Here is a 55610-nt window from a genome sequence, read left to right as displayed (position 1 = left end):
CTCCATACTGGACATATCGAGTAGGGTGAGGTGGGTTAATTATGTCCACCTCATCCCTCTCCCAGAACCGTACGTACGGGCCTCGTATACGGCTCCTGTTTATTTTCCTTCATATTGAAACAGAAATACCGGTTTTTACAGCACTGATATCAAAGAGCCAATGATCTCTATGCAAGCAATCATTGGGGATCGCGTAATGGCTCAACGGACAAGCCGCGTTTGCCCAGGAGTTCATGCGAATTGAATCAAACTCACCAGTATAGCCACGTTGCCTCAACTTGCGGTGAAGTCTCTTTGGCTTTTTCCACAAGTTCAACTGAATGGCTCGCAAACGCCTTCGTATCCACGATGACAGCGTGTGCAATACTCTACTGCAATTAGCTATCCGATAATAGAATGCAAAACCCCGTAATACAGGATTAAGATCGTCAATGATCATATCCAGATTGACCGGGATATTTCGCCTTGTCATTGCTTTCACTTTCGCCTTGAAGGACTTTATCTTCCCTTCTTGGATCTGGGTATAAGAGGAGCATATCAACACTCCAAGGAACTTTATACCCTTCCTACTATGGGTGATATGGGTCTTTTCTCGGTTTACCGTGAGAAGCAGATCTTCTTCCAGATAACTGCTCGCTTTGGCAAGAGCATTTATTGCTGCTTTCTCTGACTGACAGAGGATCAGAATATCATCCGCATAACGGACAATTCGGTGTCCACGCCCTTTCATGAACTGATCGAAAGAGTCAAGATACACGTTGGCAATCAGCGGGCTGATAACTCCACCTTGCGGACTACCCGTCTCGCTGGCCTGCCATTCATCTCCTACCATAACCCCGCTTTTCAGAAACTTCCCCAGTAAAGCCAGAATACTCCCGTCTTTTATCCGTTTACGAAATGATGCAATTATCAGATCATGATCCAGCGTGTCAAAACATTTGGACAGATCCATATCGACAACCCATTTCCGCTGATACTCACGGATAAACAGTGTCGCTTTGGTTATTGCATGGTGGCAGCTGCGACCAGGACGGTAACCATAGCTTGACGGATGAAACTCCGGATCAAATATTGGTTGGAGAATATCAAGCAGAGCCTGCTGTACTACACGATCACGGACTGCCGGGATGCCAAGCAACCTCACTCCTCCTGCCGGTTTGGGTATCTCCACCCGACGCACTGGCTGGGGCTGGTAGCTCTTCTCTCGTAATTCCGTCAAGAGTTGATCTATGTTGCTGGTCAACGATTCAGCAAAATCTTTTATCGATTGGCCGTCTACGCCGCCGGCACCTTTCGAAGATTTTACCTTCAGGAACGCTTTGACAAGATTACTCCTGTTTAACATCCTGTCGTATAAACTATACCAGACTTTGACCATTTCTCTTGTCCTGCGTTTTCGTCTTCCTGTTTAACATACAAACTTTGGATCTTCACAGAAATCCTGCTGCCTTCTAGCCCAAGGGCAATGTACAGTGGGGGCTTCTGCTACTCCATTGAACAGCCAAAATCAGCAGAGTTCCTTTCACGGTGTACCGCTGATAGCGCGCCTCGTTCCGTCGAACGACTTATGTCCAGCTTGTATGGTTTACCAAGCTCCTGAAAACCTTCAAATAAACTTCATCCCTTCGCAACTGATATAACTTTTGGCCATATCAGCTCCAGACGAACAGGCCGCCTGGTCATTCCGGTTTTACCCTCCACACTGTTGCCAGCTTTCACAGGCCGGAACTTCATCACTACTACGGAATCATCTGCCACCTCACATCGCTTCGGTTAGCCTTGAGTTACCTCTTGTACCTTCCTATCCCTGCAACTACATTGACTTATGGGAACAATGCAAGGCTTCCCCGGTTAAGGCGAACTCCCTGCGAGCAATCGCATCCTCAAACACGCTACGGGACTGACCAGGTATCGGGCTTCACGCTATTTTGCACGTTTACCCTCCCGTAACGCCGAATCAGGTTCGCTTACGCTATGTACCGCTCACTTCCTATCGCTTCCTTCAGACCCTGCCGTTACCAGCAACGCCCTTGCGATTCGGATTGTCTTCCCCCTGGTCGGGGTGACACCTGCGTTCCGCAGGCTGGGTTTGCCCGCCATGCCGGGCAAACAAAAAAACGGGATGCTTTTTCAGCATCCCGTTTTTCATCCTGCAATCCTTCCATGAGCCGACTCCGGCAAAAGGGCCTTCTCAGAAAATTTTCTAGACCCTAGGAGATTGGCCGAGAATAGGCATTTTTTCTCAGATCAAGGCATTTCAGAAAAATAAGCACAGCCATATACATAATATTGCGAGCATTATTTTTCTGAAATAACGCGGAGCCGGGGAAAAAGGGTATTCTCGGTTAGTCTCCTAGACCTGTTTGATAAGCATCGTCGATGGATCAAGCATCAGCGTGGAACCGGGATCAACCGAACAGGTGTCACACTTGACTATATTCAGTTTCATGGAATCCCCCTCAGGTTTGATCAGCAGGATGGTATCGAACAGCATATCCACTTCATGACAGGGAGCCGGAACACCGTCGAGGCTGACTCGCTTGTCATCCCGATGGCTGAGTGCCGAGAACCAGATCATTTTCAGACCGCGCGTATTCATGAAATCGCGCAGCTCCTCAAGAGATTCCTTGTCGTTTTTTTCAAAATCATACCCGTCAATGATCAGACATTCCGGCTTATAGATATTCTGCTGCACCAGGTCATCCAATCTTTCTTCGAGCTTGGCCTTGGAGAAGGAACTCTCCTTGAAAGTCATAATCATGCGATTTTTCATGACTTCCGGTATAGACTCAATTTTCTCTCCATCGGTCAGCAGGGAAAGAATGTCATCGTACCAGGTTCGAGTCTTATCGACTCCCTCGCCGATCGACACATGCAGCACTTTATTGCCGAGCAACATACAATCGAGGGCGAATTGCACCAAAATTGCAGTCTTACCCAGTCCGGCCCTGGCCATAACCAGGCCCATCATTGCCTGCCCCGTTCCGCCCGCCTTTTCCTCGAGCCCAAGAGCTCGAAGTGGATTATTAACTATCAGCTCATTTCCCATGGCAGTTCACCTTTTTAAATTCCTTTCAACCTGCATCGTTCGTGCAGTCGTTCGTATACTGTTACCGTCTATAAATACAGTCTATCAATTCAGTCTACCAAATCAGGCTATCAACAGACTCTAGTTGTAATCTGAAGCAGAAAGTTTATCAACTGTTCTTCCGCTCGTCCTGGTACTCTTTAACCAGCTGCTCACTGACACTCTTCGGCACCTGCTTGAAGGTGGCAAACTCCATGGTGAACTCGGCCTTGCCCTGGGTCAGTGAACGGAGGGTGGTTGAATAGCCGAACATCTCGGACAGCGGCACCTCCGCCTCAACAACCGAGTAGTTGCCTTCCTCGGTGGTACCGATAATCATGCCGCGTCGCTGATTGATTGAGCCCATGACCGAACCCTGAAACTCGGAGGGTCCCTCAACGGCAACCTTCATTATCGGTTCCATGATAACCGGTTTTGCCTTGAGATAACCTTCTTTGAAGGCACCTATGGCAGCCAGCTGAAAAGCCACATCGGAGGAGTCGACGGCATGGTACGCACCATCATTGATGACACAGCGGACGCCGGTAATCGGTGCACCGCACAGTGATCCCTTCTCAATGGATTTTTTGAATCCTTTATCACAGGATCCGATAAATTCACGGGGAATAACCCCACCGACGATACTGTCGACGAATTCGTAATCGCCTTCCGTAAACGGTTCCAGATAGCCCGCAACCCGTCCATACTGCCCAGAACCACCGGTCTGTTTCTTGTGGGTATAGTTGAAATCCGCCCGCTGGGAAATGGTCTCACGGTAGGAAACCTGTGGGGCGCCTACCTCGACCAGGGCGCCGTACTCGCGCTTCATACGTTCGATATATACTTCCAGATGCAACTCGCCCATGCCGGAGATAATGGTCTCGCCGGTTTCATGGTCGACAAAGGTCTTGAAGGTCGGATCTTCTTTGGTAAACCGGTTCAGCGCCTTGGACATATTGACTTGCGCCTTATTATCGACAGGTATTACCGCCAGGGAAATGACCGGCTCGGGAATATGCATCGAGGTCATCGAGCAGGAGATTCCCTCGGAGGTGAAGGTATCACCGGAGGCGCAATCGATACCGAACAGGGCGACGATATCCCCGGAACCGCACGAATCAATCTCTTCCATCTCGTTGGAATGCATGCGGCAGAGACGGCCGACTTTCACTTTCTTGCCGGTCCTTCTATTGAAGATCGTGTCCCCTTTATTCAACGTGCCCTGATAGGTTCGCGTATAGGTCAGCTGACCGTAGCGTCCGTCTTCCAGTTTGAAGGCGAGCATAACAAGAGGATCCTTGGGATCATTGCTGACCGGGAATTCTTTTTCGCCGTCATTCAGATCAAGGGCCATATTGACAATATCCGTCGGGCAGGGAAGATAGCTCTCCACGGCGTCGAGTAACGACTGAACGCCCTTGTTCTTATAGGCTGAACCAACGAGAACAGGGGTGAATTCAAGGGTAAGCGTTCCTTTACGGATGGCGTCATACACTAATGCGGGATCAACCTCGCCACCTTCGAGCAGGGCCTCCATCAGCTCCTCGGAGAACATTGACACTTCTTCGAGCAATGCCTCGTGCTTTTCCTTGGCTTCTTCCAGCATAGCTGCGGGAATCTCTTCTATGCGGATATCCTCCCCGCTCTCCCCATCGAAATAAACCGCCTTCATGGTGATAAGATCGACGACACCTCTCAGGTCACTCTCTAAACCGATCGGCATCTGCAGCAGATGGGCGTTCAGCTCGAGTTTTTCCCGCAGCTGCTTGGTCACTTTTTCAGGATTGGCACCAGTACGGTCGCATTTGTTGATAAAGGCAATGCGGGGAACATTGTAGCGGGTCATCTGCCTGTTTACCGTGATTGACTGGGACTGCACCCCGCCAACCGAACAAAGCACCAGCACGGCTCCATCTAAAACCCTGAGAGCCCGCTCAACTTCAACGGTGAAATCAACGTGGCCCGGGGTATCAATGATATTAATGTCAATATCTTTCCAGGAGCAGTAGGTTGCGGCGGACTGAATGGTAATACCACGCTCTTTTTCAAGTTCCATGGAGTCCATCTTTGCCCCGACACCGTCTTTCCCGCGTACCTCATGGATCGCATGGATCCTCTTGGTATAAAACAGGATACGCTCGGTCAAGGTGGTCTTTCCCGAATCGATATGGGCGCTGATACCAATATTTCTTACTTTCGATAAATCCTTACTCATGGCTGCTGTCCTCTGCAACGTTGCAACCGGCTTCCATCCGGCCTCGCTTATAAAAAGCTGTGGGAAAATAAAAAAGTAAGGAGTTGCAGCAAGCTGCAACTCCTTACTCAACTGACTCAACGGGTACTTCTATAATACATGGCCACCATAAAATGATGTCCATTTGGTAGTTGCTGCACACGAACAACCCTTCTTAATACATTAAGTGTCAGATAAAAGCTATATAAAAAATCACCCCTATCATCTTTATATTCCGTTATTCTTGCTTCCCCTTTACCGGTGGTAAGTAATATCTCTCTGCGGCTTGAACTACCGCTTGTCGTACGATAAAGCAACAACAGCCGTTGGCATGGCAAAAAGCCCGCTATACAAAAAAAATCGTTGACAGGAAAAATACTTTCTTGTAAATAGGAATCATTATTGTGAAGGCAATAACTCAGCTGTGTTCTTTGGACACCGCCCTCGACACCCAAACCCATATATGGAGGATTACATGAGTAAAACCATTGAAAACTTAAAGGCTGCATTTTCAGGCGAATCACAGGCCCGCAATAAATACACCTTTTTTGCCAACGTCGCCCGCAAGGAAGGATATCATTACGTCGCCAAAATTTTTGAAGAGACGGCCTTTAATGAAATGCGTCATGCCAATGATCACTTTAAGCTTCTAAATGGAATCGGCGATACGGCGGCAAATCTGAGAGAGGCCGTTGAAGGCGAAGATTATGAAACCGTGACCATGTATCCTACTTTTGCCAAAGAGGCCGAAGCAGAAGGAAATATGGAAGCCGCCATGCTGTTCAAGCAGATTGGTAAAATTGAAGCGGAACATCGCGAACGATACAAAAGGTTGCTTGAAATGGTGGAAAAAGGAACTGTTTTCACCCGCGAACAACCCATCAAATGGCGCTGCTCTCTCTGCGGTTACACCCATACCGCAACCGAGCCACCAGTAAAATGCCCAAGCTGTCAGCATCCGAAAGAGTTCTATGAACCTGCCGACATGGATGTCTAAGCTATAACTAAAAAATCCCGGTTGTGTGCCCGCCGACACAACCGGGGTTTCAGCCTTTTTTCCCTGCTGGTCAAATCCCTCCGTATCACTTCCGCCCCTTAGGTCGCACCGGCGCTATGGCCTGCTTGGGCTTTTTCGGTTTCTTCGGCTTTTTCGGACGCTGGGGTATTGGCCGGGTTAACGGGACGTTATGCGTCGGAATAAAACCGTCCTCCACCTCGCGCACCAGCGCCTGGCCGATGAGACTCTCGATTGCCGCGAGATGTTGCACCTCATCGGCACTCACCAGTGAAACAGCCTCCCCCGCCACCCCGGCCCGCCCGGTACGGCCGATGCGATGGATATAATCCTCGGCAACCTGGGGCAGATCAAAATTCACCACCTGGGGCAGTTCATTGATATCGATACCCCGGGAAACAATGTCGGTTGCCACCAGGACGCGAATTTCTCCCGCCTTGAAGGCGGCGAGGACGCGGCTGCGCTCCTGCTGCCCCTTGTCGCCGTGCAGCGCTGCGGCGACGACGCCGTCGTGCTCCAGCTTCTGCACCAGCCGATCGGCGCCGTCGCGTGTTCGGGTAAAAACCAGCACCTGCTGCCAGCCCCGGTCGCGCACCAGGTGACTGAGCAGGCCCGCCTTCCTCTTTTTGTCGACCTCGTACAGGCACTGCTCGACACTTCTCGCCGGACTGTTTTTCGGGCCGACCTCTATCCTCAGCGGGTTTTTCAGCAGCGTCTCAGTCAATAGGCGGATCTCTTCGGAAAAGGTGGCGGAAAACAGGAGATTTTGACGTTTTTTCGGCAGCAGCGCGATTATTGCCCTGATATCATTCAAAAAACCGAGGTCGAGCAAACGATCCGCCTCGTCGAGCACCAGCGTCTCCACCTGGGCAAACCTGACGGCATTCCGGCCATACAAATCAAGCAGTCGTCCCGGGGTCGCGACCAGCACATCAAGGCCGCGGCGCAGTTTCATCATCTGCGGATTAATCTTCACCCCGCCGTAGACCACCCCCGAGGTCAGCGACAGATATTTGCCGTAGATTGCCACACTCTCGGCCACCTGTACCGCCAGCTCACGGGTCGGCGTCAGGATCAGCACGCGGATATGATTGGCCGGCACGGCCCTGCCGCCGGCAAGACGCTGCAGCAGGGGCAGGACAAAGCCGGCGGTCTTGCCGGTGCCGGTTTCCGCCGCGGCCATGACATCTCTGCCGGAAAGCACCGCCGGCAGCGCCTTGATCTGAATCGGAAAAGGAGCTCTATAGCCCTGTTCACCAAGAACACGAAGGAGAGGTTCGGAGAGGCCAAGATGAGAAAATGACATAAAATGGTTTTGCGCATTGAGGTTATTGGAAAAAGACTTACAACAGACGGACATTATCGAGAAACAGCACACGCCGCTCCTTTTGCTGCACGACAAAAACGCCGAAACCACGGATTTTCGTCACATCCATTGGGCGCCCCTCGGGCGCGGCAAGAATATCCGCCATGGGGATGATAATTTCATTCCACCCCTCGGTCAAAAGGGTACGGCCATTGTACCGATTGCCAAAGTTCTGCATTTCGCCTCGGTGGAGAGCGTCATGCACACGGTAATGCAGGGTCAGAGGGTGACCAGGATTAAAGACATGAAAGGCCAGGGCGCGTCGGCCCTGCCAGTCGCCGGGAAAATACTTTAAGGCCACCCCGGAATATTTATCGGTGGTCAGGGTGATCCGCGCCGAAGAGTTGCCCTGCACACGCGGCAGCGTCACCCGCGACAGCTCAACCCGGTCACTTGCCCAGCGGCGCAGCTCAATCGAAGTCTCAAACCCGGCGAGCAGGGGGAAATCCCGGCCACTGCGATATTCATCGACCAGAACGCGGCCAAGCGGAACGAAATTGACACACACAAGAGCAATCGACACCACCACCGTGAGCGTCGCCTGCAGGCGAGGCAGGCCTCGACCGGCCCGCCAGAGCAGGGCGGTGGCCCCGCCCATCAGATCCATGCCGACATCGCCCCAGGAAAAGAACCGATCAGTGATAAGCAACTGCAGCAACTCGGTGCCAAAAGCAAGGCAGGTCACGGTGAGAAATGCGGCGCCTATTCGGAAATAAAGCGACCGATGCATGGAACACCAGTAGCTGTCCTGCACCAGAATGAATACTATAAAAAAGAAGAAATGGCCAAGATTCCACAGCTCCTTCACTGATCGTCGACTGTCATAATCCGGTCCGCCGACGAAGAAAAAGGGCAAGGCCAGCAGCAGTATATAAAGGAACCACCTCCGCTGGTCTTTGATCATATTGCGCACACCATTCCTTGTTGGAGAAAGTATTTTGTTGTTTTGTTCCGGCTGTCTTATTGGTAAAGAAGAACAAAGAGCCACCGCACCGGTGACGAATTCAATTGATATACTGCCAAAAAAATATAATAAAAGAACAAAATAAAGTAGGTTGTGTCAAAGGGCCGCATTGGTGCGAAGCCAGGATGCGCATGTACACACGCATGTATATTCTACCCTCTCGTGTCACTTAGAAATAACGCTTACCTCTCAGCAACACTTGCATGAAAGACAATTGTCCATATTTAATCGAATTACAGGGCATGACCAAGGCATTTCCCGGCGTGCTTGCCAACGACGCGGTTGATTTAAAAATAAAACCCGGTGAAATTCATGCCTTGCTGGGGGAGAACGGCGCCGGGAAATCCACTCTGGTGAAGATGATCTACGGCATCCTCAGACCGGATGCCGGCACTATCCTGTTCAATGGCAGGCCGGTGACGATAGACAGCCCGGCCCACGCCCGCGACCTCGGCATTGCCATGGTGTTTCAGCACTTTTCGCTGTTTGATTCCCTCTCCGTCGTCGAAAACATTTCACTGGGAATAAACCGGGCGGTTGATCTGAAAAAACTGGCCGGTGAAATTACGGAAATATCCGAACGGTACGGCCTGCCTCTCAATCCGCATCGGCATGTCTACACCTTATCCGTCGGCGAGCGGCAACGCATTGAAATAATCCGCTGCCTGCTGCAGAACCCTCGATTGCTGGTGATGGATGAACCGACCTCGGTGTTGACCCCGCAGGAAGTGCAGAAATTGTTTTTGACCTTGAATCGCCTGGCCGAAGAGGGCCTGGCCATCCTCTATATCAGTCATAAACTCGATGAAATAAAATCCCTCTGCCACCAGGCGACCATCCTCCGCCTCGGCAAGCGTATCGGTACGGTCGCCGTCGATACGGAGAGCACCTCGTCGCTGGCCATGATGATGATGGGCGAAGAAATGGAAAAAATTGCCCGGGGCCAGTCGGTCGCCACCGGAGCAATACGCTTGAAGGTCGACAACCTGACGCTGCCGGCAATGGATAATACCGGTATCTCCTTAACCGATATCCATCTTGAGGTGCGCGCCGGAGAAATCGTCGGCATCGCCGGTGTTGCCGGCAATGGCCAGGATGAACTGCTCAAGGCCCTGAACGGAGAAGAGAGCTGTCAATCGGCGGCGAGTATCATGATCGAAAACCGGCCTTCCGGTAAACTTGGCCCCAACGCCCGACGCAAGGCAGGCATGGCCAGTGTCCCGGAAAAAAGACTGGGTCATGGGGCCATCCCGGACATGGATCTGGTCGACAATGCCTTTATGACCGGATTTCAGCGCATGGGCCTGCTGGCAAAAGGCCTCATCAATTACTCGAAAACCAGAAACTTCGCCCAGAAGGTCATCGCCGATTTCGGGGTGAAGACCGCAGGCGCCAAGGTGCCGGCCAACAGCCTGTCCGGCGGCAATCTGCAAAAATTTATCATCGGCCGGGAACTGACCCAGCAGCCGGATATCCTCATCGTCTCCCAACCGACCTGGGGCGTTGATGCCGGGGCGACACAGACGATACGTCAGTCGCTGCGTAAACTGGCCGACAGGGGCGCTGCGGTACTGGTTATCTCTCAGGATCTCGACGAATTAATGGAAATGTCCGACAGAATCGGGGCAATCTGCGGGGGGCGCCTATCGCGATTTTATCCTACCGCGGAAATGACCGTTGAAAAAGTCGGGCTGCTCATGGCTGGTGTCTCGCTGGAAAAAGGAGATGCCCATGTGGCCTCATTTAGTTAGACGCCGTCTTCCTTCCAAAGCGATGGTCTATCTGTCGCCGGTGCTCGCCCTGCTGCTGTCCATGCTCGCCGGGATCATCCTCTTTCTCATTATGGGTGTTTCCCCCCTTGGCGCCCTGCACGCCTTTTTTATCGAACCCCTGTCAACTGTCTATGGCCTGGCCGAGCTCGGCGTCAAAGCCACCCCGCTGGTCTTGATCGGGGTGGCCCTGGCCTTGGGGTTCAAGGCCGGAGTTTGGAATATCGGCGCCGAAGGCCAGTTAACCATGGGCGCCATATGCGGCGGGGTGGTGGCACTGTATTTTTATGGCCAGGAGGGTTTTTATATCATCCCCCTCATGTTAGCTGCCGGCGTTCTCGGCGGCGTCGCCTGGGCGGCCATCGTCGCCTTTTTGCGCGTCCGCTTCAACGCCAACGAGATTCTCACCAGTCTGATGCTCAGTTACGTCGCCGGGCTGTTGTTGAACATGCTGATGCACGGCCCCTTGAAAGATCCGGAGGGTTTCAATTTCCCCGAATCCAGGCAGTTCAGTGACTCGGCATTGCTGCCTCTTCTGCAGGAAGGAACCCGCCTGCATATCGGCGCCATTATTGCCCTGGTCGCCGTCGGCCTGGGCTGGCTCATCCTCTCCCGAACCCTGCTTGGCTATCAGATCAAGGTTGCCGGCTCCGCCCCGGCGGCCTGCGAACATGCAGGCTTCAGTCACGCGAAGATCATCTGGACGACCCTGCTTCTCGGCGGCGGCATGGCCGGATTAGCCGGAACCATCGAGGTTGCCGGCCCCATCGGCCAGTTGCTGCCGAACATTTCCCCCGGCTACGGCTTTACCGCCATTATCGTCGCCTACGTCGGGCGACTGCATCCGCTCGGCGTGCTGTTTGCCGGGTTATTGCTCGCCTTAACCTATCTGGGCGGAGAAACCGCACAGATTCAACTCAATTTACCCGTCGCCGTGACCGGGGTGTTTCAGGGATTGCTGCTGTTCTTTTTACTGGCCAGTGATGTCCTGATCCTCTATCGTCTGCAATTCGGCATGGCTGCCCCGGCGGTGGAGAAAAGCTGATGGATTTACTTATTCCGGCAATGTTAACGATTATCACCGCGGCAACACCGCTGCTTTTTGCCGCCCTTGGGGAAATGGTCACGGAAAAATCCGGGGTATTGAACCTCGGGGTGGAAGGCATGATGGTGATGGGGGCGATAATCGGCTTTATTACCGTGCACGCTTCCGGCAGCGCGACCGTGGCCATTATCGCCGCCGTCCTTGCCGGGACATGCATGGCGGCAATTTTTGCCATGTTCGTGCTTACCTTCCACGCCAGCCAGGTGCCTACCGGCCTGGCCTTGACTATTTTCGGCATTGGCCTCAGCGCCTTGATGGGTCAGGGCATGGTCGGTATCGCCTACCAGGGCATGCCTAAAATTGCCATCCCCGGTCTCGCTGCCCTGCCGGTTGTCGGCACCCTGTTTTTTCAACAGGATTTCCTCGTCTACCTGTCAATCGTCATGGTTGCCGCCATCCATTATTTCTTGCATAAAACCCGGGCAGGTCTCATTCTGCGCGCCGTGGGCGATTCCCATGATGCCGCCCATGCCATGGGCTACTCGGTGATCAAGATCCGATTCATGGCGATACTGTTCGGGGGGGCCATGGCCGGACTGAGCGGAGCCTACCTGTCACTGGCCTATTCGCCGATGTGGGTCGAACAGATGACCGCGGGTCGCGGCTGGATTGCCCTGGCCCTGGTGGTTTTTGCCTGCTGGCGCCCCGGCCGCGTCCTGTTTGGCGCCTACCTGTTCGGCGGCATTTCAATTTTGCAGTTACATGCCCAGGCGCTGGGCATCGGCATCCCCTCCCAGGTCATGTCGATGCTGCCGTATCTGGCGACGATCCTGGTTCTGGTGATCATCTCCAGGGATGTTTCCAAGATCAAATTAAATGCCCCGGCAAGCCTGGGCCGGCCGTTTCATCCGAGTCGTTAATCCAAATGTTGTGTATTGGCAGCTGTATTTTTTATCATTAACTTTTATCATCTAAAAAAGGAGAAAACATGCTGAGAAAAATGGTATTTTCATTGATGTTCGCCGCGACCCTTGCCGTCGGCAGCAGTGCTTCCGCGGAAACGAAAGCGGCTTTTGTCTATGTCGGCCCGATCGGCGATCATGGCTACAGCTACCAGCATGATCAGGGCCGTCTGGCTGTGGAAAAAGAACTGGGCATCAAAACTTCCTATGTCGAGAGTGTCCCGGAGGGAGCGGATGCGGAACGGGTTATCCGTCAGCTGGCCACTGCCGGCCACGATATTATTTTCACCACTTCCTTCGGCTTTATGAACCCGACCCTGAAGGTCGCCAAGCAATTTAAAAATATCAAGTTTGAACATGCCACCGGCTACAACCGTGCGGACAATGTCAGCACCTATTCCGCCCGGTTTTATGAAGGCCGGACAGTACTCGGCACCATTGCCGGCAAGATGACCAAATCAAATGTCGTCGGATATATCGGTTCTTTTCCCATCTCGGAGGTTATTCGCGGCATCGATGCCTTTACCCTGGCCCTGCGCAAAGTCAACCCCGAGGCAACCGTCAAGGTTATCTGGGTGAACTCATGGTTTGATCCAGGCAAGGAAGGCGATGCCGCCAAGGTCCTTATTGACCAGGGTGCCGACATTATCACCCAGCATACCGACTCACCGGCACCTTTGCAGGTCGCGGAAAGCCGCGGTGTCTACGCCTTCGGCCAGGCCTCGGACATGAAGGCCTTCGCCCCGAAAGCGCAACTGACCTCGATTGTCGATAACTGGAGCAACTATTATATTGACCGGGTCAAGGCAGTGATGGATGGCACCTGGACATCGACCGACACCTGGCATGGCCTGAAGCAAGGGATGGTCGAAATGGCGCCGTACGGCGAGGCCGTTCCGGCTGATGTTCGTCAAGCGGCCGACGAGGTGAAGCAGGCGATTATCGACGGAACCCTGCATCCGTTCCAGGGTCCGATCAAGAACCAGAAAGGTGAACTGGTGGTCAAAGCCGGAGAGGTTATCTCCGATGAAGAGCTGCTTGGCTTGAACTGGTATGTCGAAGGGGTTGAGGGCAGTATCCCCAAATAATCAGACTACCTCCCAGCACCAAATCTGCTTCCCAAAACGCACGGTCTGCATGACAGATCGTGCGTTTTTTTCGTCAATGGGGACCGCGTCAGATAACCCCGAGCAACATCTTCGTCGCCACGACAAGGAGCAGCAGGGCGAAGATGCGCTTCAAGCGGTCCACCGGCAGACTATGGGCCAGTTTGACGCCGAGCGGCGCGGTCAGGACACTGACGGCGGCAATGCCGACCAGAGCCGGCAGATAGACATACCCGACACAATATTGCGGCAGCGTGGCGACATTCCAGCCGTTGACGATATAACCGACGGTGCCGGCTATGGCGATGGGCAGGCCGATCGCCGCCGAGGTGCCGATGGCGTGATGGACCGGGATATTGCACCAGAGCATGAAGGGTACCGACAGCGAGCCGCCGCCGATACCGACCAGGCTGGACACTACGCCGATACCGTTGCCCACGCCGAACATGCCGAGTTTCCCCGGCAGTTCACGTCCGCCTTTCGGCTTTTTATTGAGCAGCAGCTGCACCGCCACGACGTAGAGAAAGATAACAAAAAACACTTTCAAGAAATTGGTCGACATGGCCGAGGCAAATGAGGCGCCAAGAAAGGTGCCGAGGAGGATACCGGCGACGATCCGCTTCACCACATGCCAATGTACCGCGCCCCGCCTGTGATGGGCCATAAAGCTTGACACCGAGGTGAACATAATACTCGCCATGGAGGTGGCCAGGGCCAGATGCATGGTCAGCTCGGCAGGAATATTGTTGAGAGCAAAGACGTAGACGAGCATCGGCACAATGACCAGGCCTCCGCCGATACCGAGTAACCCGGCGAGAATTCCGGCAATGGCGCCAACGGCACAATAGGTGATGAATGTGAGAAGCATTATTTCGAAGATGTAAGTTTTTACGAGTTATGAGGGATAAGCCTTACGTGTGACCGGCTATTGTATCGCTAAGCTTGGCGCATTGCAAGCAGGACGAGCAGTTCCATGCAAACAAGTCTGGAGAATACACAGTATTTTACTTAGCCATCCTGTAATCCGCCTCGTAAAAACTTCGATTTTCGATGGATGCGTCAAAAGCTTCATATTGGAGGCGTGCAATTTTTCTATTATTTCGGCGTACTGAAGTACGTCGTAATGATAGAAAAATTGTAACAATGAACAAGATGAGGAGTTTTTACGACGCCATTAAGGGTGACATTTAGACAATCGGTCATTATTATCTGCGACTGTGCGCATTTCGTACACCCATATATCTATAAAAAATTTAGGCTATAACTTGAGTTCAACTACCTCCACTGCCGCTAGCCAGACCGAGACCAGGCGGGTGCCCTTTTCACAGCTTCGTGAGCTGCTGCTGCCCACCTACCGCAGCCATCGCCTGCGCCTGGCCGTCGGCTTTGCCGCCCTTGTCCTCGTTGATCTGCTTCAGCTGACCATCCCGCGAATTATCAAATATGCGGTCGACGGCCTGGAAACGATGACCATCTCAACGACGGGGCTGCTGCGTCTTGGCGGGCTGATTCTCCTCATTGCCGCTGGGGTGGTCGCCTTGCGCTTTGTCTGGCGCTACTTGATCATCGGCTTTTCCCGTCTGCTCGAGCGGGCGGTGCGGAACCGGATATTCGCCCATATTCTCAAGATGGACATGCCGTTCTTTGAAAAACACACCACCGGCGACCTGATGGCCCATTCGAGCAACGACCTGGCCGCCGTGCAGATGGCCTGCGGCATGGGTATGGTCGCGGCCATCGACGCTTTGGTCATGTCTCTTGCGGCCATCGGTTTTATGATCGCCATCCATCCCCTGCTCACCCTGCTGGCCCTGCTGCCGATGCCTCTTCTGGCCGTGTCCACCCGCATTCTCTCCGGCAAGCTGCACAAACGCTTTGCCACGGTGCAGGAACAGTTTTCCGCCCTGACCGAATTCTCCCGTTCAACGCTCATCTCCATCGGTCTGATCAAGGCCTATACCATGGAGAATTTTCAAACCGACCGATTCGGCCGAATCGGCAAGAAATATTTTCGCAGCAATCTTCGCGTTGCCGCCATCCAGGGGCTGATCAGCCCGCTTGCCACCCTGGTCGGCAGCCTCGGCATGCTGATGGTTCTCTATTTCGGCGGCCGGCTGGTCATCGACGGCAGCATCAGCCTCGGCGATTTCGTCGCCTTCATCACCTATCTGTACATGCTCATCTGGCCGATGATGGCCATCGGCTGGGTGGCCAATCTGGTGCAGCGAGGGCTCACCTCCCTCGGCCGCATCCACGAACTGGTCACCAGCCGGACCGTGCTGCCGGACCCTGTACTGCCGACCGAGCCGGCAATGTTCCGCCGGCCGGGTTTTGCCCTCGAAAATCTGACTTTTTCCTATTCTGCCGACTCTGCTCCGGTGCTGAAAAATCTTACCCTTTCCCTTGGCCCGGGTATCCATGGGATTACCGGCCGGACCGGTTCCGGCAAATCAACCCTGTGCAAGCTGCTCGCCCGGCTGTATCCGGTGGCCGACGGGAAACTCTTTTTCGGCGGCGTCGATGTCAATCAGCTGCCCCTGCAGTTCATCCGCTCGCACATCGGCTATGTCGGCCAGGAGCCGCTGCTGTTTTCCGATACCATTGCGGCCAATATTGCCCTCGGCCGGGAGGATGCCAGCCGGGAGGAGATTATCGAGGCCGCCATCAATGCGGCCATCCATGACGATATTCTCACGCTGCAGGACGGCTACGACACCATGACCGGGGAACGCGGCGTGAAACTTTCCGGTGGTCAGCGGCAACGGCTGGCCCTGGCCAGGGCTTTGCTGTGCGACCGGCCGGTACTGCTCATCGATGACGGGCTGTCGGCAGTCGATGTGGCCACCGAGCATGAGGTTTTCGCCGGTCTGCGACGGCACTTTGCCGGAAAAACCGTTCTGATCGTCTCCAATCGCATCAAGCTGCTGTCGATGACCGACCGCATCATCATCCTGGCCGATGGCACGATAGAGTGCCAGGGCAGCCACGAGCAGCTGCTTCTGGAAAATATTCTCTATCAATCGATGTTTGATAAACAGATGACGCAAAACGGCAGCAAGGAGACGTCGCTGCCATGATGGACTACGGCTACAGTGAAAAGGGGCAGCAGGGTTCACTCAGCGATTTCCATCTCTGGCAAAGGATCTTTCACTTTTCCGCGCCGTACTGGCTCGGCCTGGCTTCTGCCGTGCTCATCTCCATACTCATCACCTGGGCGACCCTGACCCTGCCCTATCTGGTACAGACCGCCATCGATAATCACATTACCGCCTCGACCGTGTCGACCGAGGAGCGACTGGCCGGTCTCGGGATTACGACGCTGCGCTACGCTCTGCTTATCGTCGGCATCTTCTTTGCGTCGTTTTGCCAGATTCTCATCCTCGAATGGGTCGGTCAATCGGTGATGCACACCATCCGGCAGCATCTTTTCCGCCACCTCCTGCATCTCGATCTACGGTTTTTTAACAATAATCCGATAGGCCGACTGGTGACCCGGTTGACCAACGACATCCAGAACATGAACGAGATGTTCACCTCGGTCATCGTCACCCTGTTCAACGACCTCCTGCGCCTGGTCGGGATACTCGCCCTGCTGTTCTGGATGAATCCCCGGCTGGCCGGCCTGATGGCCCTTTTTGTACCCATTGCCCTTTTTGTGACTATTCTCTTTGCCCGGCTGGCCCGGGAGAGATTCAGGGAAATACGCAGCCAGCTGGCCAAGCTGAACAGTTTTCTGTCGGAGATCATTTCCGGCATCGCCATCATTCAGCTTTTCGGCCGACAGAAATCGAGCAGGGAGACCTTTGAACAGCTCAGTGAAGGCTTTCTGCACCGCACGCTGCGGCAGATCAAACTTTTCGGCTTCTTTATGCCGCTCACCGAATTTATGAGTTCCGCCGCCGTGGCCATTATCCTCTGGTATGGCGGCGGTGAAGTCCTGCAGCAGCGGCTGACCCTGGGCGAACTGGTCGCCTTTATCTCCTATATGCGCCTGTTTTTTCAACCGCTCCGGGAGCTGGCCCAGAAATATTCCGTCGTCCAGTCGGCGATGGCCTCCGCCGAACGTATTTTTCAGCTGCTTGACACCAAAAGCGAGATCAGGCAGCTGCCGCAACCCCAAAAGCTCGACAAGGTAGCCGGCCGGCTCGAATTCAACCATCTTCGTTTCGGCTACAGCCCGGACAATCCTATCCTGCATGACGTTTCGCTCACCGTCTATCCTGGACAGACCGTGGCCCTGGTCGGCACCACCGGATCGGGCAAGACAACCCTGGTCAACCTGCTGCTGCGATTTTATGACCCGCAGCAGGGAGCCATCCGCATCGATGACCAGGATATCACCGGCCTGGATGTGCAGCAGCTGCGCACCATCGTCGGCGTCATTCTGCAGGATGTGTTTATTCTGCAGGATACCCTTTTTGCCAATATCGTCATGGATACCGGCTGCTCACGGGAGAAAATTCAGGCAATTCTCGACCAGACAGGCATGAACCGTTTTGTCGACAAACTCCCGTCGGGGCTGGATACGGTTATCGGGGAAGGGGGACTGGAACTGTCCACCGGGGAAAAACAACTGCTCTCGTTTGCCAGGGTGCTGTGCCGCAACCCGGCCATTGTCGTCCTTGATGAAGCAACGGCGGCCATCGACACGGAATCGGAGAATATCCTCGAACAGGCCATAGCCGACAGCTTCAAGGGCCGGACCTCGCTGGTCATCGCCCACCGACTGTCAACCATTCGGCGGGCGGACCATATCGTGGTCATGGCCCATGGCAGGATCGTCGAGCAGGGCAGCCACGAGGAACTGCTGCAGCACGGCGGACACTACGCCCATCTCGTGGCCATGGACCTGGAACAAGAGCATTCATCCCTTTAGGAGACACCAAGATAGGCCTTTTGCACCTCCTCATTATCCCGCAGATTGGCCGCAGTATCGGTGACGGTGATCTCGCCGGTCTGCATGACATAGCCGCGATGGGCGATGGACAGGGCCATCAGGGCGTTCTGCTCGACCAGCAGGATGGTTGTCCCGTGGTTGTCATTGAGTTCCTTGATGATATCAAAGATCAACTCGACAAGAATCGGCGCCAGCCCCATCGACGGTTCATCGAGCATCAGCAGATGCGGATTCATCATCAGACCGCGGGCGATGGCGAGCATCTGCTGTTCGCCGCCGGACAGGGTGCCGCCGAATTGATCGATACGCTCCTTCAAGCGTGGGAAAAGCGAGAAGCCATATTCCATCCGCTCTTCAACCAGCCTTCTGTCGCTAATGGTAAAAGCGCCCATTTCCAGGTTTTCCTTGACCGTCAGGGTGGGAAAGATGCCGCGCCCCTCCGGCACATGGACCATCCCCGAATGGACAATCTGATGCGGCTCTTTTTTCGAGATATCCTTTCCCATAAAGATGATCCGACCCTTTTTCGGATGCATCATGCCGGAAATGGTCCGCAGGGTAGTACTCTTGCCGGCGCCGTTCGAGCCGATCAGAGTGACGATCTCTCCTTCGTTGACCTCGACGGATATGCCCTTCAAGGCATGGATCTGGCCGTAGTAACTGTGGATATTATCTATGTGCAGCAGGCTCATTTCATTTTCTCCTCATGCTGTCCGGCTACAGCTCCGCGGCCCAGATAGGCCTCGATGACCCGGCTATTGGCACGGATTTCCTGCGGCGTCCCCTCGGCAATTTTTTCCCCATAATCCATGACGCAGATGTCTTCGGAAATGTTCATGACAACGCGCATATCATGTTCGATCAACAGAATAGTTATGCCCATGTCCGCCTTGATATTGCGGAACAGGCGGATGATATCCTCCGTTTCCTGGGGATTCATCCCGGCAGCCGGCTCATCGAGTAACAGCAGCAGCGGATCGGCGGCAAGCGCACGGGCAATCTCCAGCCGGCGCTGGGCGCCATAGGGCAGATTTTTCGCCAATTCGTTTTCCACCCGCTTCAGGCCGACATAGCGCATCAGCTGGATCGCCTTTTTTTCCGCCGCCGCTTCTTCTTTTTTGAAACCAGGCAAACGAAAAAGCGTCTGCAGGGGCGACTGCTGTAAATGGATATGCATGCCGACCAGGATATTTTCTATAACCGACATATCCGGAAAGAGGCGAATATTCTGAAAGGTCCGGGCAATGCCGCGCGCGGCGATCTGATCCGGCCGAAGACCGACGAGGGATTTACCGTTGAAGGTGATGGTCCCGCCATCGGACTTATAGATGCCGGTCAGGGTATTGAAAAATGTCGTTTTCCCGGCACCGTTCGGTCCAATTATCGAGACAATACGGCCTTTTTCGAGCGAGAAGGTGACGTCGCTGATGGCTTTCAAGCCACCAAAGGTCTTGGTCAAATTGTTAATTTCCAGTAAGGCCATGGTCACACCCTCTCCTTATTTGGTCTCTTCCATTTCGATTTCGCGTTTGCGCCGGGTGGCGGGAATCAATCCGGCTGGACGAAAGATCATCATCAGGACCAGGATAAGGCCAAAAAGCATGCGCTGGTATTTTGCCGGATCAAGCTGGGGCGACAGATCTTTCCAGGCAAAATTGATAATCGGCATCACCGCGTCGCTCTGCCTCAGCTCATTGAGATAGAGGGAAAAGCCCTGCAGCACCTGGAGATTGAGAATAGTCACCGTCGCTGCACCAAGGATGACCCCGGGAATACTGCCCGCGCCACCGAGAATAACCATGGTCAGCACCCCGATCGACTGCATGAAAGAAAACGATTCCGGACTGATAAAGGTCCTGCTCGCGGCAAGTAACACGCCCATGACCCCGGCAAAGGACGCGCCGACGGCAAAGGCGGCAAGTTTCATCTTCACCAGGGGAATGCCCTGGGCAATGGCGGCGGTTTCATCTTCACGTACCGCTGTCCAGGCACGGCCAAGCTTCGAGTCGTCCAGACGGCGGGTGACAAAAATGATGACGATGATGACGATCAGGGCAAAAATATAAAACATCAGGTTATACATGTCCGCGGGCGTCACATCGTGGCCGACCACGCCGCGGAACACGGCATTAAACCACTCGACCACCGGCTCCGGCATCGAAGGGCGCTGGATGGGGGTGATACCCTGGGGGCCGTTGGTGAAATTGAGCGGTTTATCGAGGTTGTTGGCGAGCACCCTGATCACTTCGCCGAAGCCGAGGGTGACAATCGCCAGGTAATCCCCACGCAGACGCAACACCGGCAGCCCGAGGAGGATGCCCGTCAAACCGGCAATGACCACACCGACGAGCAGGAACATATAAAAGGCATCGCCCGGCAAAAGAAACGGCAGGTCCGACGGCTGCGTACCGGGGGCAAAATGCAGCACATAAAACTGCTGCGACCCGAAAAAAGCCCAGAGATAGGCGCCGACGGCATAAAAGGCCACATAGCCCAGATCAAGCAGTCCGGCAAAACCGACGACAATATTCAGGCCCAGGGCCAGCGCCGCGAAGACACTGATCTGAAAAATAACCTCCAGATAGAAGATATTTCTGACGCCGACAATCGGAATGATAACCAGCGCAAGAATGGTTCCGGCGATCAGCTTGAAACGCAGGCTGGTTGTAAAGAAATAGAGCGACATAAACGAGGTCATCAACACCAGAAAAGCGAGATTTGACCGCGGCTGGCTATAGACCAGCAGAGTGCCGGCCAGGATATGGCCAATGACGATCAAGTACGGCCAGCGTCCCTGATTTACCCGGTTGAACACATCTTTGAGGAACAACGAAATCATGCGACTCTCCTATGCTTTCTGAGCGACGTTTTTGCCCATCAGCCCCTGGGGGCGGAAGATGAGAACAAGTATAAGAATACTGAAAGCAAAAATATCCTTGTATTCAGACCCCGCCGCACCCATGGTGAACACGCCCATATACGATCCGGCAAAGGTTTCCAGCATACCGAGAACAATCCCGCCAAGCACCGCGCCGGTCATATTGCCGATACCGCCGAGAACCGCGGCAGTAAAGGCTTTCAAGCCGGGAAAAAAACCGACAAAGGGATCGATGCGGGTAAATTTCAAGGCATAGAGCACCCCGGCGGCTCCGCCTAAGAGACCACCGACCAGAAAGGTAAGAGAAATGATCCGATTCACATTGATACCCATCAGGCCGGCGGTCGGACGATCCTGGGCAACCGCCCGCATCGCCTTGCCGACCCTGGTGGCATTGACCAGGTAATTCAGTCCGACCAGCATCAGTACGGCGGAGACGATGACAATGATCGACTTCACCGAAATACCCAGGGTGAGCTTGGAGGTGCCCATGGCAATCTTACCGAAGATAATGCGACTGTCAAAATTACCAAAGGTGGGCATGATCCGGTTGAACTGGCCGGAGGTCAAACTTTCCACCAGACGAATAATATCCTGGAGAAGAAAGGAGACACCAATCGCCGAGATAAGCGGAACCAGGCGGGACATGCCGCGCAGGGGTCGATAGGCAACCCGTTCGACGGCGACGGCAAGACCACCGGCGGCAATCATCCCCAGAAGGATGGCGAGAATGAGATAGGCATAGGCCATACCCAGCGAGGCACCAGCCAGAATCCCCAGACCGTCCAGGGCAATGAGCAGCTCCACGCCGACAAAAGCGCCAACGGCAAAAATCTCGCTGTGAGCGAAATTTATGAATTCAAGAACCCCGTACACCATGGTATAGCCGAGGGCGATGGCGGCATAGACAAAGCCGATAGTCAGCCCGTCGATGATGACCTGGGGCAGATTGAGCATGGTATAGGTAAACAGGCTGACGTTGTATTTGTCCATCAGGCTCACGCCGACGGCGGTATCGTCTAAAGCCAGGGCAAGAGCAATAGCGATAGCCGACATGAACGCTGCGCTGCCGCAGGAAAAGGCCATCATCTGGCCGACAGGCCGCACCAGTTCATACACATTTATGCGCTTTAGGAATCGTATCATGATTACTCCCTAACGTTAAAAATCTACCGGCCCTCTGCGGGGCAGAGGGCCGGGCCAAGAACTTAGGAAGTCTTACTGAGGAGGGGCAATTTCAAGAGTCTGAACAACCTTATTTTCGCTCCATTTGGCAGGATCCTTTGATACAACCTGGATAACAAAATAGAGCGCCTTTTCGGGATCACCAATATCATTGAAGGTAAAGGTACCGGTGATACCCTTGAATTCCTTGAGGGCGCGAACTGCCTTGGCAACAGCCTCACGGGTGGGAACCGCATTATCCGCGGCCTTTGCCGCGTCCTCTATGGCTTTCAGGCTGATAGCCATGGAGTCATACGCCTGCGCGGCAAAAGGCTGCGGTGTTGCGTTGTACTTTGCTTCAAAATCCTTGATGAACTTTGCCGTTCCCGCATACACGGAAGCCGGGCCGGAAACGGTGGAATAGAACGTTCCGCCGCCGGCAATCAAGGTGTCGCCGCCGATCTTCGCGGCATCGGAGGAATCAAAACCGTCATCGCTGAGGAAGATGCCTTCATAGCCTCTCTCACGAGCCTGCTTGAACAGAACGGCAGCCTGGAAAGCCATGCCACCAAAATAAACCAGGTCCGGATTACCGGCAACCACCGGGGAGAGCAGCGCGTCAAAGTTCGCTTTTTCTTCCGTTCCTTCAAAACCAAGAACCTTCATACCGTTTTCCGTGGCTCTCTGTTTGAAGAATTCGGCAATACCCTGGCCATATGCGGTTTTATCATGGACAACAAAGACACTTTTTACCCCCTTGGAGCTGGCAAAATCGGCACCGACCACGCCCTGAACATCATCACGTCCAACGATACGGTTGACTTCCAGGTAGCCGCGGGTGGTTACCTTGGGATTGGTGTTGGCCGGGGAAACATTGACCAGACCCGAGGTATGGTACACCTCGGAAGACGGGATCTGCACCCCAGAGTTGTAGTGTCCGACAACGGCGAGAATGGCCGGATCGGAGACGATGCGCTTGGCATTGGCGACACCGGCATCCGGGTTGGCCTGATCGTCGAACGGGGCCAGATCAATCTTGAAACCCATATCAACCAGGGGGCCGCCCAACTGCTCGAGGGCCAGTTCCGCACCACGTTTGATGTCCACACCGATCACCGACTGGTCACCGGACAGGGGAGACTGTGTAGCAATTTTAATCGATTTGTCGGCGGCGCCGACTGAACCGCACAGCGCAAGCGATATGCCTGCTGCAACCATCATTGAAAAGACAGAAAACCTGCGTTTCGACATACTTTTCTCCTCCCTGGTTAACATCATTTATGTTTGGTTAACCATTGCCGTTCCGTTGTCATGACCCAGCACAACAACGGCAATCCGGTCAATGGCACCCTCTGTGACCATGCACGTTCACACAAACAACAATCAAGAGATCCGCTGATAACCTAGACACTTGCAGCAAAACCAGACTTTCTTTTCATTTACCGAGATGTGGCCATTATTAGCTGATAAGCTGTACCCACGCAACAAAATTAGCGGTTTTGGCCGCGGAAGTATCATTTTTTCTGATATTTCACAAAAGTGTAATATAACAGTGCTGATTTTACAATTCTGTCATAAAAAACAAGGAGAAAGAGTGGCGGTGGATGCGGCATGCCATTCTGTTGCCACCCCCTTAATTACGCAGAGTCGCCTTCAACCTGGCCGGCTGCAGGAGAAGGTCAAAGGCATCGCGGATATCCGTACAGACTATGTCCGCCTGCAGGATCGCGGCCATACTTGCCCCCTCCTCCTGGATCAGCGCAATGCCCAGCGCTGCGCTTTTCAGCATGAGCCGATCATTGCGGCCGTTGCCGATCGCCGCCACTTTTTCCTCTCCGAGGGAACGAACATAGGCGTCCTTGAGGCGGTCCTGTTCTTTTGCCCCGATAATATGCAACGCACAGGGCAAACCAAGCAGTTTCTGTGCCACCGTGCCATGGGTATCGGCGGTAATGACATGCAGTTGCACATGACTCGCCAGCTCGGCCATTTTTTCCGCCACCCCGTCAAGCAGATCCCCGTCCAGTGCCAGAGTGCCGTTATAGTCGAGCACCAGATGCGACAGTCGCAAAGTCACCGCACCAGGTATATCCACCTCTATCATTTTCTACCCCCATGTTATTTTTACCGGTGTGTACCTGATCCCCGGAAAGCCACAAGAGAAAGCCCATACAAAATCGGATGACAAGATGGCTAAGTAAAAAACTTCATATGCGAGGCGTAAGATTTTTAAATTATTTCGGCGTACTAAAGTACGTCGTAATGATATAAAAATTGAAACAACGAAGTAGATGAAGAGTTTTTACGACGCCATCAGCATTTTCCTTGCTTTTCTGGGGTAATACAAGCACTTTATGATGAGGTTGGCAAAAAGAAAGTCACTTTCTTACCCGAGAATTCTCTTATCACAGCACATTATGCAACCACAGAACGAAGTCAGCGACGAGGAATTAAAGAAAGTCATTGCCGATTTTCTTGACCAGGGCCATGTGGACAATATTGTTGCCATGTTCCGCCGTGAACCGAAATATTATGCCTGGACCGGAGAGCTCCTCCGCGACGAACGGTTCAGCGTGCGCCTTGGCGTCAGCGTCCTTTTTGAGGAACTGCAGGCAATCCAACCCGAAAAATTACTGCTCGCCATTCCCTCGCTGGCCGAACTGCTTCTGGCCGATGAACCGCTGTGGCGCGGCGAGGCGGTGTCCATTCTCGGCATCATCGGCACGCCGGAGGCCCTGGCGCAGATCCATCGTCTGCGCAACGATCCGAGTGCGCAGGTGCGGGAAATGGTTGCACTGGTACTGGAAGAATCCCCATGAAAGAAAAGAAAATTGACGAAATTTCTCCCGCACAATCAACGAAATCGGCCAGGCGCATTCCCTGGTGGGTGAATGTCCTTTTGGCGATAGGCAGTTACTGCACGTTAAAGTATGTCGTGCCGGAACTTCACCTGACGCATCCCACCTTGCAAAAACTGGCTCAGGCAGCACCGACCTTTGCCCCGCTGACGACTCTTCCTTTTTTGCTGCTCGCGGCCAAACAGCTCTATGATGTGGATATCGACGAGGTGCACAAAAACAAGCCGGACGATGGTCCGGATGAAAATCCGAAAAAATAAGCCTCTGCGACAGTTGCCGCTTGCCTTGCATTAACAGTTTCTACCAGGTGCCAAAATGAATGATATCAGCGCACTGTGCAGTAGCAATTTTATCTTTTTTTATTTCGAGAATCTGTTATCTTCTTCCCTGACAAATATATTGGAGCGTAACCACAGCACGGTTTTTTAAAATGACATAAACATAACCTAACGAGACCAATGAGCAATCTTTTAAAGCAACTTTGGGAAAAGCCTTGGCTCCCCTATGTCTTTCCATTTGCTCTCTTTTTATTATTAACCGAGCCTGCTCGGTTTTTTCCAGCTTTGATTCCTTTCCTTTATACCGCCAAAACAATCACTGTCGGGGCTCTGCTCTGGTTCTGGCGACAGAAATTTGCGGCAGATCTTTCATCTTCTCTTTCTTTTCGTGAGTTCGTGACGGCTTTTCTTTGTGGTCTGCTGGTACTGGTTATCTGGATTATGTCGAAGGGATATCTCTTTGAGGTCGGCCAGAGTGCAGGTTTTGATCCTTATTCAATGGGCTGGTCTCAATCGGCAGCAATAGCACTGATCTGCGTGCGTTTAATTGGTTCGTCTCTGGTTGTGCCGGTAATGGAAGAATTGTTCTGGCGCTCCTTTTTGATGCGATACCTGATCAATCCTGATTTTCGCTCCGTACCCCTGGGTGCTTTTACCTGGTTTTCTTTTATTGGTGTAGCCGTTTTATTTGGCCTTGAGCATTATCAGGTGGCTGCGGGAATCATCGCCGGGCTGCTTTATGGTTTCCTGCTTGTCCGTCAAAAAAATCTTAAGGGTGTTATCCTGGCACATGCAGTGACGAATTTGGGCCTTGGAATCTATGTTGTGGTAACCGGAAACTGGATGTTCTGGTAAGAACATGCAAAACCTTCCGCTATTCTTCCTGCAAGACTTTACAACCTTAATGATTCCCTTTCAATTGCCCCCATGCTTGACGCAACAGACAAAAAGATCCTCACCCTCCTGCAGGAAAACGGCCGTATCACCAACGCCAGACTGGCCCAGGAAGTGGGGTTATCGCCGCCTGCCGTGCTGGAACGGGTCAGGCGGCTGGAATCCTCCGGCATCCAAAAAGTGAAGACCTCTTTTATCCTGGAAACATTGAAAAACAGTACCGCATTAAAACTGATGGCTTCGTAAAAAATTTTTTTTAGCGGAATCGACAGATGATAAAATTGCCATAACAGGGTATATGGGAGAAACTTTGCATTTCCCCATTTCAACTAACCCCGGTAAATGGAAAACAAGCCGGGATAAGTACCTTGAGACAGATTATGTTCTTGCAAAAAAACAAGAACATAATCTGTAAGCTACTAACATGATCAACCCACTTGATCGACCAATTTGACCAGAGACCAGAATACCATGAAAAACCAGGACGAGCTTATTACCCAGGCTACAGCAATCATAACAATGGGAGAAAAAGTTCTCGCCACGGAAACCAGTGACAGCCAGTCAAAATCCCTTGTCAACGAAGTAAAATTCCACGACTTCAGAATCAGTGTTCTTTCGTATCTCGGCCGCGTCTTTAGCGAGATGAGTCCCTATTACGAAAGCTTTCGAACCGAAGTCACCCACCACACGGCCAGCCGCACCCGCAGAGGGATCGGCATCCTGACGGCGGCCAGAAGAGAACTGCAGGGAGACTGGCTGGAGACGACCAGCGGGGCGATTTCCCGCAATATTCTAATCGACATGCTTGGCCTGGCCAGGGCGCAGTTCGACCAGGGTAACCATTGTGCAGCGGCCGTTATCGCCGGGGCCATTCTCGAAAAACAGCTGCGCAACCTGTGTCTGGCCAGAGGCATCGCCATCCACAATGAGACCCAGGGCAAAGCCGTTGCCAAGAAAGGGTTGCAGTTGACCGGAGAGGCATATAAAAAGAAACTGTACGACAGGCAGGACAACAAGGCGGTCGTCGGCTGGCTGGAACTCTGCGATGCTGCGGCGAAAGGGCCGGTTGAGGAGGTTGATAGTGGGCAGGTTAAAAATATGCTTAATGAGATGCAGGCTTTTTTAACTAAGATTAAGTATTGAAAAGGATGGTGACGCTGGAGCGTCCAGGCTACGTTCCCACGCTGGAGCATGGGAACGAGAAGCAACCAGAACCACATTCCAGGACGGTCCTGCCCCTGCGCTTCGACACTTCTTCCTGGTTCCCACGCTGGAGCATGGGATCGAGAAGCAACCAGAACCACATTCCAGGACGATCCTGTCCCTGCGCTTCGACACTACTTCCTGGTTCCCATGCTCCGGCGTGGGAACCTCAATGCACGCTCCGGCGTGAAGGTTTTAAGCGCCGGCCCGTCGCAGCGCTTGGTTATTGGACGCTGGAGCGTCCAGGCGGCGTTCCCACGCTGGAGCGTAGGAACGAGAAACCACTGAAATGCAGGCTTTTTTAACTAAGATTAAGTATTGATAGAGATTTCATTATGCATCCCGCACTCCTGCTTCGCCCCGACACCTTGCTGTTTATCTATTATATCGAGGGGATCGTCCCCGCTCTGCACACGGATGAGGCGGAGAATTTTATCGGCAACTGGGTGGAAGACGACTTCAGCTTTCTCTTTTTTACCCAGCCGGCCCCGGAAAAGGTGCAGGAAATCCTCGCCGATTTTCCGCAGCTGAAGCTGCTCGACGAGTATGAAATGACCTATGCCGACTGGCAGGGCGGCAACATAGGACCGGTGCGCATCGGCCGTTTTCTGCTTAACCCAACCTGGCTCAAGGCCTCGCCCGGCGAAAACGATGTGGCCATCACCCTCGCCCCGGGCGTGGTGTTCGGCAACGGCGCCCACCCGACCACCCAGGCCTGCCTTGAAGCCATCGATATCGCCTGTGCCGGGAACCGGGTCAAAACCATGCTCGATCTCGGCTCGGGTACCGGAATCCTGGCGCTGGCCGCCGCCAAACTCGGCTGCGAAAGAATCATCGCCGTCGACTACAATTATCTGGCCACGCAGACCGCCCACGTCAATGTGTCGCTGAATAATCTCGACGGGCAGATTCTGGTGGTCAACGGCCGGGCAGAAGAACATACCTCCGTCGCCACCGACCTGCTGGTGGCCAATATCCACTATGATGTAATGAAGGATCTGGTGCGCACCGACGGCTTCCTTAACCAAAAATGGTTTATCCTCTCCGGGCTGTTACGCAGTGAAGCGGAAAAAATCATCCAATTTCTGCATAGCCAGCCGGTTCTTATCCTGAAACGCTGGAACCAGGATGATATCTGGCATACCATTCTCGGTATTACCAAGTCCTCGGAATCTGAGTAAAACAGGAGGAAAATTGTGACAAAACTTATCGTAATAGGCGGCGATGCAGCCGGAATGAGTGCGGCGTCCCAGGCACGCAGACTGCAGCCGGACATGGCAATTACCGTTTTTGAGCGGGGGCCGTACACCTCTTTTGCCGCCTGAGGCATCCCCTATTATGTCGCCGGGCTGGTCGACACAGAGAATGCACTTATTGCCAGAACGCCCCAGACGTTTCGCGAAAAACACAATATAAACGTCCATACCGGCCATGAGGTGCTGGCCATTTCTGCCGAGCAGCAGACTGTGCTGGTCAAAGATCTGCACACGGGTGCGGAGCGCCGGCACGACTACGATGAGCTGCTCATAGCCACCGGCGCAGGCCATCGACGACCGCAACTTGACGGGATCGACAGCAGCAATATCCACGATGTAAACACGCTGACCAGCGGCACCCGCTTAAAGCAGGTCCTTGATAGGGAACAACCGCAAAAGGCGGTGATTGTCGGCGGCGGTTATATCGGGCTGGAAATGGCCGAAGCGCTGCACCTGCGCGGCCTGCAGGTCACCATGGTCCAGCGCGGTCCTCAGCTGATGCCCACCCTGGATGAGGATATGGGCGAGAGGCTCGGCAATTCGCTGCAGCAAAGCGGGATCGTGTTGTATCGCAAGGAAGAGGTGCAGGGGTTCACCGTCAAAAACGGGCGGGCAATAGGCGTCGTCACCGACAAGCGGACCATTGCCACCGACCTGGTCATCCTCGGCCTGGGCGTTACCCCGAACAGCGGACTGGCAAAGGATGCCGGCATCCCTCTTGGACCCAAAGACAGTATCAAGGTCAACGAGCTGCAGCAGACGGAAACGGCGCACATCTGGGCGGCCGGCGATTGCGCCCAGGCCTACCATCTGGTCAGCCGCAGACCGGTCCATGTGGCGCTGGGCACCGTGGCCAACAAGCAGGGCAGAGTCGCCGGCAAGAACCTGGGCGGGCAATACGCCACATTTCCCGGCATCGTCGGCACGGCGATCAGCAAATTCATGGATACCGAATGCGCCAGGACCGGGCTCAATGAAAAAGAGATCGAAGCCCTCGGCTGGCAGTACGCGGTCGGCCGAATCGACGCCAACACCCTGCCTCGTTACTATCCGGGATCGGCGCCGATATGTGCCAAGGTGCTGGCGGAAAAGGGCTCGGGGCGGCTGCTCGGCGCCCAGATAGTCGGCGGTCGCGGCTCGGCCAAACGTATCGACACCGCCGCCACCGCCCTGCATGCCGGTTTTACCCTGGAAGACATGCTCTACCTTGATCTCAGCTACGCCCCGCCCTTTGCCGGGGTCTGGGATCCCCTGGTCATTGCCGCCCGAATGGCGTTAAAACAGGTGTAAAAACTCCCTTACAGCTTCTCCAGCGCGGCGATCCGATCCTCGATGGGTGGATGGCTTCGAAACAGCGAGGCCATGCCGCCCTGTTTGGGACGGATACCAAAAGCCGCCACCTGATCGGGCAGATGCGACGGCTCGTGGTGCGCCTGCAAACGGCGCAGGGCACTGACCATCTTCTCCTTGCCGGTCAGATAGGCCGCGCCCTTATCGGCGGTAAATTCTCTTTTCCGCGAAAACCACATGACGATAATCGAGGCAAACAGGCCAAGAATCAGCTCAAGGACGATGGTCACCGCCATATAGCCCATAAAGCCCAGGCCGCCGCCCTCTTCATCACTGCTGAGGAAGTTGTTGATAACATTGGCCGCCATGCGTGACAAAAAGATAACAAAGGTGTTCAATACCCCCTGGATGAGCGAAAGCGTCACCATATCGCCACAGGCCACGTGGGTAATTTCATGGGCGAGCACCGCCTCGACCTCATCCTTGGCCATATTCTGCAGCAGCCCGGTGGAAACGGCCACCAGGGCGGAGTTTTTCTTCATGCCCGTGGCAAAGGCGTTCATGTCCGGAGAGTTGTAAATCGCCACTTCCGGCATCCCTATCTCCGCCTTTTCGGCCATGCGCTTGACCGTATCGTAGAGCCACTGTTCCGTCGGGTTACTGGGAATTTCGATCACCTGTGCCCCGGTCGATTTCTTGGCGATCCATTTGGACATGGCCAGAGAGATAAACGAACCGCCCATGCCAAACAGCGCCGCCATGAACAGCAGGCCGGTAGTGGACCTCGAGTCGATGCCGAAAACGGTCATGACGATACCGAGCAAGATCAGTATCGCCATGTTGGTCGCTAAAAACAGAATAATTCGTAACACGTCATTCCTCCAAAATTGTTATTATCCTTTTCCCTGCCGATGTGAGATAAAGATCACTCCCGTGCAGAACCTTTTTTAATCAGGAGTAATGATAAACATCCTTTTTTTCGTCACAAGAAAAACCGGCAGCAGGTAGGTTAGAATTTCTCCAGTACTTTCTTCACTACATTGCCGTTCACCGCACTGCCGAAATGCTGCATGATCGGTTTCATCGCCTGCATCTTGCTGCCATAAGCGGAGAAATCGATATTCTTTTCAACCCAGGCGAAAATCTCCTCTTCGCTGGCCTGCTTCGGCAGATATTCCTCCATAATGGTCAGAAAGGGCGAACTTTCCTGCTTTTGCGCGGCGAGCAGTTCCCGCTCCGATTTTATCAGCTTTTTGACAATGGCAATGACCTGCTCATCACTCAAGACCTTTTCCGGCTGACGGGCAAACTCACCCATAAGAATACGGATAGCCCCGGTCCGCTCGGTATCTCTCGCCTTCATGGCAACTTTCAAATCTTCCCGCAAGGATTCCTGTAAAGTCATATTGTTCTCCTGAAAATAATGGTGGTATATTGTAGAAGGTAAAAACAACTTACGATACCATCTTCATTCGCTAAACAAAACAGGATTCCCCTCATCGCCCATGATAACGGTCACCGCGGCAATTATTGAAAAGGACGGCCTCATCCTCGCCGCCAGGCGAAAGCCCGGCAGCCATCTGGCCGGGTACTGGGAGTTTCCCGGCGGCAAACTGGAACCCGGGGAAACGGAAAAACAATGCCTCGCCCGCGAACTGCGCGAAGAGTTTGACATTCACTGCCGGGTGAACGATTTCCTGGCAGAATCGATATACGATGACGGCATGAAGGTGATCAGGCTGCTCGGTTACCGCGTCCGCCACCTGGGCGGTAGTTTCCAATGCCGCGATCACGACCGGATAGTCTGGCTGCCGATCGAAGAGCTGCAGACGCTCACCTGGGCTCCGGCGGATATTGTCCTGGTGGAAAAACTGGTGGAGGAACTACAGGAAGAAAAGCACATCGAGACCACGCTCGCCTATTATCGCGACAATGCCGCAAGGTATGTACGCGAGACCATTGATCTTGACGAGCATCAGCCGATGCGCCGACGTTTTCTCGAGCTGCTCGCGCCGGACAGCCTGCTCCTCGACCTCGGCTGCGGCTCGGGGCGCGACAGCCGATATTTTCTCGAGCACGGCCACCGGGTAACCGCCGTTGATGCGGTGGCGGCCATTGCCGAGTGCGCTGCGGCCTATCTCGGCCGGCCGGTGCGGGTGCAAAAGGCCGAAGACCTCGACGAGGTGGCCATCTACGACGGCGTCTGGGCCTGCGCCGGGCTGCTGCATATTCCCAGGTCGCGCATCGAAGCGACCTTTGCCCGTATCATACGGGCCCTGCGGCCGCAGGGCATATGGTATATGTCGTTCAAGAAAGGCGAGTCGGCCGACCTGGATGCCCGAGGGCGGTATTTCAACAACTATACCGTCCCGACGATGCAGCAGCTGCTCGGGCACTTCCCCCAGCTGCGAATCATCGAGATCAGCGAGTCCTCCGCCCTGCTGCGCGGGGAAAAGCAGCAGTGGCTGAATGTTCTGGTGGTCAAGAAGGGTGAGTGAACGACTAAGACTTGTTCATATTCTGCACAAAGCCGGCTAAAGCCTGATAAAAATCCGTTGCATGAAGGTCTTTGGCGGCGGCCGCCTGCTTTGCCGCGGCCTCGATATCCCCGGCTAACAGCTGCTTTACCGCCAGGCGGGAACTGATATCCGCCGCCGATTCGATGGCGTAGAGAAGACTCAGATCGGTCTCGCAGCGCGGGCAGATGGTCCGCCCTTTCAGCCGGGCCCGGCATTGAGGACAACGTTCCATCGGTTACGACTCCATATAGAAAATGATCTCGGACAGCTCCTCCATCGACTCCTCGAGGAGGTCCATTGCCCCATCGGCCAGGGCCTGATCAATGGCTTCAAGCAGCTCGATCATATCTTCCCGGTCGTCTTCCCCCGCCTTATCGAGAAGACTCCGGGCTTTTTCGATCAGGGCTTCGACCTGCACCTTGCGGCTGTTGCTTACCGTCTTCGTGCCGGGACCGACAGCTCCTGCTGCATCGCCGAACAGTCGACCGATCTTCTCCCGTGCCTGCCGCAGCGAATCCCCGGTCGAAACGGCCAGGACATTGTCGATGGTAATGGATTTTTCCAGACCGGTGGCTTTTTCCTTCGCGCTCACCTGGAGGATGCCGTTTGAATCAAGGGCAAAAGTCGCGATAACTTCACTGCCCTGGCGACACTTCGCCAACCCCTCGACGCGAAAACGGCCCACCTCGAGGTTGTCCAGGGCATTTTCCGCCTCGCCCTGATAGACCTTGATGTCGACCTCCTCCTGATAATCGACCGAGGTGTAGAAAACCTCACTCCTGGTCACCGGCACCGGACTGTTTTTTTTGATGATCGGCACAAACTTATTCAGGGAAAAACTGCCATCCACTTCGCCGATGGCACTGATGCCGAAGGTATACGGGGTAATGTCGACCAATACCGCATGCACCTCCTCGCCGGCGATCATCGCCGCCTGCAGTGCGGCTCCGCCCGCCACACAGAGATCAGGGTCAACCTCGAAGCGCGGCGGCATGCCGAACTCCAGCTCCAGCCGCTCCTGAACCAGCGGCGTACGGGTCGAGCCGCCGACCATGAGGATCTCGTCGATCATCGAGGCGGTCAGTCCGGCATCGCGCAGCACCAGATGGACGGCGTCCAGGGTCTCGTCGAGCAGCGGCGTGATCATCTGCTCATACTGCCTCCGGGACAACTCGGCCCGAAAGTGATACGGCGCCCCATCGCGGTCCAGGAGATATTCTTCCTCAACCAGGGCAAAGGGCTGGGAAGACAGCTGCTTCTTGGCATTTTCCGCCGCCCGGTGGATTCTCGCCTGGGCCTGCCGGGGAATGTCGCGCACCCCCTCTTCCTGCAACTGCTCGATGAGGTACTGTTCAATCAGCGCATCGAAGTCGTCGCCGCCCAGTTTATTATTGCCGTGGCTGGCGATCACCTCGATGACATCGTCCTGCAGCTCGACCACGGAGACATCGAAGGTCCCGCCACCCAGATCGTAGACGAGGACCTTCTTTGCCCCTTTATGGCCGCTTTCATAGACCAGGGTTGCCGCGGTCGGCTCGTTGATTATTTTCACCACCTCCAGACCGGCCATCTCGCCGGCCTGCCGGGTAGCCTGCCGTTGGGCGTCGGAAAAAAAGGCCGGAACGGTGATAACCGCCTTGGCCACCGGATAACCGAGCGAGGTCTCGGCAATATTTTTCAGATGGCGCAGGATCATCGCCGAAATTTCCTGGGGCAGATAGGGCTTGTCACCAAGAAGCACCGGATCTGTCTGCCCCATCAATCGCTTGATCGATTTTATCGTCCGCTCCGGGTAGAGGACAAACTGGTTCATCGCCGGGCCGCCGACAAGCAGGTTATTATTGTCATCGAGGCCGACATAGGAGGGCAGCAGCTTGCCATCCGGGCCTTCAATAATTGTTACCGTGCCGTTTTCGTACAAGGCCACTTCCGAGTTGGTCGTTCCCAGATCAATGCCGAGAATTTTTTCCGCCATAGCTATTAAACCTCTGTTTTATTGACAATCACCTCGGCCGGACGAAGGCTTGCGCCATCCTGCCGAAATCCTTTTCGACTTTCGTGCAGCACCAGGCCATGGGCCCGCTTCGGGTCCGATTCACTGCCCACCGCCTGCATGCAATGCGGATCAAACGGTTCGCCGACGGCCTCTATCGCCGAGACACCGCACTGGCGCAGCAGCTCAAGCAGGCGATCAAGGATCATCTGCTGCCCCTCTCTATGCACCTGCAGCCACTTCCGGCTTTGCTGCCGCCCCGGCAGGACTCGCTCGAACAGGGATGGTGCCGGGAGTTGCCCGGCCAGACCGGCACTCAAGCGATCGTACAAATCGAGCAGGCCGAGCACAATCGGCTTCTGCGCCGCCCGAGCCAGTTCGCGATCCTGTTGCCGAAGATGCTCGAACATCCTGCTCACATCGGCATGGGCAGCATCGAGGGAGGTAAAGACCTGGCGAAAATCATCGAGGGCCCCCTTCAGCTGCCGCGATTCAATGCGCACTTCATTTTTCAGACCGGCCAGCTCATTGAACAGGGTCATCCGGTCGACAAAGGCCTCCTGCGGCTCGGGCAGAAACTCGGTTTCCAAGTAGCTGCGAAACCGGGCGACCAGCTCTTCTTTCTGTTGTTCATCCATATATATTTACCATCACCCTTTCAGGGTCGTGCAGAACCGTTGCAGATTGAGGCGGAGCTGCTGCTGAAATTCCTCTCTGGTGGGACGGTCTTTTTTGGCAAGCGGCGCAAGCAGCAAGGCGGCGATATCTGCCGGTTCGGGGACGACGCAGTGAAACAGTCGATAGGACAGTCGGTCTTCCTCCGTTTTGATCTGTTCGTAGGCCCGCTGGATGCGCTGAAAATCTTCCGGACACCGTTCCGGCGGATAGCGTCGGACCATGGCGAGATAGGCCTTCTTTATCCACGCATCATCAGCAGTTTCCGCCACCTCGAGAATATCATAGGGATTTTTCATTCTGGATCATCAAAAAGGTTAAGTTGCCGCCCACGCACCGGCTCGACTTTTGGTTTTGCCTCGGGTTCTTTGTCTCTTTTGGCCTTCTCCGGGATTTTGAACGGACCGTCGTCAAAATAGTCTTTTTTATCATGTTCACGGTCGCTGCGATACACCCTCAATCGCCTGTCGGCCTCGAGCACCTCCTCGATACGTTCCGCCATGGTAAAACAATTCTTTCGCTCAAGCTGGTCGAGCACCCTAACGGCCAGATCGGCCATATCATCGGCAATGATTCTGTTCCTATGCTCGTATTTGCCAAGGAGATACCAGGCGGTTACTTCCGGATCATCGGCAAACTTTTTATATAATTGCGCCGAACACTTGGCCAGAGCGCTAGACAGCCCGGCATGATCCAGGGCCTTGCAGATCGATAGACCCTCATCCCGGCTCCATTCCAGTTGGGCCGCCCGGGAAAAATATTTTTTCAGCAACTGACAGATCTCATGCAGCGCCAGCCATTGGTCGCCGTCAAAATCCAATATCCAGCTCATCAAGCGAAGAAACTCGTTCCGATCTACATCCGCCGTCGTCGTGACCGATAGCAGTTCTCGGTCAAAATCTTTCCGCCGGCCCGGCGGCAGACGATAAAGGCGTGCCTCCAACGCCGTGAGCAGATGACCAAAAAAGAGCGAGCCGTTTTCCCGCCGTCCTGCCTCGATCAACGCCAGACCCTCCGCATTATCCTGCACGAGCTGGAGCATGCCGAGACAAATACGGTGACGGCCGCGCAGGCGGACCGCTTTGACACGGGTATCGGCAGCCAGCAGCTCCTGTTCCGCGAGCAGCCATTTTTTCTGTTTCGCCAGCTTGCGGCCATGTTCCAGACGGGCCTGCACCAGGAAATCAAGGGCGCTGGTATTGATCGGATCGATGGCCAGAACCCGCCGGGCCAGACCGGACGCTTTTTTGTAGGCACCCTTTTGGCCGCAGGCCTTCATGGCGGCGATGAGAATGTTGACGTTTTCCGGCAGCTTCTTTACCGCATCATTTATAATGGTGTATTGCTGCGACCAGGAAAGATGGCGTCCGGCGAATTCCGCCGCGCCAAGCCATGTCGGCACATGAGAGGGATCATATTTCAGACTCTCCAGCATGGTCGCGAGAATATCTTCCACATCATAGACCTCATACCTTTCCAGGGGCATGAGCCGTGCCTGGTGACGCATGACCAGGGCAATTTCCTTGTGCCGGGCCTGATCCTGCTCATCTATCGTGTCGAGATACTCGTCCCAGGACATGACCGCAAAATCAAAGGCTCCATCTTTTTCCGCAGCCAGCGCGCTGATACGACAGGTCTCCGGCTTGTCGAAGTCGGCACTCTGCTGCAGGACATCGAACGCTTGGTCATGACAAAACGGAAGAATATTTTTCATTATTTCGATGCGTTGCCGACGGGTAAAACAATGGCCATGTTTGCGGACAAGACGATAGAGACTGGTCGTCTTGCCATCGGTCTGGGATAATTCAAGTAAAAGCTGGAACTGCGGCAGACTCAGACCATACTGCTCACGCAGCAGCTGATGGTCCTGTTTCGGCGCGGCAGCCAGGGTGTGCAGAAGGGTTTCCGGCGGGGTATCGGCGGCAAGATATCCGGCGGCATAGTGAAAATACGGCGAGTCATCTTTGATCTTGCGCAGAAACGCCTCACCTTTCTCCCTCACCAGGCCCAGTTGCAGCAGACCGGTCAACAGCGTGCGCAGGTCGCGATAGGGCGAGCGAAGAGGGATCTGCTTCAAGGCGTCTTGCGTCTCGCTGTCCCGACCTGCAAAAAACTTCTCGAGAGCCGCCAATGCCGCGCTATAATGCTGCGCAATCGGTGAACCCTCACCAAAATCTTCCGCACGCAGCCCTTCGACCCCGGCGACCAGCAGGGCGCCGAACAGGGCCTCCAGGCGGGGTAGCCGGTCAGGTGCCATTGTCCGGCAACGCTGGGTATAGAGCCGGGCGGCTTCGGCAAATCTGCCGGCCCGCAGCAGCAGGGAGAGCTGGAGAGCGTCGACCTGAGCATCGGGACAGAGACCGATCATGGTGTCGAGCATGACCATGGCCTCCTTGATCATCGATTTGGCCGCCAGGGCCTCGATTCTGCCGACGTACGCCTGGGCAAGCCCCTCGAGAACCTGGGGGGAGTTTTCTCCTTGCTTGAGGAGCTGTTTGAAACAGAGGAGCGCATCCTGAAATTTTTCTTCGCGAAGAAAAGCAGCGCCTTTTTCCTGCAGCTCGTCCGGAGACAGGGTGACCAGAGAGGCGACATTATGCCTGCGGCCTCGGACGTTTTTCTTTTTCTTTGCCATGAATATTTCTCTGCAGTGGGATTTTTTTCCGTGATGAACAGAGAAACAAAGTAGAGCGAATTGCCGATACACGCAAGTACTTCCTTAGTACCTTACAAATTGTTTTCTTGTTTTTTTCAAGAAAATAATTTGTCCCAAGATACTTATCCCGGCTTATTTTTCGTTTACCGGGGTTGGCCTTTTTACTCAGGGAATGGGAATATATTTTGTGATGGATATTTTTTTCGATATTTTCTACTATGGGCTTTTGAATATCGATGCATACCCACTCCAGCAACAAGAACCCAACAAGGAAAACACGATGCCGCTCTTACCCGCTATTGAACTGGAAACACACGCCAACCCCGACAGCACGGTTATCTGGCTGCACGGCCTTGGGGCGGACGGCAACGACTTTGCCCCCATTGTCCCGGAACTGCACCTGCCGGCCGAGCTGGCGGTTCGGTTTATTTTCCCCCATGCCCCAGCTATGCCGGTAACGGTTAACGGCGGCTTCGTCATGCCCGCCTGGTACGATATTTTCGATATGACCATCGACAGAAAGGTCGATATTGCCGGCCTGATGGCCTCCGCCGAGCAGATCAACGCCTTTGTCAGCCGGGAACTCGAACGGGGCATCGACAGCAAAAAGATTATCATCGCCGGGTTTTCCCAGGGAGGCGCGGTCGCCTATCAGGTGGCCCTCAGCCACCCGAAACCCCTCGGCGGGCTGCTGGCCATGTCCACCTATTTCGCCACCGCCGAGCTCATTGATTACAGTGCGGCCAATATGACCATCCCCATCAAAATCCAGCACGGCACGGATGATCCGGTCGTCCCGGAACAGCTCGGCCGCAAGGCCACCACCCAGCTTGTCAAAAAAGGCTACAGCGTCAGTTATGAGAATTATCCGATGGAACATGCCGTCTGTCCGCAGCAGATCGGCGATATTTCCCGGTGGCTGCGCACCATCCTGATTTAATTACATTGGAGATCCCATGGATTCACTAGCGTTTATTGCTGAACAGAAAATAGCCGAGGCCATGCGGGAGAGGGATCTGAACTCGCCGAAGTGGAAAAACAAACCCCTGCCGCTCGATGATGACAGCTTTGTGCCCGATGACCTGAAAATGGCCTATAAGATCCTGAAAAACAGCGGTTATCTGCCACCGGAAGTAGAAGAGCGCAAGGAGATCAAGAAACTGGAGGATTTGATTACCAGAACAGACGATGAACACGAACGGCTGAAGCAGATGAAAAAGCTCAATGTGCTGCTGATGAAAGTCGATGCCCGGCGCCCCTTCTCCTCGAATATCTCCAGCCAGCACGACTATTACCGCAAGGTCGTGGAAAAAATCACCCTGCATTCCAAGGATAAGGGCGGGAAATAATCTACTCTGGCGACAGATTTAATTCCTTCGTGTCCAAGGTAGCCTTCAGTAAAAAGATACCGACGGGGATATACGAGGCGAGGGCCAGGGCGGCAATATACGGAAAAGTGACCTTGGTTTCCGGAGAATAGATCAGCAGATAGGCAACCAGCAGCGGCATCTTATCAAATTGAAAAAAGGTAAAAAAACCAAGAACAAAGCGCCGCATCAGATCGGGATGACGCTCCGATGTTCCCTTGGAGGCGCGATAAAACAGATAACAGGAAATGGACACGCCGACGAGAAACAGGCCGGTACCGAGCAGCACCTCCATGGTCAGGGAAGAGGGATCGGCGGACAGTTTCTTGGCATCGGAGGGAAACCAGTACACCGACGACAGAAAAAGGCTGACCAAATAGCCGCCGATCCCGCCAAGCAGATATTTAAAGTGAACGGCGGAAACCTGCTCTTCCTGCACCGGTTTTAATTTTACCAGAAAAAGCGCAACGGTCATGCCGCTGAGAATCAGCCCGAGAGCAAAATAGGGCCAGGCGGGCACCTTCTCATACACCGGGAAAAAAATCCGCTCGGCATCAATGGGCAGGACAAACAGCACGCCGAAGAAAAACGAGCAAAACGCCCCAAAACCAAGCAGCAATCCCGTCATCATCCGCCCAAGACCGGTAAGGTAGCTCAACCCGGCCACGAAAGAGGCAAAACCCGCAATAAGAATTCGAACTACCATCTGTTGGTCTTCTCCTTTATTATGTCCCCCGATCAATGAGTCCCTATGTACTGATAACTATTATCGAACAATCTCGCAACGTTCATTAATCGGGGGACAAATTTAATATGGGGATATAATACGTTCCAGATTAAATTTGCCACCACAATGTGCCATGCTTACTTATGTTAAAACGTAACATAACGCTCAAATACAAACAACTCGGACAAATTCATGAATACCCAAATTCCCAACCAGCTCACCACCCCCCTGGTTTTCGACAACCGCTTCGTCGAACAGCTGCCGCCCGACCCGCAAGCCGACAATTATCGTCGCCAGGTCAAGGGCGCCTGCTATTCGCGGGTGCAGCCGACCAAAGTGTCCAAGCCGCAGCTGGTCGCCTACAGCCGTGAAGCGGCCGATCTGCTCGACCTGTCCGAGGAGTTTTGCCGTTCGTCCCTTTTTACCGAGATCTTTGCCGGCAATGATCTTCTGCCCGGCATGGATCCTTTTGCCATGTGCTACGGCGGCCATCAATTCGGCAACTGGGCTGGACAGCTCGGCGACGGCCGGGCGATCAATCTCGGCGAGATCGTCAATAAAGACCACAGGCGGTGGATGCTCCAGCTCAAAGGGGCCGGACCGACCCCCTATTCCCGGCAAGCCGACGGCCTGGCAGTGCTGCGTTCGTCGATCAGGGAATTTCTCTGCAGCGAGGCCATGCACAACCTGGGCATTCCGACAACCCGGGCACTGAGTATCGTTACCACCGGGGAGCTGGTCACCCGGGACATGTTTTACGACGGCCACCCAAAGAACGAGCCGGGTGCCGTGGTCTGCCGGGTGGCGCCATCGTTTCTCAGGTTCGGCAATTATGAAATCCTCACCGCCCGGGGCGAGACCGCGCTGCTGGAAAAGCTCGTCGACTACACCATCCGCACCGACTTCCCCCATCTGGGCGAGCCGTCGATTCCGGTCTATATCGAATGGTTCAGCGAGATATGCCGGACCACCGCGGCGATGATCCTCCACTGGATGCGGGTCGGTTTTGTGCACGGGGTGATGAATACCGACAATATGTCCATCCTCGGCCTGACCATCGACTACGGGCCCTACGGCTGGCTCGAAGGCTATGAGGCACAGTGGACGCCGAACACCACCGATGCCCATGGGCGGCGCTACAGCTTCAGCAACCAGCCGCATATCGGCCAGTGGAACCTTCTGCAGCTGGCCAACGCCATCTATCCCCTGGTGCGGGAAGTTGAACCGCTGCGGGAAGCCCTCTCCAGCTACAATTCGCTGTTTCTCACTGGGTGGAACGACATGATGGCGGCAAAACTTGGCTTGAAGAGTTTTCAGGCGGAGATTGATGATGCGCTTATCGGCGAACTGGTGGAGATCCTCCAGCTGGTGGAAACGGATATGACCATTTTCTTTAGAAACCTGGCAACCATCCCCAGCGACATCACCCTGCACAGACCGGAAGAACTGCCGGCAGCTCTTTGCCAGGCACACTATACGCCGCAAGAGATATCCGATGACTACCGCCACCGACTGGGCGACTGGCTGCAGGCCTATAGCAAACGTCTGCGGCAGGACAAGGTCCCGGATAATCTGCGACGGCAAAAGATGAACAGCGTCAACCCAAAATACGTCCTGCGCAACTACCTCGCCCAGCTCGCCATCGACAAGGCCGAGGCTGGCGACTTTGCCCTGGTCAATGACCTGCTCGACCTGCTGCGCAAGCCCTACGACGAACAACCGGACAAAGAACACTTTGCCGTAAAACGCCCGGACTGGGCTCGCAATAGGGCGGGATGTTCAATGCTTTCCTGTAGTTCGTAATTAAATCAGGAGTAGACCTCATCATGAGTACCGATATGTATCGGAATGATTTTTTTATCTTCGATCAGAAATTCAATGGTCAGACGGTAACTTAACGTGATGGATAGAGAGTAAACATCTTTTAGCTTACCTCGCAGAGGATGAAGCCGAAGTGAAGGATGAAATGGGTTTGTCTCCATAAGCTGTAAACATTTTTCATATTGAGAAAGAAGCTCGGGATGTTTCTTGAAATACTTTATCGCTCTTCGTACATAGCTTTCGGTAAAAATAATTGTGAATTCAGCCATTTTTCAGCCCGGCGATATGCTCGGCTATTGTTTGATCGGCTATTCTGCCTGCCCTGTGATCTTCCCTGGCTTCATGTAATGCGGCTTCCAGTTCACATTCTCGCATATATTGGTATTGCTCAATGCTCATAACCACATATTTGCTTTTACCACGGACGGAAATAGTAGCTTCGGGGGAACTCTCCAGTATCTCTGCGATTGACGCAACACCACGTCGTTTTATGTCGTTTGCAGTAATAGTTGCCATAATATTCTCTCTATTTTAACAAATTTCCTCTGTTAGGAGTATCGATAAGTGCTATTTTAGGTGCTACGAAGAGTGCTGTCAACGTTTGCATTAATCTGCATGCATTACTTCCCCTGTCAACAGGGAAAAACCTTGGCATTAATTATCATTATGCTCCCAGATTAATGACCAGATTGACAAAGCACCATGCTGGTAGTAACATTGCTACATGGTTTATGTTTACAAAGGGAGCCTGATATGTCTGTTACAATTATTTCCAGCCGAGAGTTTAACCACGATATTGGAAAAGCAAAAAAAGCAACCCAAAAGGGTCCGGTGATTATAACTGATCGCGGGAACCCAGCGCATGTGCTTATGACCGTTGAACAGTATCAACACATCACTGGGACGCAAAAGAATATCCTCGACTTATTGGCAATGCCGGGGGTAGCGGATATTGATTTCGATCCACCTCGTTTAGGCAATGACATCGGCCGGAGGACTTGTCCTGATGTATTTACTTGATACTAATGTGATTTCTGAATTGAGAAAAGCAAAGACCGGTAAAATTGACAAAAATGTTGCCGGATGGATTTGCTTCACCAAGAGTATTTTTCGCTTCTATTTACTTTTGCCTCTTGTAGCTTCGTCACCGCTTCTTCGTCACCGCTTCTTCAATTGGTCTTTCACAGGAAGATTAGTGATAAATGCCAGATTACAGCAACATATCGGCGAAGATAGCGCCGAGTTCTTCTAGATATTGTGTCTTGTTTTGAATGGTTTGATACACCCTTGCTCTATCCAGACGCATGTAATCATGAACAAGAACGTTTCGAAATGCAGCCATACCTTCAAGATTCTTATAAAGCTGATATTGAATAACCAAGTGCTGATGTAAAATGTTAAAAATATCTGCATAACTCTCAGGCTTCTCATATCCACGATCAGCGATAATATGGTTGCCGATATCAAGTAAACATTCAATCGCCAGATGCAGATTTCGCTCTGCTGTTCCATAAATAAAGGGATCGTTAATAAAACGGGTGCTATCGTATTGCTGGACTGACTTGAGAATATTCAGGTAATCATGCAATCTCTCAAGTCGGGCTGTCAGCATGTTTTTATTGACCAAGATTTTGCCCCTTACTAAAGCTTCTTTTTATTTTTTGCATATGAACCGTCCTGATTGGTTCTGTATCAAGATACTCGCGAAATACGGCAATCTCAAAGGGAATGCGTCTTTTTTTATTCTCTTTCATTACTCTCCCGCCATGGATCACTTCATACTTGAGTACAAGAGACGCATTGTTTAAGATAACAAGATCAAAAGGATGCCCTTTGAGCAGGCGATCGATTTGCTCCAGAAAACGCAAGCGTGCGGAAAAAAAATCAACTCGTTTGTCTAAATAGACAGCCACATCAATATCACTGAGTGGTCCACACTCTCCCCTGGCACAAGAACCAAACAAGTAAGCAAATTTAACAACCTTGTTGCTTTCCAGGTAATCGTTGACAATGCCAAGACATGATTTGATCAATCCAGTTTCTCCTTCATTAATAAAATTTCATAAAAACCCAGCAGGCTGTTATTTTTTCAGGTCACCATAAAAATTCTCATTTCGCCCAGCGGCTTCAAGGTAAATCAGTCGGATCGTCTCATCGCGTGTGTAATCCAAAAGATAGAGTTGACCCAGGCAACGAAATTTGTAGACTCATAATTCTGACAGGTCACCCTTCTTCCTTTCGCCGATACCAAGATTAACAGCAACCCTGCTGACCGCTTCATCAACCTCAACCACAATATTATCGAAAAGCTTTTTATAACTACGTGAGAATCGGCGCGACTGATGGACATCCCATGTCATGCTTTGACTGCCGTGCGTGGTAGAAACGGTTCGCTGTCTTCCCGAGGTTCAGCCATACCGATTAGACACTCAGCGATAAATGAGGCGGGCAAATCCGGATTATCCAAAGCCGCACGGCCGACCATAAGTTGGCTAATGCTCATTTCGTTGATGTCTGCAAGTGTCTAAACCAGATAATTCAGCTCGCTTAAACGAATAAACGCTGGGATTTAATCCGGGGACACAATAGGAACTTATTATGATGTCCCCGGATTAACAAAATCCAACCGTGCAAATTTATTCAAATCAACCTCTTTTCGAGCACACCAAAGGTCGTAATTGTCCTGCATCATCAACCAGCTTTCCGGAGATCTGCCCAAAACCTTAGAAAGTTTCAAAGCCATTGCGGGAGAAACATCAGTTTTGCCGTTGAGTAACCGACTGACCAAACCTGTGCTTACCTGAAGTTTACGAGCCAGCTCATTCGATCCAACATCAAATGGTGCCAAGTAAACCCTTTTAATAAAGGTTCCCGGGTGCAAGGGGTTATGCTGTTGAATAGTCATACTATCTACCTCTATCTAATGGTAATCTTCATAATTGACCAAATAAGCGTTACCGTCTGTAAACTCAAAAACAATTCTCCAGTTTCCGCTCACATTAACGGCCCAAAGTCCAAGATGATCACCTTTAAGTTGATGTAACCGCCATCCCGGCAAATCCATATCGTCAATTTCTATGGCAGTATGTAGGGCTTGCAGACGTTCCTCAAGAAGCAGACCATGCTGAGGATTTATGCCCGCCATGCTGCCGGTTGTAAAAAATCGTTGCAGTCCTTTATGTTTAAAACTTTTAATCATGATTTATGGTAAAACACATCCAATTGTTGTGCAACAGTAAACGATCTGCTAATGACAACCGAAAATTGACCACCATCAGCAAAGTGACAAACTCTCTTGGCTGCAAGCTGGCTGTTGTTTGATTGACAAAGCACCATGCTGGTAGTAACATTGCTACATGGTTTATGTTTACAAAGGGAGCCTGATATGTCTATTACAATTATTTCCAGCCGAGAGTTTAACCACGATATTGGAAAAGCAAAAAAAGCAGCCCAAAAGGGTCCGGTGATTATAACTGATCGCGGGAACCCAGCGCATGTGCTTATGACCGTTGAACAGTATCAACACATCACCGGGACGCAAAAGAATATCCTCGACTTATTGGCAATGCCGGGCGTAGCGGATATTGATTTTGATCCACCTCGTTTAGGCAATGACATCTGTCGGCCGGCGGACCTGTCCTGATGTATTTACTTGATACTAATGTGATTTCTGAATTGAGAAAAGCAAAGACCGGTAAAATTGACAAAAATGTTGCCGCATGGGCCAGTCACGTCTCAACAGCGACTTTGTTTGTATCGGTCATTACTATCCTGGAACTGGAATTGGGGGTGTGCCTTATCGAACGACGAGATAATGCGCAAGGGGCTTTGCTTCGTACGTGGTTTAAGGATCATGTGTTGACAGCATTTTCGGACCGTATTCTGGATATCGATTCCGCGGTTGCACTGCGATGTGCAAAGCTGCATGTCCCGGACCCTCGGCCGGATAGAGACGCTCTCATAGCGGCAACTGCCCTGGTGCATGGCATGACTGTTGTCACGCGAAATGTAGCTGACTTTCAAATTATGGGCGTTGAGATAATCAACCCGTTTTTGTTTAATCTGGGTTAACCTGGAACTTAATCCCCTGTTAACAGGGAAAAACTTTATTATCTCGTCATATCGGCTACCATCACGGCATTATCACCAATTTTTCCCGTTTTAAAGGGAGATGTTGCGAGTTGGAGTTCAAAAAGCTCTTGTAAAAGCACAGATGACCAACCAAAATAGTCATAGGAGGAAATACTATGACAAAAGTGAACATTCCACAGCATCTGGCGGCTAACGATTTCAAACAACTCAATATCTCTTTTAGACACATTGCCAGAGTTGAATCATTAGACTTTCACCACCGTGATCCATTTGATCGATTAGTTGCAGCACAAGCCCTTGAAGAAAAAATGATGATTCTCTCTATGGACACAATATTTGATCACTATGGCGTAGAACGAATTTGGTAACCTACAACCAGATTAATGAACCATTGACGAGCCAGCCCCTCTTGTTTAAACTATGTGTAAACATCACACACAAACCAATCACTGACAGTAGTAGCAAGGAGGTTATGATGACCGAAGCCATGCAGGACATCAAACAGTGGGGAAATAATCTGGGCGTCCGCCTGCCTGCGGCAGTGGCCCGTGCTGCACATTTACATGTGGACCAGCGTGTGCGGATTTCCGTGGAAAACGGCGCAATAGTAATCCGGCCGGTAGAAGATGCCATTCTCACCCTGGAACAACGACTAGCCAGATTCGACCCGGAAAGACACGGAGGCGAACATATGCAGAGCCGGCCGGTTGGGGCTGAAAAATGGTAACGGGAAGCAAAAACGTCAAAGACAACGCGTGGGTACCGAATCGTCAGGATATTATCTGGATAGACTGCAATCCTCAAGCAGGTCAGGAAATGCGTGATGTTCATCCGTTTCTGGTGCTTTCTCCGAGTAGCTTCAATAACAAAACATCACTAGTCATCGGTCTACCCATGACCACAGCAGCATACAATGATGACAACCCCTTTGCTGTAGCAATCGGGAAGGTTAAAAAGGTGCGGGACAAGGCGGCAAAAACCAGTTATGTACTCTGCCATCAGCCAAAATCATTTGACTGGCGTATGCGCAAGGCAAAGCCGCATCCGCTCAAGAAGTTGGCGAATGCTCATTTTGTCGATGTATGCAAGTGCCTGAATCAGATAATTCAGCTCGCTTAAACGAATAAACAATGGGATTTAATCTGGGGATAATACTTATCATGGATGTCCCCATATAAAATAGCTGAATTACTTAATAGTAATTCAGCTACCATAAATACAATCGCACAAAGCAGCAGATGCAAATGACCCCTACCTGCCAAACAACTATCCAATTGTTTTTATACATATTTTCATAAATAAAAAACATGTGCATTTCTGGCGCGGTTCATGCTATTACTTAAAAAAGGATTTTTTAATATCACTGCCAGGCTTTTCTCAAAAAAACCCGCCCTGGTGGGAAAGTTGAAATTTACAGCAAACCTTCACACTAACAGGTCAAATGAAAAACCAAAAAACAATCAATCTGAGACGGCTTACAACATTTAGCACTCTGCTTGTGTGTCTCTTTGCCACAACGATTGCATATGCCAAAGACTACTCGTTCAGTTGGTCCGCTAATCCGGAACCAGTTGAGGGGTATAAGCTTTATTATAAAAACGGCGGTACAGCAGCACCGCCGTTTGATGGAACGGCGGCAGTTGAAGGACAATCGCCCATCAACGTTGGCAAGGTAACCACCTTCACGATTACCGGCTTGGAGGACAACGCGACCTACCATTTTGCGCTGACAGCCTACAACGGCAATGACGAAAGTGCATTTACTGAAATAATTACGGTTTCCCCTACTGACCCAGCCACAGAGCAGGCCCCAATCATTCTCAAGGTCCGATCTGTTGATATGCCACAATGAGCCGGTGCATCCATTCATTGAGGATATGGACAGTGCATTTTCCTTGACACCGTTCTGCATTTTTGCAGAACGGTTTTCCTATTGATACATCTCAACCATGCTCATAGAGCTTGTCGAGATTCCCATGTTTTTCCATCCAACGTCCTTTTTCTCTGAACAAATCGACCGCCCCTGCAAGTTCTTACAGCTATAAAACTTGCAACATGTCACCTTGAACACTTATACTAAGTACGAAATTTAATTACCAGGAGTGCGCAATATTTCTCTTAAAAACCAAGGACGATTCACATACAAATGACAAAAAATAGTACAATTTCAGATAACCTCGGCCGTGTATTGCTCCTTTGCCTGATCCTTTTCGGTTTGGCGATAACACTTTATCGCCCTGCCTTGCTGGACCTCTCCCTGGCCGTCCTGCACCGAGAGGGCAGTTCCCATGGGATTTTTGTTCCCTTCTTATCTGCATATCTGCTATGGCGTAACTTTGACAAAATAAAAAACTTACCGTCTCAAAGAAATTGGCCGGTTGGTGTCGTCGTCATCCTGATAGGCAGTATTCTTTTTTTTCTCAGCAAATATACCGAAGACCCCGTGGGCTTGGCGGTCCTGTCATTTCTTATTATATCCGGCGGGCTAACGCTCTCGCTTTTCGGCAACGCTGTATTTAAGGAAACGGCATTTCCCCTGTTCTTTCTTGCGACAATGATCCCACTGCCGCCAACAATTTACGCTGCACTTACCGAGCAGATACGCCTGAGCAGCACATGGGGTTCAGTTCTGCTGACAAAATCCCTTGGCGTGCCACTTTACCGGGAGGATTTTAACGTTTATCTATCGGGAGCAAACCTGTTCGTCGCCGATAGTTGCAGTGGTATACGGTACCTTTTGTCTTATTTCGTTTTCAGCCTTGTTTATGCTGCCCTCTTTAAGCAAAGCTTGGCCGGCCGCCTGGTGGTGATACTCGGGTCCATCCCCCTGGCTATTGCGGCAGGCATGATCCGGCTTGCCGCCATTTTTCTTGCTGTGCATTATATAAGTCCGGCCATGGCGGGAGTAAGACCCCATATTTTTATAAGCTGGACCGTCTTTGCAGTTTTCCTCCTGGGAATTATGGCCCTTGACCAGTACCTGTCGAAGGCCCGTTAAACGATCATACGTGATATTCAATGAAAAATAAATTCTCAGCGTCCGAAAGGTATAATCTCATTTTAATAGCCTGTGATATCGCCGTGGCAACCGGAGCCTTCCTGCTAGGGCTGCGGCTGACAGGGTGGGATTTTATGCTTTTCTGGGATATTGAAGCAACGATCGGTTTAATCGTTCTGAGTTTAACACCTATTTCTTTTTTTCAAACCTACCACCTCTACAACTATCACTTCCTTTATTCCCGAAAAGAGCATTTAAGAAATCTGGCTAAATCTTTTTGCTGGTCTGCTCTGACACTCACCATCATAGTTTTTCTCCTTAATAGTTCTCATCTGTTACAGACTAATTTTTCATTCTTCCTGATGGCATTATTCTGCGGTGCAGTTATCTTGCTCTTTCTCAGCAGATATTTATGGGATCATTTCCTTGATTTCCTCATGGCCTTTGGCATGGCTGTTCTCTTTGTCGGGATAACCGGCCTGGTCTGCAAGAATGGCATACCGGTCTTCATGACGAGTGCATTGGTTATCTTTATTTGTTTTTTACTTGCTATTATGCTATTGACCATCAGCAGACTCTTCATGGTCCATATTGTTTTCTTCAAATGGCTGAGACGACCTTTCAGAAGACAAGTCGTCATAATAGGTTCCGATAGTGATGTAGATACCATTACGCGCTACATCGTCGACAACAACGCACCTTTCTGGATTGCCGGCACCCTGGGGATACAACCGAACCTTGACCTTAAACGAGTTTATATCAAGGAACGATTGGGAAACATCGACCAGCTGCCGAACATTGTGGAAAAATTTGATATTGATGACGTTATCATCACCGATGAAACAATCGATAAAACGAGGCTGTGTTCCATTCTTGATTACTGTACCTCAGCTGAAATCAATGCCTGGTTTTCGCCAAAGCTGCTGCCGATCATTGCCATGAAATTGTTTATGAACAACTTTTGCGGCATTCCTATGATCCTGCTCTGCTCCCAGAAAAATATCGTTTTTTTTAATCGAGTGAAATATTGTTTTGATGCAATGGTGTCCCTGCTTCTCTTTCTTTTATTGTCACCACTCTTTCTCATCATTGCCCTGGCTATCAAACTTGATTCATCAGGACCTATTTTCTACCGATTTCAGGCAATAGGAAAAAATGGAGCAACGTATATGATGTACAAATTCCGCTCCATGCAGGTAAACTCGGACAATAAAATTCACAAAGACTACGTCTCCCAGCTTATAAAAGGAGAGATCGGCACAGACAGCAGCGGCAAAACCCCTCTGAAAATTATCGACGATCCACGGATTACCAGGGTTGGCAATTTGATACGAAAGTTCAGCATGGATGAGTTACCGCAATTATTTAATGTCTTACAAGGTTCCATGAGCCTTGTCGGGCCGAGACCGTGCCTGCCTTACGAATTTGACATGTACCAGGACTGGCATAAAAAACGCACATCCGTTCGCCCTGGTATTACCGGTCTTTGGCAGATCACCGGACGGAGTGAAGTTGCATTTGAGGACATGATCCTGCTGGATTTATACTATATATATAACAGAAACCTTATCCTCGATTGCAATATTCTGTTTGAAACTGTTTTTGTGGTTCTTGAAAAAAAAGGGGCGTATTGACGACAGGTAAGGGCGTAAAGGCGCAATGGCGTAGAGGCGTAATGGCGCAAGCCCCTAAACTTTTTGCGCCCCTAAGCCCTTAAGCCCCTTGCGCCCCTTAAGCCATTACGCCCTTTAACCCCTTCCCCCCCCACCAAGGAAAATTAAAATGCTGCCCATCCCCTTCCTCAACATAAAAGCCCAGTACGAAACCATAAAAGATGAAATCGCCACAGCCTTGCAGGAGGTTATCGACAACACCTCTTTTGCCGGCGGTCCACAGGTAAAAAGATTCGAAGATAACTTTGCCAGATTTTGCCAATGCGAGCATGCCATAGGCGTGGGCAGCGGCACAGACGCTCTCTGGATGGCGCTCATTGGCCTGGGCATCGGCAAGGGCGACGAGGTAATTACTTCCCCAGGTACCTTTATTGCCACGGCGGAAGCAATCAGCTTCTGTGGGGCCACCCCTGTCTTTGTCGATATAGATGAACGAACCTACAATATAGACCCCTCTCTTATAGAGGCCGCCATTACTCCCAGAACCAAAGCCATCATACCGGTCCATCTCTTTGGCCAGCCGGCTGATATGGATCCCATCCTCGAGATAGCCCACCGACATAACCTTGTTGTCATTGAAGACGCATGTCAGGCGCATAACGCCGAATACAAGGGCCGTCGCGCAGGCTCCCTCTCGGCTGCCGGCTGTTTCAGCTTTTATCCTGGAAAAAACCTCGGCGCTTATGGCGAGGCTGGAGCGGTGGTCACCAATAACCAGGAACTTGCAGACAAGCTGAGGATGTTTCGTGACCACGGGCAAAGAAAAAAATACTATCACTCAATAATAGGCTGGAATACCCGCATGGATGGCTTTCAAGGCGCTGTTCTCGATGTAAAGCTTCCCCATCTCCCAGCCTGGACCGATGCCAGACGCAAAAACGCCAAACTTTACAATCAACTCCTCAAAAACGTAACCCAGATAACGCTGCCATTTGAAGCAGACTATGCACAACACGTCTACCATATCTATGCAATTCGAGCACAAAACCGTGACAAACTCATAAACAAGCTGGCAGAACAGGGCATAACCTGCGGCATCCACTACCCCGTCCCCCTCCACCTGCAAGAGGCATATCAATTCTTAGGCTACACCGAGGGAGATTTCCCCATCGCCGAAAAATGCGCCCAGGAATTTGTGTCGTTGCCGATGTTCGCGGAACTTGAGGAAGAAAGTATTCGCTACATAGCGAAAAAAATAAAGGAGGCGGTGAGGGACTAATAGGCGTAATGGCGTATTGGCTTAAAGGCGCAAGGTTCTTAAGCCCCAAGCCCTACGCCCTATGCCCTTTGTGCCCTTAAGCCCTTTACGCCCTTAAACCTTAAGCCCTTTATCCTCCCATGGCCAACTTCCAAAACCTAACAGTATGGCAAAAAGCAAAAAACCTAGCCGTATACATCTACAAACTTACCAGCCAAGGCAAACTCGCAAATGACTACGGCCTGAAAGACCAAATTCGACGTGCAGCAGTCTCCATACCAAGTAATATTGCCGAAGGAGACGAGCTAGACACCGATAAACAGACAATTAGACATTTCTACTACGCAAAAGGCTCCACAGCCGAACTACTAACACAATCAATCATATCATTTGAAATCGGCTACATTGACAAAAAAACATATGAAGACATAGAGAAAGAATGTAAAATAATCTCCGCCATGCTAATGCGTCTAATACAAGCAAGAAGCCCAAAACCCAAGGCCCCTTAAGCCTTTAAGCCCTGAGCCTTTAGCCCTTAACCCTAAGCCCTAAGCCCTTACGCCCTTACGCCCCTATGCTCCTAAAATAACATGGAAAACATTATCGCCCCAGACGTAAAATTAGGCCAAAACGTAACCATCGCCCCCTACACCAACCTCTACGGCTGCACGATCGGCAATGAAACCAAAATAGGCCCATTTGTCGAAATTCAGAAAAACGCCACAATCGGCAATCGCTGCAAAATCCAAAGCCATACCTTCATCTGTGAAGGCGTCTCAATCGAAGATGAAGTTATGGTTGGCCACGGCGTTATGTTTATCAACGATCTCGATCCCGCGGCAGTCAACGCAGACGGATCGATTAAGACCGAAGCTGACTGGAAATGCATACCAACCTTTATTAAAAAGAGGGCGTCCATCGGATCCAATGCCACTATTCTCTGCGGCGTGACGATTGGCGAAGGTGCACTTGTCGGGGCAGGCGCTGTTGTCACCAAGGATGTACCACCACATATGGTAGTGGCAGGCAATCCGGCTCGCATTCTAAAAGAACGTCAATAAAATGGTCTGAAATCAAGAAAACAACGTTGGCATATGGCGTCCTGGGAATTGCAGCCATGGTTTTGTGCCTTTCCGGCTATTGGCTGAAATGTCAGATGGGAATAGATTTTTCAGAGAACTACTCTCTCAGTAAATATTTTCCCTTCAGCTATCTTGTCCCAAACATAGTCATTAGCAACCCAGCACCAGGCATAATTTTAGAGGATTCCTTCGATTCTTTTTCACTTTTTGGCAACTGGGCGCCTTTGTGGATGCGGGAAAAGGGCAAGGTATGCAAAGGCTATGATGCGAACGGCATAGATAACTCACGCTGCCTTTTGATCAAGAGCATCAGCGCTAAAAGTTGGTCCTGTTCCCATAAAAAAATGTTTCGAGTCCGAGAAGGCGACTTATTCACGTATAAAGTATATGTGAAATTGCGCGGAGATATTATCTCCGCGCAGGCAGGTGTAGCTGTATTTGATGAAAAAATGTCTGTTGTTTCATGGGATTATGCCAAAGAGAGCACTGTCATTAGCAATGAATGGGTACTCTTAGAAAAAGTATTTAGCATTCCTTCCAAGATATCCTATATACAAGTTCGGCTTTCCGGGACTGGTAAAGGGGAATTTAGGTTTGACGATATATATTTCAAAAATGTCATTAATACAAGACAGTCAACATAACCTATTTTTTTATCAATATTATTAGACAACTACAAGATCACTGTATGGCTCTTGCATTAACAGGGGGCTCCTTTTAAGAAATGTATCTAAACCACGATAATTAATCCGCCACCGAGGGTGTAACAAAATGACAACTCATCGAAAAAAATATATTTCTCTTCTTGGTGTCACACACAACACAGACAACTATGGTGTACGTGTACTGATGAGCTCTGCTGTTGAGATACTTTTATCCTTAGCACCCAACTCAGATATAACTGTTCTAGATTATGGACGAAATTCAGAGCAATGGGCAGAAAACATTAATGGAAAAAAGTACTTAATTAAGCTTAACAATTTACGTTTTAGCTGGCGTCTATATCTACCCAATAATGTGTTCAGACTTGTTGCTTTAGCCATCATATTGCATGCAATTCCTTCGAAAAAATTAAGACATAGGTTAATGGAAAGAAATTTCTGGTTAAAAGAAATCATACAAACTTCTTCCTGCTATGCTATTTCAGGCGGTGACAGTTTTAGTGATATTTACGGGTTTCGACGACTACTATATGTGGCATTACCTCAGATTCTCGTATTGTTATTGGATAAACCACTGGTTCTGTTGCCTCAGACTTATGGACCTTTCAAAAGCCGAGTTTCTCAATACATAGCGAGGTGGATTTTGCGCCGTGCGAAGGCAGTATATTCGAGAGATCAAGAGGGCGTGGGAAACGTGCGGACTCTAACAGGAGCAGATGGGCCTAATGTGAAAGTTGTCCCTGATGTAGGGTTTATCATGTCTTGTGAACCAATTCCAGCCGAAACTTTAAACCAGATTGAAATACTTAGACATCGCCGGCCAATAGTCGGAGTTAATGTAAGCAAATTATTATATATGGGGGGATATCACGAAAACAACATGTTTCAGCTTCGCCACTCTTTCCCAGAACTTATAGAAAATATAATAAATTATACAATACACCAAATGAATGCTCAGGTTCTCCTTATTCCCCATGTCTGCGGTGGTCCGAATAGCCATGAAGATGAAACACTTCTTTGCAAAAAGTTACTTCGTCAACTCCAGAGTCATCATGGGGAACATATCAATTACCTTGATCAATATTTCAACCATCGCCAGATGAAAACAGTTATCGGAAGATGTGATTTATTTGTCGGCGCACGTATGCATGCCTGTATCGGTGCAGTCTCACAAGGTGTCCCTACTGTTTGCCTAGCTTATAGTGAAAAATTTAAAGGAGTTATGAAGCCGCTAGGCCGTGGAGCACAAGTGATCGATCTAAGAATAGCATCGCCTATAGAAGTACAGGAAGCCATAAGTAGTATGTTTCATAATCGTAACAAATTGCGATTAGAATTAAACGAGTTAATCCCAAATTTAAATAAATCATTAAGATTATGGACAAATCAGGACTGTAAGTTGGTTTGATAATAAAGTCTGAACCATCCTAACAAAAGGGTATTCATCAGTCGCCCATCCTTAATGGAGGCTAATCATTTATGATAACAAGAGGATTTACAAACAATTCCAAGAAAAACAACAAATCTTGTACGTTATCAACAAGCAGGTGTATTATCTCGTTACGATTTCGTTGTCGGCATTACAGTTTCAGAAAAATGTCACTCATTCTTGGTTGGGATGAAAAAATATTTGCACCATATTCCAATCCATAGAATTCATACCATTAAATAGATGCGATAGGATTTGTTAATAAGGAAATTCCTTGAATTCATGAGCTTTTGGTATTTCATTTTAGACTATTAAGAGAAATGAGGGTAATTATGAATAAATGAAAAATTCTAAGTTACCAAACGCCACGAAACAAACGTTTTCTGGCGTGATATTTGCAAGGTATTTTTCAAAGAAACTCAAGCTTAGCAAATACAAACATAAAACAATCTGATTACCCACAAAGCTCAGCC

At 51.6% G+C, this 55610-nt stretch carries 59 protein-coding genes and 3 pseudogenes; 33 read left to right on the top strand and 29 right to left on the bottom strand.

Translation table 11 applies throughout. The features are described from left to right. Positions 1-109: 109 nt before the first annotated feature. From ltrA to fusA, 4 genes are all read right to left on the bottom strand, one after another. Positions 110-1378 (bottom strand): group II intron reverse transcriptase/maturase, encoded by a 1269-nt coding sequence (gene ltrA / locus ACYQ8U_RS13755; protein WP_459946120.1) that lies wholly within the window; start codon positions 1376-1378, stop codon positions 110-112. Between the two features lie 624 nt (positions 1379-2002). Next, positions 2003-2149, bottom strand: a complete 147-nt coding sequence (locus ACYQ8U_RS13750) for a hypothetical protein (RefSeq protein WP_459946119.1) — start codon at positions 2147-2149, stop codon at positions 2003-2005. A 204-nt stretch (positions 2150-2353) separates the two neighbouring features. After that, the gene (locus tag ACYQ8U_RS13745) at positions 2354-3049 is read right to left on the bottom strand and encodes an AAA family ATPase (RefSeq protein ID WP_459946118.1); all 696 of its coding nucleotides are present in this window, start codon (positions 3047-3049) and stop codon (positions 2354-2356) included. 148 nt (positions 3050-3197) lie between these two features. Continuing rightward, entirely contained in the window at positions 3198-5282 is a 2085-nt protein-coding gene (gene fusA / locus ACYQ8U_RS13740; RefSeq protein ID WP_459946117.1) for an elongation factor G, read from the bottom strand. A 493-nt stretch (positions 5283-5775) separates the two neighbouring features. Between fusA and ACYQ8U_RS13735 the strand changes: the two genes are divergently transcribed. Then, positions 5776-6297: a rubrerythrin family protein gene (locus ACYQ8U_RS13735; RefSeq protein WP_459946116.1), complete on the top strand. Its 522-nt coding sequence runs from the start codon at positions 5776-5778 to the stop codon at positions 6295-6297. 85 nt (positions 6298-6382) lie between these two features. On the opposite strand, the gene ACYQ8U_RS13730 is transcribed toward ACYQ8U_RS13735, so the two are convergent. Both ACYQ8U_RS13730 and ACYQ8U_RS13725 read right to left on the bottom strand, forming a co-directional pair. Then, positions 6383-7621, bottom strand: coding sequence for a DEAD/DEAH box helicase (locus ACYQ8U_RS13730; protein WP_459946115.1), 1239 nt, complete (start codon positions 7619-7621; stop codon positions 6383-6385). A gap of 37 nt (positions 7622-7658) precedes the next feature. Further along, entirely contained in the window at positions 7659-8585 is a 927-nt protein-coding gene (locus ACYQ8U_RS13725; protein WP_459946114.1) for a VanZ family protein, read from the bottom strand. A gap of 263 nt (positions 8586-8848) precedes the next feature. On the opposite strand from ACYQ8U_RS13725, the gene ACYQ8U_RS13720 reads away from it, so the two are divergent. The 4 genes from ACYQ8U_RS13720 (at position 8849) to ACYQ8U_RS13705 (ending at position 13509) form a co-directional block, all read left to right on the top strand. Further along, positions 8849-10396 (top strand): ABC transporter ATP-binding protein, encoded by a 1548-nt coding sequence (locus ACYQ8U_RS13720; RefSeq protein ID WP_459946113.1) that lies wholly within the window; start codon positions 8849-8851, stop codon positions 10394-10396. Then, entirely contained in the window at positions 10377-11459 is a 1083-nt protein-coding gene (locus ACYQ8U_RS13715; RefSeq protein ID WP_459946112.1) for an ABC transporter permease, read from the top strand. Before ACYQ8U_RS13720 ends, ACYQ8U_RS13715 begins: the two co-directional genes overlap by 20 nt. Then, complete coding sequence (locus ACYQ8U_RS13710) at positions 11459-12379, top strand: ABC transporter permease (RefSeq protein ID WP_459946111.1); 921 nt, start codon at positions 11459-11461, stop codon at positions 12377-12379. The genes ACYQ8U_RS13715 and ACYQ8U_RS13710 overlap by 1 nt, the downstream gene beginning before the upstream one ends. A gap of 68 nt (positions 12380-12447) precedes the next feature. Next, the gene (locus ACYQ8U_RS13705) at positions 12448-13509 is read left to right on the top strand and encodes a BMP family ABC transporter substrate-binding protein (protein ID WP_459946110.1); all 1062 of its coding nucleotides are present in this window, start codon (positions 12448-12450) and stop codon (positions 13507-13509) included. An 88-nt stretch (positions 13510-13597) separates the two neighbouring features. Here ACYQ8U_RS13705 and ACYQ8U_RS13700 read toward each other — a convergent pair whose 3' ends face one another. Next, a complete protein-coding gene (locus ACYQ8U_RS13700) occupies positions 13598-14395 on the bottom strand; it encodes a sulfite exporter TauE/SafE family protein (protein ID WP_459946109.1) in 798 nt (265 codons plus the stop codon). A 397-nt stretch (positions 14396-14792) separates the two neighbouring features. On the opposite strand from ACYQ8U_RS13700, the gene ACYQ8U_RS13695 reads away from it, so the two are divergent. Both ACYQ8U_RS13695 and ACYQ8U_RS13690 read left to right on the top strand, forming a co-directional pair. Then, positions 14793-16604 (top strand): ABC transporter ATP-binding protein, encoded by a 1812-nt coding sequence (locus ACYQ8U_RS13695; RefSeq protein WP_459946108.1) that lies wholly within the window; start codon positions 14793-14795, stop codon positions 16602-16604. After that, entirely contained in the window at positions 16601-18403 is a 1803-nt protein-coding gene (locus tag ACYQ8U_RS13690; RefSeq protein WP_459946107.1) for an ABC transporter ATP-binding protein, read from the top strand. The genes ACYQ8U_RS13695 and ACYQ8U_RS13690 overlap by 4 nt, the downstream gene beginning before the upstream one ends. Here the strand turns inward: ACYQ8U_RS13690 and ACYQ8U_RS13685 are convergent. The 6 genes from ACYQ8U_RS13685 to ACYQ8U_RS13660 all read right to left on the bottom strand — a co-directional run bounded on the left by ACYQ8U_RS13685 (position 18400) and on the right by ACYQ8U_RS13660 (position 24570). Then, positions 18400-19116 (bottom strand): ABC transporter ATP-binding protein, encoded by a 717-nt coding sequence (locus ACYQ8U_RS13685; RefSeq protein ID WP_459946106.1) that lies wholly within the window; start codon positions 19114-19116, stop codon positions 18400-18402. The two genes, ACYQ8U_RS13690 and ACYQ8U_RS13685, sit on opposite strands and share 4 nt — an antisense overlap. Next, positions 19113-19907 carry an ABC transporter ATP-binding protein gene (locus tag ACYQ8U_RS13680; protein WP_459946199.1) on the bottom strand — a complete coding sequence of 265 codons (795 nt, stop codon included), beginning with the start codon at positions 19905-19907 and terminating at the stop codon, positions 19113-19115. The genes ACYQ8U_RS13685 and ACYQ8U_RS13680 overlap by 4 nt, the downstream gene beginning before the upstream one ends. Positions 19908-19922: 15 nt before the next feature. After that, on the bottom strand, positions 19923-21263 hold the full coding sequence (locus tag ACYQ8U_RS13675; RefSeq protein WP_459946105.1) for an ABC transporter permease subunit: 1341 nt from the start codon (positions 21261-21263) through the stop codon (positions 19923-19925). A gap of 9 nt (positions 21264-21272) precedes the next feature. Then, positions 21273-22448, bottom strand: coding sequence for a branched-chain amino acid ABC transporter permease (locus tag ACYQ8U_RS13670; protein ID WP_459946104.1), 1176 nt, complete (start codon positions 22446-22448; stop codon positions 21273-21275). A gap of 72 nt (positions 22449-22520) precedes the next feature. Next, the gene (locus tag ACYQ8U_RS13665; RefSeq protein ID WP_459946103.1) at positions 22521-23717 is read right to left on the bottom strand and encodes a branched-chain amino acid ABC transporter substrate-binding protein; all 1197 of its coding nucleotides are present in this window, start codon (positions 23715-23717) and stop codon (positions 22521-22523) included. A 382-nt stretch (positions 23718-24099) separates the two neighbouring features. Beyond that, positions 24100-24570 carry an HAD family hydrolase gene (locus tag ACYQ8U_RS13660; protein ID WP_459946102.1) on the bottom strand — a complete coding sequence of 157 codons (471 nt, stop codon included), beginning with the start codon at positions 24568-24570 and terminating at the stop codon, positions 24100-24102. Positions 24571-24883: 313 nt separating this feature from the next. On the opposite strand from ACYQ8U_RS13660, the gene ACYQ8U_RS13655 reads away from it, so the two are divergent. From ACYQ8U_RS13655 to ACYQ8U_RS13625, 7 genes are all read left to right on the top strand, one after another. Further along, positions 24884-25285, top strand: coding sequence for a HEAT repeat domain-containing protein (locus ACYQ8U_RS13655; RefSeq protein ID WP_459946101.1), 402 nt, complete (start codon positions 24884-24886; stop codon positions 25283-25285). Next, the gene (locus ACYQ8U_RS13650; RefSeq protein ID WP_459946100.1) at positions 25282-25584 is read left to right on the top strand and encodes a hypothetical protein; all 303 of its coding nucleotides are present in this window, start codon (positions 25282-25284) and stop codon (positions 25582-25584) included. The genes ACYQ8U_RS13655 and ACYQ8U_RS13650 overlap by 4 nt, the downstream gene beginning before the upstream one ends. Before the next feature lie 198 nt (positions 25585-25782). Further along, entirely contained in the window at positions 25783-26457 is a 675-nt protein-coding gene (locus ACYQ8U_RS13645) for a CAAX prenyl protease-related protein (RefSeq protein ID WP_459946099.1), read from the top strand. A gap of 72 nt (positions 26458-26529) precedes the next feature. Further along, positions 26530-26742, top strand: a complete 213-nt coding sequence (locus tag ACYQ8U_RS13640) for an Lrp/AsnC family transcriptional regulator (RefSeq protein ID WP_459946098.1) — start codon at positions 26530-26532, stop codon at positions 26740-26742. Between the two features lie 225 nt (positions 26743-26967). Beyond that, complete coding sequence (locus ACYQ8U_RS13635; RefSeq protein WP_459946097.1) at positions 26968-27639, top strand: hypothetical protein; 672 nt, start codon at positions 26968-26970, stop codon at positions 27637-27639. 395 nt (positions 27640-28034) lie between these two features. Further along, complete coding sequence (locus ACYQ8U_RS13630; protein ID WP_459946096.1) at positions 28035-28880, top strand: 50S ribosomal protein L11 methyltransferase; 846 nt, start codon at positions 28035-28037, stop codon at positions 28878-28880. 12 nt (positions 28881-28892) lie between these two features. Beyond that, positions 28893-30245, top strand: a complete 1353-nt coding sequence (locus ACYQ8U_RS13625; protein ID WP_459946198.1) for an FAD-dependent oxidoreductase — start codon at positions 28893-28895, stop codon at positions 30243-30245. Positions 30246-30253: 8 nt separating this feature from the next. Here ACYQ8U_RS13625 and htpX read toward each other — a convergent pair whose 3' ends face one another. Both htpX and ACYQ8U_RS13615 read right to left on the bottom strand, forming a co-directional pair. Next, positions 30254-31084, bottom strand: a complete 831-nt coding sequence (htpX, locus tag ACYQ8U_RS13620; protein ID WP_459946197.1) for a protease HtpX — start codon at positions 31082-31084, stop codon at positions 30254-30256. Positions 31085-31254: 170 nt separating this feature from the next. Continuing rightward, complete coding sequence (locus ACYQ8U_RS13615) at positions 31255-31650, bottom strand: GatB/YqeY domain-containing protein (RefSeq protein WP_459946095.1); 396 nt, start codon at positions 31648-31650, stop codon at positions 31255-31257. Between the two features lie 100 nt (positions 31651-31750). Here ACYQ8U_RS13615 and ACYQ8U_RS13610 point away from each other — a divergent pair, with 100 nt between their 5' ends. Next, complete coding sequence (locus tag ACYQ8U_RS13610; RefSeq protein WP_459946094.1) at positions 31751-32743, top strand: NUDIX domain-containing protein; 993 nt, start codon at positions 31751-31753, stop codon at positions 32741-32743. Between the two features lie 4 nt (positions 32744-32747). On the opposite strand, the gene ACYQ8U_RS13605 is transcribed toward ACYQ8U_RS13610, so the two are convergent. The 5 genes from ACYQ8U_RS13605 to ACYQ8U_RS13585 are packed head-to-tail and all read right to left on the bottom strand — an operon-like array spanning position 32748 to position 38067. After that, positions 32748-32996: a hypothetical protein gene (locus ACYQ8U_RS13605; RefSeq protein ID WP_459946093.1), complete on the bottom strand. Its 249-nt coding sequence runs from the start codon at positions 32994-32996 to the stop codon at positions 32748-32750. 3 nt (positions 32997-32999) lie between these two features. Then, positions 33000-34739: an Hsp70 family protein gene (locus tag ACYQ8U_RS13600; RefSeq protein WP_459946092.1), complete on the bottom strand. Its 1740-nt coding sequence runs from the start codon at positions 34737-34739 to the stop codon at positions 33000-33002. Between the two features lie 5 nt (positions 34740-34744). After that, positions 34745-35395 (bottom strand): nucleotide exchange factor GrpE, encoded by a 651-nt coding sequence (locus tag ACYQ8U_RS13595; RefSeq protein ID WP_459946091.1) that lies wholly within the window; start codon positions 35393-35395, stop codon positions 34745-34747. A gap of 12 nt (positions 35396-35407) precedes the next feature. Further along, positions 35408-35731: a J domain-containing protein gene (locus ACYQ8U_RS13590; RefSeq protein WP_459946090.1), complete on the bottom strand. Its 324-nt coding sequence runs from the start codon at positions 35729-35731 to the stop codon at positions 35408-35410. After that, positions 35728-38067: a tetratricopeptide repeat protein gene (locus ACYQ8U_RS13585; protein ID WP_459946089.1), complete on the bottom strand. Its 2340-nt coding sequence runs from the start codon at positions 38065-38067 to the stop codon at positions 35728-35730. Before ACYQ8U_RS13585 ends, ACYQ8U_RS13590 begins: the two co-directional genes overlap by 4 nt. Positions 38068-38368: 301 nt before the next feature. On the opposite strand from ACYQ8U_RS13585, the gene ACYQ8U_RS13580 reads away from it, so the two are divergent. Next, positions 38369-39028 (top strand): alpha/beta hydrolase, encoded by a 660-nt coding sequence (locus tag ACYQ8U_RS13580; RefSeq protein WP_459946088.1) that lies wholly within the window; start codon positions 38369-38371, stop codon positions 39026-39028. A gap of 16 nt (positions 39029-39044) precedes the next feature. Further along, entirely contained in the window at positions 39045-39437 is a 393-nt protein-coding gene (locus tag ACYQ8U_RS13575) for a DnaJ family domain-containing protein (protein ID WP_459946087.1), read from the top strand. A 1-nt stretch (position 39438) separates the two neighbouring features. Here ACYQ8U_RS13575 and ACYQ8U_RS13570 read toward each other — a convergent pair whose 3' ends face one another. Beyond that, positions 39439-40161: a hypothetical protein gene (locus ACYQ8U_RS13570; RefSeq protein ID WP_459946086.1), complete on the bottom strand. Its 723-nt coding sequence runs from the start codon at positions 40159-40161 to the stop codon at positions 39439-39441. 213 nt (positions 40162-40374) lie between these two features. Between ACYQ8U_RS13570 and ACYQ8U_RS13565 the strand changes: the two genes are divergently transcribed. Further along, on the top strand, positions 40375-41985 hold the full coding sequence (locus tag ACYQ8U_RS13565) for a protein adenylyltransferase SelO (protein ID WP_459946085.1): 1611 nt from the start codon (positions 40375-40377) through the stop codon (positions 41983-41985). Between the two features lie 5 nt (positions 41986-41990). Here ACYQ8U_RS13565 and ACYQ8U_RS13560 read toward each other — a convergent pair whose 3' ends face one another. Together ACYQ8U_RS13560 and ACYQ8U_RS13555 are read right to left on the bottom strand one after the other, a co-directional pair. After that, positions 41991-42272 (bottom strand): type II toxin-antitoxin system RelE/ParE family toxin, encoded by a 282-nt coding sequence (locus ACYQ8U_RS13560; RefSeq protein WP_459946084.1) that lies wholly within the window; start codon positions 42270-42272, stop codon positions 41991-41993. Next, a complete protein-coding gene (locus ACYQ8U_RS13555; RefSeq protein ID WP_459946083.1) occupies positions 42265-42519 on the bottom strand; it encodes a type II toxin-antitoxin system Phd/YefM family antitoxin in 255 nt (84 codons plus the stop codon). Before ACYQ8U_RS13555 ends, ACYQ8U_RS13560 begins: the two co-directional genes overlap by 8 nt. 237 nt (positions 42520-42756) lie before the next feature. Between ACYQ8U_RS13555 and ACYQ8U_RS13550 the strand changes: the two genes are divergently transcribed. Together ACYQ8U_RS13550 and ACYQ8U_RS13545 are read left to right on the top strand one after the other, a co-directional pair. Next, the gene (locus ACYQ8U_RS13550; protein WP_459946082.1) at positions 42757-43023 is read left to right on the top strand and encodes a type II toxin-antitoxin system Phd/YefM family antitoxin; all 267 of its coding nucleotides are present in this window, start codon (positions 42757-42759) and stop codon (positions 43021-43023) included. Continuing rightward, a pseudogene (locus ACYQ8U_RS13545) lies at positions 43010-43090 on the top strand (VapC toxin family PIN domain ribonuclease); the annotation flags it as partial. The gene ACYQ8U_RS13550 and the pseudogene ACYQ8U_RS13545, both read left to right, overlap by 14 nt. Before the next feature lie 123 nt (positions 43091-43213). Here ACYQ8U_RS13545 and hepT read toward each other — a convergent pair. The 6 genes and pseudogenes from hepT to ACYQ8U_RS13515 form a co-directional block, all read right to left on the bottom strand. Next, positions 43214-43630 carry a type VII toxin-antitoxin system HepT family RNase toxin gene (hepT, locus tag ACYQ8U_RS13540; protein WP_459946081.1) on the bottom strand — a complete coding sequence of 139 codons (417 nt, stop codon included), beginning with the start codon at positions 43628-43630 and terminating at the stop codon, positions 43214-43216. Next, positions 43620-44036, bottom strand: a complete 417-nt coding sequence (gene mntA / locus ACYQ8U_RS13535) for a type VII toxin-antitoxin system MntA family adenylyltransferase antitoxin (RefSeq protein ID WP_459946080.1) — start codon at positions 44034-44036, stop codon at positions 43620-43622. The genes hepT and mntA overlap by 11 nt, the downstream gene beginning before the upstream one ends. Positions 44037-44084: 48 nt before the next feature. Beyond that, positions 44085-44363, bottom strand: a pseudogene (locus tag ACYQ8U_RS13530) (type II toxin-antitoxin system RelE/ParE family toxin). Next, a pseudogene (locus tag ACYQ8U_RS13525) lies at positions 44360-44485 on the bottom strand (ParD-like family protein); the annotation flags it as partial. The pseudogenes ACYQ8U_RS13530 and ACYQ8U_RS13525, both read right to left, overlap by 4 nt. A 114-nt stretch (positions 44486-44599) precedes the next feature. Beyond that, on the bottom strand, positions 44600-44902 hold the full coding sequence (locus ACYQ8U_RS13520; protein WP_459946196.1) for a HigA family addiction module antitoxin: 303 nt from the start codon (positions 44900-44902) through the stop codon (positions 44600-44602). Between the two features lie 21 nt (positions 44903-44923). Then, positions 44924-45202, bottom strand: a complete 279-nt coding sequence (locus tag ACYQ8U_RS13515) for a type II toxin-antitoxin system RelE/ParE family toxin (RefSeq protein ID WP_459946079.1) — start codon at positions 45200-45202, stop codon at positions 44924-44926. A gap of 186 nt (positions 45203-45388) precedes the next feature. On the opposite strand from ACYQ8U_RS13515, the gene ACYQ8U_RS13510 reads away from it, so the two are divergent. The 13 genes from ACYQ8U_RS13510 to ACYQ8U_RS13450 all read left to right on the top strand — a co-directional run bounded on the left by ACYQ8U_RS13510 (position 45389) and on the right by ACYQ8U_RS13450 (position 55116). Beyond that, on the top strand, positions 45389-45646 hold the full coding sequence (locus ACYQ8U_RS13510; RefSeq protein WP_459946078.1) for a type II toxin-antitoxin system Phd/YefM family antitoxin: 258 nt from the start codon (positions 45389-45391) through the stop codon (positions 45644-45646). After that, positions 45646-46074, top strand: a complete 429-nt coding sequence (locus ACYQ8U_RS13505) for a type II toxin-antitoxin system VapC family toxin (RefSeq protein ID WP_459946077.1) — start codon at positions 45646-45648, stop codon at positions 46072-46074. Before ACYQ8U_RS13510 ends, ACYQ8U_RS13505 begins: the two co-directional genes overlap by 1 nt. 176 nt (positions 46075-46250) lie before the next feature. Continuing rightward, a complete protein-coding gene (locus ACYQ8U_RS13500; protein ID WP_459946076.1) occupies positions 46251-46463 on the top strand; it encodes a type II toxin-antitoxin system VapC family toxin in 213 nt (70 codons plus the stop codon). 107 nt (positions 46464-46570) lie between these two features. Continuing rightward, positions 46571-46822 carry an AbrB/MazE/SpoVT family DNA-binding domain-containing protein gene (locus ACYQ8U_RS13495; protein ID WP_459946195.1) on the top strand — a complete coding sequence of 84 codons (252 nt, stop codon included), beginning with the start codon at positions 46571-46573 and terminating at the stop codon, positions 46820-46822. Next, complete coding sequence (locus ACYQ8U_RS13490; protein WP_459946075.1) at positions 46816-47214, top strand: type II toxin-antitoxin system PemK/MazF family toxin; 399 nt, start codon at positions 46816-46818, stop codon at positions 47212-47214. The genes ACYQ8U_RS13495 and ACYQ8U_RS13490 overlap by 7 nt, the downstream gene beginning before the upstream one ends. A gap of 322 nt (positions 47215-47536) precedes the next feature. Continuing rightward, on the top strand, positions 47537-47947 hold the full coding sequence (locus tag ACYQ8U_RS13485) for a fibronectin type III domain-containing protein (protein WP_459946074.1): 411 nt from the start codon (positions 47537-47539) through the stop codon (positions 47945-47947). 294 nt (positions 47948-48241) lie between these two features. Then, the gene (locus tag ACYQ8U_RS13480) at positions 48242-49093 is read left to right on the top strand and encodes an exosortase/archaeosortase family protein (protein WP_459946073.1); all 852 of its coding nucleotides are present in this window, start codon (positions 48242-48244) and stop codon (positions 49091-49093) included. A 20-nt stretch (positions 49094-49113) separates the two neighbouring features. Next, entirely contained in the window at positions 49114-50727 is a 1614-nt protein-coding gene (locus ACYQ8U_RS13475) for an exopolysaccharide biosynthesis polyprenyl glycosylphosphotransferase (protein WP_459946072.1), read from the top strand. A 148-nt stretch (positions 50728-50875) separates the two neighbouring features. Then, positions 50876-51985: a DegT/DnrJ/EryC1/StrS family aminotransferase gene (locus tag ACYQ8U_RS13470; RefSeq protein WP_459946071.1), complete on the top strand. Its 1110-nt coding sequence runs from the start codon at positions 50876-50878 to the stop codon at positions 51983-51985. Positions 51986-52104: 119 nt separating this feature from the next. Next, on the top strand, positions 52105-52473 hold the full coding sequence (locus ACYQ8U_RS13465) for a four helix bundle protein (protein ID WP_459946070.1): 369 nt from the start codon (positions 52105-52107) through the stop codon (positions 52471-52473). Between the two features lie 81 nt (positions 52474-52554). Then, complete coding sequence (locus ACYQ8U_RS13460; RefSeq protein WP_459946069.1) at positions 52555-53025, top strand: acyltransferase; 471 nt, start codon at positions 52555-52557, stop codon at positions 53023-53025. A gap of 26 nt (positions 53026-53051) precedes the next feature. Further along, the gene (locus tag ACYQ8U_RS13455) at positions 53052-53690 is read left to right on the top strand and encodes a hypothetical protein (RefSeq protein ID WP_459946068.1); all 639 of its coding nucleotides are present in this window, start codon (positions 53052-53054) and stop codon (positions 53688-53690) included. A gap of 127 nt (positions 53691-53817) precedes the next feature. Beyond that, positions 53818-55116, top strand: a complete 1299-nt coding sequence (locus tag ACYQ8U_RS13450; RefSeq protein ID WP_459946067.1) for a polysaccharide pyruvyl transferase family protein — start codon at positions 53818-53820, stop codon at positions 55114-55116. The last annotated feature ends 494 nt before the right edge of the window (positions 55117-55610 follow it).

The sequence above is a fragment of the Desulfocastanea catecholica genome (assembly GCF_054657295.1).
This window is presented reverse-complemented; position numbering and strand designations above follow the sequence as displayed.

What these genes read in the sequence shown, in the direction of transcription:
- ACYQ8U_RS13505 (WP_459946077.1), top strand. Translation starts at nt 45,646, where the DNA reads ATGTATTTACTTGATACTAATGTGATTTCTGAATTGAGAAAAGCAAAG.
- ACYQ8U_RS13480 (WP_459946073.1), top strand. Translation starts at nt 48,242, where the DNA reads ATGACAAAAAATAGTACAATTTCAGATAACCTCGGCCGTGTATTGCTC.
- ACYQ8U_RS13615 (WP_459946095.1), bottom strand. Translation starts at nt 31,650, where the DNA reads ATGACTTTACAGGAATCCTTGCGGGAAGATTTGAAAGTTGCCATGAAG.
- ACYQ8U_RS13590 (WP_459946090.1), bottom strand. Translation starts at nt 35,731, where the DNA reads ATGAAAAATCCCTATGATATTCTCGAGGTGGCGGAAACTGCTGATGAT.
- ACYQ8U_RS13515 (WP_459946079.1), bottom strand. Translation starts at nt 45,202, where the DNA reads ATGATTAAAAGTTTTAAACATAAAGGACTGCAACGATTTTTTACAACC.
- ACYQ8U_RS13640 (WP_459946098.1), top strand. Translation starts at nt 26,530, where the DNA reads ATGCTTGACGCAACAGACAAAAAGATCCTCACCCTCCTGCAGGAAAAC.
- ACYQ8U_RS13735 (WP_459946116.1), top strand. Translation starts at nt 5,776, where the DNA reads ATGAGTAAAACCATTGAAAACTTAAAGGCTGCATTTTCAGGCGAATCA.
- ACYQ8U_RS13685 (WP_459946106.1), bottom strand. Translation starts at nt 19,116, where the DNA reads ATGAGCCTGCTGCACATAGATAATATCCACAGTTACTACGGCCAGATC.
- ACYQ8U_RS13595 (WP_459946091.1), bottom strand. Translation starts at nt 35,395, where the DNA reads ATGGATGAACAACAGAAAGAAGAGCTGGTCGCCCGGTTTCGCAGCTAC.
- ACYQ8U_RS13670 (WP_459946104.1), bottom strand. Translation starts at nt 22,448, where the DNA reads ATGATACGATTCCTAAAGCGCATAAATGTGTATGAACTGGTGCGGCCT.
- ACYQ8U_RS13710 (WP_459946111.1), top strand. Translation starts at nt 11,459, where the DNA reads ATGGATTTACTTATTCCGGCAATGTTAACGATTATCACCGCGGCAACA.
- ACYQ8U_RS13745 (WP_459946118.1), bottom strand. Translation starts at nt 3,049, where the DNA reads ATGGGAAATGAGCTGATAGTTAATAATCCACTTCGAGCTCTTGGGCTC.
- ACYQ8U_RS13450 (WP_459946067.1), top strand. Translation starts at nt 53,818, where the DNA reads ATGACAACTCATCGAAAAAAATATATTTCTCTTCTTGGTGTCACACAC.
- ACYQ8U_RS13645 (WP_459946099.1), top strand. Translation starts at nt 25,783, where the DNA reads ATGAGCAATCTTTTAAAGCAACTTTGGGAAAAGCCTTGGCTCCCCTAT.
- fusA (WP_459946117.1), bottom strand. Translation starts at nt 5,282, where the DNA reads ATGAGTAAGGATTTATCGAAAGTAAGAAATATTGGTATCAGCGCCCAT.
- ACYQ8U_RS13465 (WP_459946070.1), top strand. Translation starts at nt 52,105, where the DNA reads ATGGCCAACTTCCAAAACCTAACAGTATGGCAAAAAGCAAAAAACCTA.
- ACYQ8U_RS13555 (WP_459946083.1), bottom strand. Translation starts at nt 42,519, where the DNA reads ATGGCAACTATTACTGCAAACGACATAAAACGACGTGGTGTTGCGTCA.
- ACYQ8U_RS13715 (WP_459946112.1), top strand. Translation starts at nt 10,377, where the DNA reads ATGTGGCCTCATTTAGTTAGACGCCGTCTTCCTTCCAAAGCGATGGTC.
- ACYQ8U_RS13610 (WP_459946094.1), top strand. Translation starts at nt 31,751, where the DNA reads ATGATAACGGTCACCGCGGCAATTATTGAAAAGGACGGCCTCATCCTC.
- ACYQ8U_RS13565 (WP_459946085.1), top strand. Translation starts at nt 40,375, where the DNA reads ATGAATACCCAAATTCCCAACCAGCTCACCACCCCCCTGGTTTTCGAC.
- ACYQ8U_RS13570 (WP_459946086.1), bottom strand. Translation starts at nt 40,161, where the DNA reads ATGGTAGTTCGAATTCTTATTGCGGGTTTTGCCTCTTTCGTGGCCGGG.
- ACYQ8U_RS13470 (WP_459946071.1), top strand. Translation starts at nt 50,876, where the DNA reads ATGCTGCCCATCCCCTTCCTCAACATAAAAGCCCAGTACGAAACCATA.
- ACYQ8U_RS13725 (WP_459946114.1), bottom strand. Translation starts at nt 8,585, where the DNA reads ATGATCAAAGACCAGCGGAGGTGGTTCCTTTATATACTGCTGCTGGCC.
- ACYQ8U_RS13665 (WP_459946103.1), bottom strand. Translation starts at nt 23,717, where the DNA reads ATGTCGAAACGCAGGTTTTCTGTCTTTTCAATGATGGTTGCAGCAGGC.
- ACYQ8U_RS13720 (WP_459946113.1), top strand. Translation starts at nt 8,849, where the DNA reads ATGAAAGACAATTGTCCATATTTAATCGAATTACAGGGCATGACCAAG.
- ACYQ8U_RS13600 (WP_459946092.1), bottom strand. Translation starts at nt 34,739, where the DNA reads ATGGCGGAAAAAATTCTCGGCATTGATCTGGGAACGACCAACTCGGAA.
- ACYQ8U_RS13705 (WP_459946110.1), top strand. Translation starts at nt 12,448, where the DNA reads ATGCTGAGAAAAATGGTATTTTCATTGATGTTCGCCGCGACCCTTGCC.
- ACYQ8U_RS13585 (WP_459946089.1), bottom strand. Translation starts at nt 38,067, where the DNA reads ATGGCAAAGAAAAAGAAAAACGTCCGAGGCCGCAGGCATAATGTCGCC.
- ACYQ8U_RS13680 (WP_459946199.1), bottom strand. Translation starts at nt 19,907, where the DNA reads ATGGCCTTACTGGAAATTAACAATTTGACCAAGACCTTTGGTGGCTTG.
- ACYQ8U_RS13700 (WP_459946109.1), bottom strand. Translation starts at nt 14,395, where the DNA reads ATGCTTCTCACATTCATCACCTATTGTGCCGTTGGCGCCATTGCCGGA.
- ACYQ8U_RS13675 (WP_459946105.1), bottom strand. Translation starts at nt 21,263, where the DNA reads ATGATTTCGTTGTTCCTCAAAGATGTGTTCAACCGGGTAAATCAGGGA.
- ACYQ8U_RS13650 (WP_459946100.1), top strand. Translation starts at nt 25,282, where the DNA reads ATGAAAGAAAAGAAAATTGACGAAATTTCTCCCGCACAATCAACGAAA.
- ACYQ8U_RS13560 (WP_459946084.1), bottom strand. Translation starts at nt 42,272, where the DNA reads ATGGCTGAATTCACAATTATTTTTACCGAAAGCTATGTACGAAGAGCG.
- ltrA (WP_459946120.1), bottom strand. Translation starts at nt 1,378, where the DNA reads ATGGTCAAAGTCTGGTATAGTTTATACGACAGGATGTTAAACAGGAGT.
- ACYQ8U_RS13475 (WP_459946072.1), top strand. Translation starts at nt 49,114, where the DNA reads ATGAAAAATAAATTCTCAGCGTCCGAAAGGTATAATCTCATTTTAATA.
- ACYQ8U_RS13635 (WP_459946097.1), top strand. Translation starts at nt 26,968, where the DNA reads ATGAAAAACCAGGACGAGCTTATTACCCAGGCTACAGCAATCATAACA.
- ACYQ8U_RS13485 (WP_459946074.1), top strand. Translation starts at nt 47,537, where the DNA reads ATGAAAAACCAAAAAACAATCAATCTGAGACGGCTTACAACATTTAGC.
- ACYQ8U_RS13605 (WP_459946093.1), bottom strand. Translation starts at nt 32,996, where the DNA reads ATGGAACGTTGTCCTCAATGCCGGGCCCGGCTGAAAGGGCGGACCATC.
- ACYQ8U_RS13730 (WP_459946115.1), bottom strand. Translation starts at nt 7,621, where the DNA reads ATGTCATTTTCTCATCTTGGCCTCTCCGAACCTCTCCTTCGTGTTCTT.
- ACYQ8U_RS13690 (WP_459946107.1), top strand. Translation starts at nt 16,601, where the DNA reads ATGATGGACTACGGCTACAGTGAAAAGGGGCAGCAGGGTTCACTCAGC.
- ACYQ8U_RS13490 (WP_459946075.1), top strand. Translation starts at nt 46,816, where the DNA reads ATGGTAACGGGAAGCAAAAACGTCAAAGACAACGCGTGGGTACCGAAT.
- ACYQ8U_RS13575 (WP_459946087.1), top strand. Translation starts at nt 39,045, where the DNA reads ATGGATTCACTAGCGTTTATTGCTGAACAGAAAATAGCCGAGGCCATG.
- htpX (WP_459946197.1), bottom strand. Translation starts at nt 31,084, where the DNA reads ATGGCGATACTGATCTTGCTCGGTATCGTCATGACCGTTTTCGGCATC.
- ACYQ8U_RS13655 (WP_459946101.1), top strand. Translation starts at nt 24,884, where the DNA reads ATGCAACCACAGAACGAAGTCAGCGACGAGGAATTAAAGAAAGTCATT.
- ACYQ8U_RS13750 (WP_459946119.1), bottom strand. Translation starts at nt 2,149, where the DNA reads ATGAAAAACGGGATGCTGAAAAAGCATCCCGTTTTTTTGTTTGCCCGG.
- ACYQ8U_RS13510 (WP_459946078.1), top strand. Translation starts at nt 45,389, where the DNA reads ATGTCTATTACAATTATTTCCAGCCGAGAGTTTAACCACGATATTGGA.
- ACYQ8U_RS13460 (WP_459946069.1), top strand. Translation starts at nt 52,555, where the DNA reads ATGGAAAACATTATCGCCCCAGACGTAAAATTAGGCCAAAACGTAACC.
- ACYQ8U_RS13580 (WP_459946088.1), top strand. Translation starts at nt 38,369, where the DNA reads ATGCCGCTCTTACCCGCTATTGAACTGGAAACACACGCCAACCCCGAC.
- ACYQ8U_RS13630 (WP_459946096.1), top strand. Translation starts at nt 28,035, where the DNA reads ATGCATCCCGCACTCCTGCTTCGCCCCGACACCTTGCTGTTTATCTAT.
- ACYQ8U_RS13495 (WP_459946195.1), top strand. Translation starts at nt 46,571, where the DNA reads ATGACCGAAGCCATGCAGGACATCAAACAGTGGGGAAATAATCTGGGC.
- ACYQ8U_RS13500 (WP_459946076.1), top strand. Translation starts at nt 46,251, where the DNA reads ATGACAAAAGTGAACATTCCACAGCATCTGGCGGCTAACGATTTCAAA.
- ACYQ8U_RS13660 (WP_459946102.1), bottom strand. Translation starts at nt 24,570, where the DNA reads ATGATAGAGGTGGATATACCTGGTGCGGTGACTTTGCGACTGTCGCAT.
- ACYQ8U_RS13550 (WP_459946082.1), top strand. Translation starts at nt 42,757, where the DNA reads ATGTCTGTTACAATTATTTCCAGCCGAGAGTTTAACCACGATATTGGA.